Consider the following 55,464-nt stretch of genomic DNA (forward strand, 5'->3'; position numbering starts at 1 on the left):
TCTCGTCGAGGAGGAGCAGCTCGGGGTCGCTGGCGATGGCCCGGACGATCGCGACGCGCTGCTGCTGCCCGCCGGAGAGCCGGTCGGGATAGTCGCCGACCTTGTCGGCCAGCCCGATCCGCTCGAGCCAGCGCAGCGCGGTGGCCGTGGCCGTGCCCCGGGACTGCCCGTGCACCTTTCTCGCCGCCAGAGTCACGTTGTCGAGCACGTTCAGGTGCGGGAACCGGTTGAACTGCTGGAAGACGACGCCGATCCTGGCCCGGGTGGCGTCGACGGGCACGCGCGGGTCGGTGATGTCCTCTCCCTGGAGGAAGATCTGGCCGTCGTCGACCTGCTCGAGCAGATTGACCGACTTCAGCAGGGTCGACTTGCCCGATCCCGACGCGCCGATCACCGCGACGCACTCGTGGCGGGCGATCGAGAGGTCGATGCCGCGGAGGACGGGGGCGTCTCCGAACGACTTCACGAGGCCGCGGATCTCGAGGACGGGCGGGGTCTGTGGATCCTGCGCGGTCGTCACACGGTTCCCCCGATCTGCTCGCGGCGGCGCTGACGCGCCTCCAGCCAGTCGGTGAGCCTGATCAGCGGAAGGCTGATCACGACGAAGAGCAGACCCGCGATCACGTACGGGGTGAAGTTGTAGGTCGTCGCGACGTCGATCTGGGCGCTCCGGACCGCGTCGACGGCGCCCAGGATCGAGATCAGGCCGACGTCCTTCTGCATCGACACGAAATCGTTCACGAGCGCCGGGGTCACCTTGCGCACGCCCTGCGGCAGCACGACGAGGCGCAGCGTCTGCGCGTGCGAAAGCCCGAGCGACCGCGCTGCCAGGCGCTGCGACGGATGGACCGCCTCCATGCCGGCGCGGAGGACCTCCGACACGTAGGCCGAGTAGGTCAGGATCAGCGCGAGCGTGCCCCAGACCTCGGCGGGCAGCCGCGGGAAGACCCCGAGCGCCGGGACGCCGAAGCCGACCAGGTAGAGCACGATGATCACCGGCAGACCGCGGAACAGATCGGTGTAGCCGGAGGCGAGCCAACGCAGCGGGGCGAAGACGGCGCCGCGCAGGGTGCGGATCACCGCGAGGAAGGTGGCAAACACCGCCACGCCGATCGACGCGAAGAACAGCACCCGGACGTTGAGCCAGAGGCCGAGCAGGATCGCGGGGAACGAGGTGAACGCCGTGTGCGGGTCGAAGAACGACTTCTGAACGGACGCCCAGCCCGGCGTGTTGACGACACCGAGCCAGACGATCACCGCCACGACGACGGTGCTGACGGCGCTCACCAGGGCGGATCGGCGCTGACGGCCGCGCCGGTACGCGCGCCGCTCCCGCTCGACGGCGCTGACGGTGGTGCCTGAGGGCTGGGTCACTACTGGATGACGGGCACGGCCACGGCCGCCGAGAGCCACTTGTGCGTGATCGTCTCGAGCTCGCCGCTCTTCTGGAGGGCGTCGACGGCGGCGGAGACCTTCTTCGTGAGCGTCGACCCTTTCGACAGGACGAAGGCGAACTCGTCGCCGCCGCTCGTGTCGGCGAACTGGCCGACGACCTTGCCTCCGGTGAGCTCGGAGTCGGCCAGGTAGAACGCCGTCGGCAGGTCGACGGCGATCGCATCGACCTGACCGCTCTTCAGGGCGAGGACGGCGTCGTCGTTCGAGTTGAAGATCTTCGGGGTGGTGCCGAGCTCCTTCTCGACGACGCTCAGACTCGTGGTGCCGGCGGCGACGCCGATCGTGACCTTCTTCAGTTCGGCGGCCGTGGTGAGCCCGGCGGCCTTCGACTTCGCCGTCGTCACGAGGGCCTGAGACGTCTTGTAGTACGGCGACGAGAAGTCGACCGCTTTCTTGCGATCGGTCGTCACGCTGAACTGCTGGAGGTTGACGTCGAAGTCTTTCGGACCCGGCGCGATCGCGGCGTCGAACGTGGTCCTGGTCCAGACGACATCGCTCTTCGTGTAACCGAGCTGCTTGGCGACGGCGTAGGCGACAGCCGACTCGAAGCCCTTGCCGTTCTCCGGCTTGTTGTCGACGACCCACGGCGAGTAGGCGGGCTGTCCCGTTGCGACGGTGAATTTACCGGCCGTGACGGTGTCGAGCCCACCGCTGCTGGAGCCGGAGGTCGCAGCGCCCCCGGACGAGCAGGCGCTCAGCCCCACGAGGGCCAGCGCCGCGGCCACGGCGACGAGAGAGCGGCGAGCACGGGAGCGCAGGATGCGAGGACTCGAGACGGTCACGAAGGTCACCTTTCGCGGGGGACGGGGTCGCGTCGATCCTAGGAGACTGCCGGAACGCGCGCTGCCCGGGTGACTCGCGGTTACTGCAGTTTGCGCGAACAGGTCTTCTCGGCGGCCGTCTGCCCGGTCACCGACGGCGGCAGAGTCACCGTCGAAGTGGCTCCTCCCGGAGGTGTCGTCGTGGTGGGCGCGGTCGCCCCACCCGTCGCGGGAGTGCTCGGGGGTGTCGTCGCCGAGCCGGTCGGATCGGACTCGGAGCCGTCGCCGGTCGTGCCGGACAGCGTCAGCGGCTTGTCGGCCACGAGGGCGGCGTTCAGCTGCGCCGCCGCGTACTCATTCGGGACCACGCGATTGACGTCGTCGGGATCCTGCCCGGTCGGGTACTGGGCGAAGACCATGTTCGACAGGCCGACCGTCCGGACCGCCTGGAAGATGCCGAGCAGCGCCTGCGTGTCGAGCGTGTCGGAGAGGCGCATGTTCGCCGCCGCCGCCTTCGCCAGTCGGTAGAGCTTGAACGGGTCGCCGAGCGTGCCGCCCGAGACGAGCTGCCTGGCCAGCGACGACATGAAGACCTGCTGGTTGCTGATGCGGCCGAGATCGCTGCCGTCGCCGACGCCGTGACGGCTGCGGAGGAACGACAGCGCCTCCGGCCCCACGAGCGTCTGCTGCCCCGCAGCGAGGTCGAGTGGCGGCGTGACGTTGTCGTCGACGATCGGCGTCGCGAGGCAGACGTGGACTCCCCGATGGCCGTCGAGATCGCGCTCGTGCCGTCGAAGGTGACACTGGCCGCGTACGGGATGACCAGGCCGGTGAGCTTCTCGATGGTCAGCACCGCGCAGGCGAGACCGTGCGCCTCGTCTCCCCCGCGACCGAGGGCGGTGTTCAGCATCGCCTTGTCGGACGCGTACGAGGTGCCGGATGCCGTCGGACAGGAGGGGATCGGGATCTCCAGGTCGCGCGGGAAGCTGATGACCGAGATGTTGCTGTGGTCGCGGGAGATGTGGATGAGGATGTTGACGTCGTTGTTGCCGACGCCGGAACTCGCCTCCTGATTGGCAGGATCGGCGAAGTCCCCCTGGCCGGAGCGGGTGTCCGTTCCGATCAGCAGCATGTTCACCTCGCCGACGCTCTCGCCCTGCGGAGGGGAGGGGATCGGTGTCGCCGTGTGCCCGGGCAGCTGGGGGATGTGCACGAGGGGCTTCGCGGTGGCCACGACGTCGTGCGCCGCGTAGGCGACGACCGACAGCGACGATACGACCGCGACAGCCACGACGATCCCGATCAGACGGAACGCGTTCGCGAGGGGCTTGGAGGTCGGGAGCCGCCCGTGTTTCACCTGCGCCGTCGGCGCGACGACGTCGGTGGTCTCGTCGTCTGCCATGTGGCCCCATCGTTCCGGGGTGCCCTCGGCTTTCGGGCCCCGCGGCTCAGAGTAAGCGACAGGTGAGAGTTTGTGGAGGAACCGGGCCGTGCGTCAGCACGGCGCGGCGCCAAGGCGAACGAGTGCGCCTTTGTTACGAATTGCAACCGTCGCCCGGCTGCCCCCGGTGCACGGACGGGCAGACTCGAAGTCGTGACCGATCGAGACCAGACGCCCGACGAGCCCGCCGTTCCCCGGATCGCCACGAACCAGGTCCACGGTGGCGTGATCCCGCGGACCGTCCAGAACACCGTGGCGACGCCGATCTTCCAGACGGCCGCCTACGAGTTCGACGACCTCGCGACCGCCAAGGCCCTCTTCGCCCTCGAGAAGACCGGCAACCTCTACAGCCGCAACGGCAATCCGACCCAGAGCGTGTTCGAGCGGCGGATGGCCGCCCTCGAGGGCGGCGTCGCCGCGCTCGGCACGGCCTCGGGGCAGGCCGCCGTCGCGACCACCCTGCTGTCCCTCGTCCGCACCGGTCAGCACATCGTCGCGCCGGCGCAGCTCTACGGCGGCACCATCGACCTGCTGACCGACGCCTTCGCCGACTTCGGCATCGACGTCACCCTCGTCGACCAGGACGACCTCGACGCCTGGCGCGCCGCCGTGCGACCGGAGACGAGGGCCTTCTTCGCCGAGGGGATCGGCAACCCGACCGCGACGGTGCTGCCGATGACGGAGGTGGCGGCGATCGCTCACGAGGCCGGTGTGCCGCTCGTCATCGACAGCACCCTCGCCACTCCCGTGCTGCAGCGCCCGAAAGACTTCGGCGCCGACTTCGTCGTGCATTCCGCCACGAAGTTCCTCGGCGGGCACGGCTCTTCGATCGCCGGCGTGATCGTCGACCTCGGCACCTTCGACTTCGGTGCCGAGCCGCAGAAGTGGCCGCAGTTCACCGAGCCGTACAAGCGAGTCGGCGGCGTCGTGCTGTGGGAGCGTTTCGGCCGCGACAGGAGCGCCTTCCTCATCTACGCGAAGACCAAGTGGGTGCACGACCTCGGCCCATCGCTCTCACCGTTCAACAGTTTCCAGATCCTGCAGGGCATCGAGACGCTCGACCTTCGCGTCACGCGACAGACCGCGTCGGCCCTCGCCATCGCGGAGTTCCTCGCCGGGCATCCCGCCGTCTCGAAGGTCAACCACCCGGGACTCGTGTCCAGCCCGTACCACGAGCTCGCAGCCCGTTACCTTCCGCGAGGAGCGGGAGCGGTGTTCTCGTTCGACGTCTTCGCCGGGGAGGACGCGGTCGAGACCGTCATCGACTCGCTCGAGGTCTTCTCCCTCGTCGCCAACATCGGCGACGTCCGGAGTCTCGTGATCCAGCCGGCCACGACCACCCACAGCCACCTCACCGCCGAGCAGCTCGTCGACGCAGGCTTCTCGCGCGCCACGATCCGGCTCTCCATCGGCCTCGAAGACGTTCAGGACCTCATCGGCGACCTGGGCCGCGCGCTGGACGCGGTCACCCCAGCCGGCTCCGTCACGCCCGCGTAGGCCGCAGCCACCGGTCGTGACGTGCGGTGAGAAGGCGTCGTAATCGGGAGGGAGCACGGCGACCGGTCTGTCGGAGGCCGGTGAGAGGCTTGCGGCATGACGGTGCACACGACGACGCTCGACGTTCGGGGCCCCTGGTCGCTCGAGACGAGCAAAGCCTTCTGGGAGGGGTTCGCGCCCGCGGCCCTCGGCGAGCAACCCGGCTCGGGCGAGCTGGGCACGGTGTTCGTGGCCGAATCCGACTGGCAGCGCGTCGCCGTCACGGTCACGCAGCACGACGGCACCGCGACGCTCACGCTCGACGGGTCGGGCGACCTCGAGGCGGCTGCGACGCAGGTCGCGAGGGTCCTGTCGCTCGACGTCGACGCCCGCGGCTGGCCCGAGGTGGGGCGTCGCGATCCTGTGATCGCCGACGCGCAGCGGCGTCTGCCCGGCCTTCGACCGTGCGGCTTCCACTCGCCCTACGAGGCCGCCGCCTGGTCCGTGCTGTCGCAGCGCGTGCGGATCCGGCAGGCCGCCTCGATGCGAAACGACCTCGTCGCCCGCCACGGCGACGACGGGGCCTTCCCTCCCCCGCAACGCTCCGGGGGCTGACGCTCGATCTGCCCGGCCGCAAAGAGGAGTACCTCCACGCGGTGGCCGAGGCGGCGCTCGACGGTGTCCTCGACGGAGCGGCACTTCGCGCCCTGTCACCAGCCGAGGCCCTCGAGCGCGTTCGCGGGGTCCTCGGCCTCGGCCCCTTCGCGGCCGAACTCGTCGTCATCCGAGGCGCCAACGCCCCCGACGTCGTGCCGCAGAACGAGGGCCGTCTCAGCGCCGAACTCGTCGAGCAGTACGGCGACGACCGTCCCGTCGCCGAGATCACCGACGCCTGGCGGCCGTTCCGCTCCTGGGCCTCGGTCCACCTCCGCGCCCTCCGCGAGTACCGCACGCGCGAGATCGAGCGCGGCCGACCCTCCCCGTGACCTCCCGTCCGGCCGCCCGGTCCTCCTGCTCGACTCCTAGGAGCGGAGCGCGATCACGTGGTCGAGGACGACGTCGGCAACCTGTCGCTTCGAGCCCTCGGCCTCGCCCACGATCGTGCCCGAGGAGTCGAGCAGGATGACGGCGTTGTCGTCGGTCCCGAAGCCGGCGGCCCAGCCGACCGAGTTGACGACGAGCAGGTCGGCGCCCTTGCGACGGGCCTTGCGGCGACCGAGTTCGAGCAGCTCGTCGCGCGACGGCGCCGTCTCGGCCGCGAAGCCGACGACCGTCAGCCCTTCGCGGCCGAGCGCGGCCAGGCCCTGCAAGATATCCGGATTCTTGACCAGGTGCAGCGTCAGGGCGTCGCCGTTGTCGTCCTTCTTGATCTTCGCCTCCGAGACCGTCGCCGGCCGGTAGTCGGCCACAGCGGCAGCCATCACCACCACGTCGGCGACCTCGGCCGCGCTCTCGACGGCCAGCGCCAACTCCGATGCGGTCTCGACCCTCACCACGGTCAGTCCCTCGGTCTCCACCTCGAGGTGGGCCGCTACGAGGGTCACGTGCGCCCCGCGGTCGGCGGCGGCTCGCGCCAGGGCGACACCCTGCTTGCCGCTGGAGCGGTTGCCCAGAAACCGCACCGGGTCGAGAGGTTCGCGTGTTCCGCCGGCCGATACCACCACCTCGAGCCCGGCGAGATCGCGAACGGTCGCCACCGGTTCTGCCACGGCGGCCAGCGCGGCAGCCACGATCGCCTCGGGTTCGCTCATCCGCCCGACCCCGCTGTCGGCGCCGGTGAGCGCCCCGGAGTCCGGTCCGACGAACACGATGCCCCGCGAGCGCAGCGTCGCCACGTTGGTCGCCGTCGCGGCATTGGCCCACATCTCGGTGTGCATCGCGGGCGCCACGACGACCGGCGCCCTGGTCGCGAGGACCGTCGTGCCGAGGAGGTCGTCGGCGAGCCCGGTCGCGAGCTTCGCGAGCGTGTGAGCGGTCGCCGGAGCGATGACGACGAGGTCGGCCTTCTGTCCGAGCGCGACGTGGCGGACCGCGGCGACGTCGTCGTACAGCGAAGCGGTGACGGGGTTCCGGCTGATCGCCTCGAGCGTCGGCAGCCCCACGAACTTCAGGGCGGCCTCCGTCGGGACGACGTGGACGTCGTGACCGGCCTTGACCAGGAGCCGGACGACTCCGACCGCCTTGTACGCGGCGATGCCGCCCGAGATGCCGACGACGACGGTGAGCCTTTCGGCCATGGTGCTCCTCGTGTATGGGCGGACCGTGCAGCCCGCGCCTCTATCCTGTCCGAGTGTGCACCGTCATCGTGAGCTTCGACCCCGAGGCCGCCTGGCCCGTCGTTCTCCTCGGTCTCCGCGACGAAGCGGTCGACCGCCCCTGGGATCCCCCGCCGCCTGGTGGCCGGAACTCGGCGAGACGGTCAGGGGCGTGCGCGATCGGGAGGCAGGGGGCGCCTGGCTGGCGACGAACCAGAACCCGCCGCGGGCCTCGGTCGTGCTGAACCGGCACGAGCAGTTCGCGGAGCCGACCGGCGGCTACACCTCGCGCGGCACTCTGCCGCTCGCAGCGGTGACCGGCGCGCCGACCGGGCCCGAGCATCCTGCGACCCGCGCCTACAACCTCGTCTCGGCCGACGCCTCAGGCGTGACCTTCACCCGCTGGGACGGAACCGCGGTGCAGACGCAAGCACTGCCGCCGGGCGTCCACATGATCACCCACGAGGGGCCCGATGTGGCCTCCGTCCCCCGCGAACTCCGTTGGCTCCCCGAGTTCCGCCGAGCGGAGCGGCCGTCCGGATCGCTCGGGTCGGGTTCGTGGGGTGACTGGCTCGCGATCCTGCGCACCAGCTCGTCCCTGCCGACCGACGACCCCGAGGCCCTGTTCCGCAGCGACGTCATCGACGGCCACCACTACGCGTCGCTCTCGGTGTCGCTGCTCGCTCTTGCCGACGACGACGTCTGGCTGCGGCACGCCCGGCTCGACGAGCCCGGCCACCTCGAGGGCACCCTCGACTGGCAGTGAGCGGCGTCACGAAACGTCACGTCGCCCCGAAAAGGCGCTGAGGCGCGCAGGATCGAACGGTGACAGACCAGCCGTTCGACTCGATCCGCTCCCCGCGGAGGCGCCGCGCGGAACCGCCGTGCTGCTCGGCGGCGGTGCTCCCGACGGCGACCTCGACCATCTCACCGATCATCTGCTGCTGTCGGGCTTCTCGGTGGCGCTGGTCGCCGACGTCGCCGTCGACCCGGTCGCCGCGCGATCGACGGCGCTCCGGATCGTGCAGGACACGACGACCGAGCGCCCCCACGTGCTCATCGGCTCCGGGGTCGGCGCCACTCTGGCCGCCGACATCGCCGCCACCCGCCCGGTGGGGCTCGCCGCCCTCGTGCTGGCCAACGTCGTCACGCCGGCGTCCCGCGGTGTGACGATCCCGCGCGGCATCGCGCTGCCGAAAGCCCGCGACGTCCTGCAGCCGGTGCTCTTCTTCCACGGCGACACGGACCCGATCACCGACATCGCGGACGCCGCCAACTGGGCCACCCAGCTTCCCTTCGGAGCGGTCAGGATCGTCCAGCGCGGCGGACACGGCGTGCTCGGCGGTGAGGAGCGACGCTCGGTCGCCGCGTCGATCGTGCTCTTCCTCGAGCGGCAGCGCGCCGGGGCCCCCGTGCTGAGCGACGGATTCGCGTAGGACGCGACTCGGTCGTCACTCGCACGAGGAGCCTCACGGCCTCTGCCTCGGGCGCCCGCCCTACTCCGGACGGACCGTCAGCGTCTCCAGCCCGGAGTGTCGCGTGCCTCCCGAGACCGTCACGGCGACGTAGCGGGTCACGGCGTGAACTCCCACGTCCGAGGCACCGTCACCGCCGCCGTGGTGTCCACGATCGGTACCGTTGACCGGCGTGTAGGTGAGGCCGTCGCTGCTGACCGACACCGTGACGTCGCGCGGCGTGCCACCGGACCACTTCGTGGCGACCGAGGCGACCCGTTGCGGCGACCCGAGGTCGACCACCATCCGGCCGCTCGCGCTCGAGTCTCCGTGAGCGTTCGACGCACCGGTGGATCCAGGGGTCCACACCGTCGAGTCGTTGCCGTCGACGGCGAAGCCGGGATCACTCATGCCCGCGGGGAGCGGGCTCGTCGGGAACGTGGTGCGCCCCAGCGCGAGGTCGGCGATCGGATACGCCTCGCCGGATCGCGTCGACACCTGGCTCGTCCTGCCCGGCGAAGCGGTCACATGCAGCGTGGTGCGAGTGCCGACCTGCGCGATGTTCAGGTCGACCGGGCGCACGCCCTTCGGCGCCGTCACCGTGAGATGCTGAGCATCTTCGACGCGGAACACCAGGCCGGCCGGCACGCCGCCGCCGTGGCGAGCGGACACGGTGAACCTCGTCGGCTCGACCGCCGCGCCCGCCGCAGGCACGCTCGCGGCATAGGTCACTCCGCTCGCGGTCGCCGTCTGCGTGCCCGGGTACAGGGCGAGGGAGTCGCCGCGCTTCGGTACCTGAACCGTCCCGGCGACGGGATCGCCGGACAGGTTGAACAGGCTGAGGTAGCCGTCGGCGTCGCTCGCGGCCAACGCCTTCTGCGACGTCACGACGCCTGGCCGGTCGGCGAGCCGCTTCGTCGCCTTCGCGTCGGCACCCGCGTAGCCTTCGACGACCATGCCCGCGCTGCCGCTGGCGGGCCCGTCCGACAGGACGACCTGGTCGGCACGCACGGTGATCGGGTTCGTCGAGCCGCGCACGACCAGCCCAGCCTCACCGTCGATCGACAGCCAGTTGCCGGTGCTGTCGACGCCGTCGAGGCCGTAGCTGGCGACGTCGGTCCAGGTCACGCCGTCCAGGGAGGTCTGCACGCGGTAGGCGCTGCCCGCCGACGCCTCCCAGTAGAGGTCGACGTGGTCGAGCTGGGTCGGCGCGCCGAGATCGACGGCGACCGACGAGTCGCCGCGGGTGCGATCGGCCCGTGACACCGCCCAGCGGGTGGTGTAGTCGCCGTCGGTCACCTTGGCGGCGGGATACGCGGGATCCGCGGACGAGGCGGTCACCGGTTTGCCGAGCGCGGCGTTGGCCGTTCCGCTTCCCGCCTCGAGCTCGAAGAGCGAGTAGCCGTACGTCGGCTGCCCGGTCACTCCGAGCATCCGCACGTGCCGGGCCGTCGTCGCCGGGAAGGTCAGCTTGTCCACGCGGGTGACTCCCGCAGGCGGGGGCGTCGCCGGTGCCGTGTCGGCCGCCTCGAGGGTCTTCGTCCCCTCGGCAGAGGTGTAGCTCCGGTCACCGTCGAGACCGGGCACGCCCGGCATGGTCAGATTGTTCACGGTCAGACGACCCTCGCCGGCGGCGGTGCCCGAGGTGGCGTACACGACCGTGCCCGTGGGCAGAGTCGTCATGCCGGCGTAGCCCGAGTTCGTCGCGAACAGGCTCGCCGACGCGTCGAAGCCGTCGCGCAGCTGCGAGTAGGTCTCCGCGTAGCGGTTCTGCACGGCCTGCGTCGTGCTCGGGAGGAAGACGGGCGTCGTACCCCCGATGTTGAGCAGCCAGTCGTCGTGCTCGGGTTGCCAGGCGAACTTCGTGAAGCCGGGCTTGCTCACCGCACCGGCCCAGGCGTTCTGGGTCTGGTCGTTGACGAGGCCGACGTCGCTGCCGTGATCCGTTGCCCCGCCGGCCGCGGCGTACAGCTGGTCGGTCGACGCGGCCTTGACCTGGTGACCGGTCGACAGGCGCCACTCGTGCAGCAGATAGCTGATCGCGACTTCGGCTCGCGCCTCAGGTTCGTACTTCGCCTCCCCGAGAACTTCGTCAGCCGGTCCGCCGGCGCATAGGCCTGGTACGGAGCGAGGCGCTTGGCCAGCGCGTTCTCCGCCGTCGCCGCATACCGATCGCCCTGCACCTGCGACAGGAACGCGAGCGGGATCACGTCGCGCCCGTAGAGGTGTTCGCGGTCTTCCACCATGGGCATCAGCGGTTCACCGGCGTCGCTCATCACGCTGAGAATCGTCTTCCAGAGCTCGTCGCCGTTCGGCTGCTCGGTCAGGACCTCGGGCATCTTCGTTCCGGAGAGGAGGAACTGGATCGAATTGCGCCCTGAGGTGCGCCACAACTCCTCCTGGTAGTGAGGCCCGAACGAGCCGTGATTCTCGACGATGAAGGTGTCGTGGAGGTTCCCGGCGGTGTTGTCGGAGACGGGCACGCCGTCGACCTTCGTCGGGTTCGCCTGATCGGCGGCGGGAAGCCCGGATTCGTTGCGGCTCCAGGTGCCGAAGGCCGTCCTCCAGGCATCGCTGGGGTCGTCCTTTCCTGCCCAGGCGATGCCGGGGGCGATCCCCTGCGCGTACACGCCCATCTCTTCGAGCTTCGTGTCGCCGCGGGACCCGCCCGTCAGCCCGTTCGGCGTCCAGCTGCCCGAAGCCGGGTCGTCGGCCGTGCCGAGCCCGGTGTTGTAGGCGGCCTGGCCGCTGGTGATCGCGTCGACGTCGTCCCGGGTCTGCTGATCGAGCTCGGTCCAGAGGAGGTGAGCCGCCAGCGTGAAGTACGACTCGAACGTCGAGTCCCAGAACAGCGTCTTGCCCCACTCCGTGCCGCCGGCCAGCCGGTTCGACGCGGCGTAGTGCGCGATCGTCGCCAGAGTGTGCTGTCGCAGCGTCGCCTTGTCGATCCCCGCGGCCTTCGCGTCGTAGTCGCCGCGGGTCAGGAGGACGGCGTTGCCCAGCACGACCGCGAAGTTCTGATCGGCGAGCTTATAGATGCCCTTGGCCGGGTCGTACTGGGTCTCGGCCCAGCGCGTGTGGCGCAGCAGCGCCTGGTAGTACGCCTGAGCCGTCCCGTCGTGAGCAACGGCCGCGGCCGTGGCGCGGGTGGGCGGCGCGACGGCGCCGGTCACGGTCGAGTGACCGCCGCCGCCGTGTCGGCCGGCATCGGCAGCGGCGGCCGTGACCGCGCGCGATCCCGTGCCCGCGGTTGCGTACGCCGGGGCCGTGATCAAGCCCAGGCAGAGAACCGAGGACAATCCGAGCGCCGTGATCAGGCGTGTGGACATCTTCATGTGAAGAACCCCTTCATTGGTATGACAACGCTGTCATAAACAGCAACTCTAGCGGCATTCGGCACGAGCCTCAAGAGGGTCCGCGGTCCCATGACGAGAGGGAGAAGTCATCCCTTGACATTTCGTTTGGTACCTGACGATACTCGTTTGGTACCAAACGAATGGGCTATTCGGCCCGGAGAAGGGGAAAGACACCATGCCTGAACGCATCGCATTGATCACCGGAGCCAACCAGGGCGTCGGCAAGCAGGTCGCCACAGAGCTGGCCGAGCACGGGGTGACCGTGCTCGTCGGGTCGCGCGATCTCGGTCGCGGCGAGGAGGCCGCAGCCGAGATCGGGGCGGGAGCCCGCGCCGTCCAGATCGACGTCACCGATCCTGCCTCGATCGCCGCTGCGGCCGCATTCGTCGACGCGGAGTTCGGCCGCCTCGACCTGCTCGTCAACAACGCCGGCATCTCGAACGTGGGTGGCGGCGACCGGACCCCGAGGAGAACGCGAGTCGATCGAAGGCGAGCACCGCGTCGCTCGACGAGATCCGGGCCGTCTGGGACGTCAACGTCTTCGGCGTCGTCGCGGTCTACCAGGCGATGCTGCCCCTGCTCCGCAAGGGCGTGGACGCCCGCATCGTCAACGTCTCGAGCGGTGTCGGCTCGTTGACCGCCAACGCCGATCCGACGTACCCGTACCACTCGATATACGGCCCCGTGTATCCGGCCTCGAAGGCGGCGGAGAACGCCATGACGCTGGCGATGATGATCGAACTGGAGGGGACCGACATCAAGATCAACCTCGTCTCGCCGGCGTTCACCAGCACGGCCCTCAACAACTTCGCCGGAACCGAATCGATCGAGGACGGATCCCGCGAGGTCGTGCGGGTCGCGCTCCTCGGCAAGGACGGCCCGACCGGCACCTTCACGCGCTGGGAGGACACCACCATTCCGTGGTAACCATGTCGGGTGCCTGACGAATCGGAAGACCACAGCGACTCGGTCGGCGGCTGGGCGAAGAAGTACTACCTGACGTCCCGCGCGCTGATCGAGTCGACCCTGCGCCCCTACGACATCGGCCGGACGCAGTGGTACGTGCTCCACCAGCTCGTGACCTACGGGCCCACCCTGCAGCGCGACCTCGGCCAGCTTCTCGAACTCGAGCGGGCGACCCTGAGCGGAATCGTGACGGCTCTCGTGCGCAAGGGGCTCGTGACGCAGGAGGCCGACGCCACCGACCAGCGGCAGCGCGTGCTCCGCATCACCGACGCCGGCCGGGCCCTGTGGAGCGAGCTCCCCGATCCGATCGCCATCTCGTCGTCGGTGGCCTTCGGCGGCGCCGATCCGGCCGACCTCGCCGCTGCGCGCCGAGTGCTGCAGGAGGCCACACGCCGCCTCAACGCGCACATCGCGCCGCCCTCCTGACCAGAAGCAGGCGCTTTTACGTCGAACAGGCGAACTAGATCGCCTGTTCTGCGTAAAAGCGCCTGTCTTCGGGCGACGCCAGGCGGTCGGCGATCCGGTAGGCGAGCTGCCGCACCTCGGGGATGGCGACGGTCTCCCAGAGCGCGCCCTTGAGCGCCGCGCCGATCGCGAAAAGACGGTCGGAGGGCACCCCCGACGAGTCGACCAGGGCGCCGGAGGCGTCGGTGTCGAAGCCGATGCCCGTCGGGTCGGGAGCGACGAGGCCGGCGTCGAGGAGGGCGTCCACGAGCCGACTCCAGCCCCGAGACGCAACCGAAGCGGGGCCGGTGCAGTTGATCGCGACGTCGAACGACGTTCCGGCGACACTCGGCGACAGCGTCAGGGCGCCCGACTCGATCAAGGCCGACACCTCGGCCCAGACCGCCTGCGCCATCCGGTGACGGTGGACGTCCCAGCGCCGCGCGACGTGGTCGAGGAACCGCCGCCGATCGGCGACGGACAGCCTCTGCCACAGAGTCTGGACCTGCGGGCGCACGCCGTCGAGCACGGCCTGCCACGGGGATCCTGCGCCCTTCGCCGCCCGGAGCTGAGCGCCGAACGCGGAGATCATCTCGCCGAGGGTCGCGACCTCGTCGCCCAACCCCGGCCCGGCCGCCGCAGGCTCGGGCAAGTGCACGGCGGGAAGCAGGAGGCGACGGCTCGTCGCGGTCAGTCGGACTCCCGGCATGCGTCGCGCGAGAGACGTCGCCACGTCGATCATGGTCAGGCCGGTGCCGACCAGGAGGACCCGGTCGGACGCGGTGACCCCGTCGAGTGCGCCCGGCGCCCAGGGGTCGTCGAGGGAGCGCGCGGCCCCCGTCGCGACGGTGCCGGGTGCGGGGTTGCCGAGGGCGAGCACCGCGCTTTCCGCGGTCAACGACGAACCGTCGGCCAACGCGACCGTCACCCCGGCGGACGACGGCAGGATCCCGACGACCTCGCCCTGCAGAAAAGTCACCTCGGTCGGCGACGACGCGAGCAGCCCCGCGAACTGCGACTCGACGTAGTCGCCGAAGACGCGGCGCGGCACGTACGAACCGGCATCGGCGGGCGTCCCGTCGACGTCCCGCCAGCCGGCGCGGTCGAGCCAGCGCAGGAACGCCTCGTCGTCGGTGGCCGAGAGGCTCATCTTGCCGGCGGGGCTGTTCAGGCGGTGGTGCGGCTCGGCGCGGCCGTAGGCGAGGCCGCGTCCGACGACGGGCTCCCGCCCGACGACAGTGACGTGCAGGGCCGGGAGGCCGAGGGCTGCGGACCGGTCGCGCAGCGCGAAGGTCGCGAACACTGCCGCCGCACCACCGCCCACGATGACGACGGAGGATTCAGAGGAGCTCATCGGGAGGCCTTTCGTGTCGGACTGTCATCGACGACGCTACCGACTGCGGCCACGCGCTCCCTACGCCCGAGCGGCCAGCTGCGTCGAACACGCCTCCGCGGCCACCCACGAGAGCATGGCGCACTTGACCCGCATCACGAACTTCGAGACGCCCTGGAAGGCCACGGCGTCACCGAGGAGGTCTTCGTCGGGCTCGCCGGCGCCCTTGGAGCGCATCATGGCGCGGAACGCATCGGTGCGCTCGGCGAGCTCGGCCAGCGTCAGGCCCGGTGCCAGCTCTGCCAACACCGATGCCGACGCCATCGAGATGCTGCAGCCGTCGCCCTGCCAAGCCAGCGTCGTGATCGTGCCCGTGTCGGGGTCGAGGGCGACGCGGACAGTGATCTCGTCCCCGCAGGTGGGATTGCGTTCGTAGTGCTCGGCGTCGGCGCCGTCGAGGGGGCCGTCGCCCGTGCGCGCCTTCGCGTGATCGAGGATGACCTGCTGGTAGAGGCCTGCGAGTGCGTCGGGCATCAGGCCACCCCGAAGTAGGCGCGAACCTCGGCGACGCCGGCCAGCAGGCGGTCGACCTCGTCGTCGGTCGAGTAGAGGTAGGTCGACGCCCGCGTGGTGGCGGTGAGCCCGAGCCTGCGGTGGAGCGGCTGGGCGCAGTGGTGGCCGACCCGCACGGCGATGCCCTGCGCGTCGAGATACTGCCCGACGTCGTGGGCGTGGGCGCCTGCGACGTCGAAGCTCGCCAGACCCGAGCGCGACACGCCGGCGGGCGGCCCGACGACACGGATGCCGGGGATCACCGACAGCCCGCTGACCAGTCGCTCGGCGAGCCGCTCCTCGTGGGCTTCGATGGCGGGCAGGCCGACGGCCTCGAGGTAGCGGATCGCCTCGCCGAACGCCACCGCCTGCGACACCGGCTGGGTGCCGGCCTCGAAGCGCTGCGGCGCCGGCAGGAAGTCGGTCTTCTCCATCGTCACGGTCGTGATCATCGACCCGCCGGTGCGGAAGGGGGCAGGGCGTCGAGGAGCTCCCTGCGGCCCCAGAGCACCCCAAGCCCGGTCGGGCCGAGCATCTTGTGCGCGGAGAACGCCGCGAAGTCGACGCCGAGGGCCGTGAAGTCGAGCGGGCGGTGCGGCGCCGACTGGCAGGCGTCGAGCACCACCAGCGCGCCGTGATCGTGGGCGAGCTCGACGAGCTGCTCGACCGGGGCGACGAAACCGGTGACGTTGGAGACGTGCGCGAAAGCGAAGATCTTCGTGCGGTCGGAGACGACCGCCGCGGCGTCGTCGATTGTCCACGTGCCGTCGTCGCGGACGGGCACGTAGCGGAAGGTGGCGCCGGTGCGGGCGGCCAACTCTTGCCAGGGCACGAGATTGGCGTGGTGCTCGGCCTCGGTGACGACGATCTCGTCGCCGGGTGCCAGCACGAAGCGTTCGGCCGCGGGGCCGCCGCGACCGAGGGTCGCGTTGCCGATGCCGTAGGCCACCAGGTTGAGGGCGTCGGTCGCGTTCGACGTCCAGACGACCTCGTCGGCGGACGAGGCTCCGACGAAGCGGGCGACCGTCTCCCGGGCGTCTTCGTAGGCCTCGGTCGCGAGGGCGGCGAGCGTGTGGGCCCCGCGGTGGACGGCAGCGTTGGTCTCCTCCAGGAACCGGCGCTCGGCGTCGAGGACGACGACCGGACGTTGAGCCGTTGCGCCCGTGTCGAGGTACGCGAGCGGGAAGCCGTTCACCTCCTGCTGGAGGCCGGGGAAATCGCTGCGGAGAGAGCTGAGGTCGAGGGGCGTGCTGGTCGTCACACCTTCAACGATTGCACAGAAGTCTGATTTGTCGACTCCTGTTTCGCCTCCAGCGTCAGCGCCTGTTCGGCCGGCATTTTCCGCTCGACGGACCAGGATGAGGGTTCGAACCGCTTCTTGATGGTCAGGAAGGGTTTCTCGATCACGAAGTGGCTGCCGACCGCAACCAGCATCGCCGCTCCGAGCATCACGAACTTGCCGGTGAGGCCCGCCACGAACGGGTCGAGCAGGGCCATGACGATCATGTGCCAGAGGTACAGGGAGTACGACACGTTGCGCCCGAACCAGGCGAGCGGTCGCACGCCCAGGAACGACCCCACGAGCGTGGGGCGCGACACGACGCCAGCGATCAGCAGGGTGGTCGCAAGGCCGACCGCCGGCAGCACGAGGCCGAAGAAGCTCGGCTCGTTCTTCCAGTCGTCGCCGATCAGACGCGAATTGCCGATCAGGATCGCGATGAGGACGATCCCGACGAAGCCCACCCAGGCCGAGGTGCTCCCGATCCTGCCCGCGAAGAAGGCTCGTGCCCGCTCGTGGGTGAGGGCGAGCGCCAGCACGCAGCCCATCATCAGCGGGGCGACGTTCGCGACCGGGCTGAAGTAGATGTCGGGGGTCGCGATGCCCTTGGGCGTGGCATAGAGGAAAAACGCGAGAGCGCAGGATGCCACGACCGCCGCGGCGCCGAACCACGCGAGGGACCGACGCCGGAAACCCTTCCACAGCAGGAAAGACAGGATAGGCGGCCAGACGAGGTAGAACTGCTCCTCCATGGCCAGGCTCCAGCCGGGGGCGAAGACGCCCTGCGACAGGTGCGCGTAGGCGCGGGCGAAGTTGCCGGTGTAGGTGAGCGCGACGAAGGCGGCGGGCCAGGCGTCGAGATCGTTGTAGGTGTAGTCGCCGACCAGCGGCCACAGGGTGACGGCGGCGAGCACGACCACCAGCAGGGTCGGGTAGAGCCGGAGGACCCGGCGCACCCAGAACCGCCCGAGCCGGATCGTGCCGGTCTGGCGCTGCTCCTTGAGCAGGAGCGAGGTGATGAGGTACCCCGACAGCACGAAGAACACGTTGACGCCCACGAAGCCGCCGGAGAAGCCCGGCACGTGCAGGTGGTAGAGCACCACGCCGATAATGGCGAGGGTGCGGAGCCCGTCGAGCGGGAGCACGCGGGCTCCCGCCTTGGGCTGGGTCGGCTTGGGGTTGGTGGTCGCCGGCTGTGTCAGGGTCGTCGTGGCCATCCCGACAGTGAACTCTGTGACCCTTGGAATTGCTGGTAACAAATTGCTGAGAACGCTAAGAGCGACCGGGCGCGGACTCGGGCTCGGACTCGGGCTCGGGCTCGGGCTCGGACTCGGACTCGGACTCGGGCGACGCGCGCTGCGCGCTGCGCGCGCTCGCCTCTGCACTCGGTCACGGCGGTCGCAGGAGTGGGACCCCGACGCCCCCGAGGAGCTTGGCGAGCCTGCGGGGTTCGTGCAGATCGCGCCAGTCGCAGCGCGTGAACCCGCGCACCTCTGGTCGACGGCGTATCCGGTCTTCGCGTCTCTTTTCTCTGACCACCACCTCGGCCGGTGTCAGACGACCGAGGTAACGCGCCTCGGTGTATTTCACGACGCCGTCGAATTCCAGCATGGCCCCCTGCGCATCGAACCAGAAGTCGACCTCGCCGATCGCGCCCCGCTCGTCGAAGAACGGTCTTTGCAGGACGGGTTCTGGCGCTCCGATCTCGTCGAGGACGACCCGAGCGAAGGATTCGCCGGGCGACTGTGACTGCGGCGAGGCGAAAGCCAGGGCACGAGCGGCCGCCTTCGCTGCCCGGGCCCGAGGCCGTTCGCCGAGGCTGGCCGCGACAGCCGAGGAGTCGCCGCCGCAGCGAGCAAGGATGCAGTCGAGGATCGTGACGGCGTCGGCGCGTGGCGCGCTCAACGCGATGTCGGCGCCGGTTCGGGCCAACGAGGTGACGCGAATCCCTCCGATCTCGACCACGTCGTTCGGGCTCAGGCCTCCCGCGTGTTTGACGACTCCGGGCCAGGACTGTGTTCTCCGGCGGGCTGGATCGATGACGTGCACGCGTGATGGCTGGGGCCCGAGGCTGGGGAGACGATGCAGCGCCGCCGCCGATGCGTGCGAGACCACGACCCGCGGGCGAAGGCGCGCCACGGTGGCGCGGACCTGCAGGACGTGCTGCTGACGAGGCGTGAGGAAGCGAACGCCGCAGCCTCGACATAGGCCGCGGTGTGGAGGCGAATGAGCTCATCACGTCGCGCCCCGCGGTGGAGCGCATCGTTGTGGCGGCGGTCGCTTGGAAGCGTACGGAGGATGTTCGGTTCCGGCATGCGTCAAGCGTGGCGCGCAGACGGCTCTCGGCGGCACGCCGCGAAGGAACTGTGGACGACGCGCCGGGCGCCGTCGTCCTGGGGAGGAGAGCTTGCGGCCCTGGCACCACGCCCCTGGTTGGCACCGAGCGCGCGCTTGGTGCCAACCAGGGCGCGTGGTGCCGGCCGGAGGTTGCCAGGGGCTGTGGTGCCAACCAGGGGGCGCGGTGCCAACCAGGGCGCGTGGTGCCGGCCGGAGGCTGCCAGGGGCCGTGGTGCCACCCAGGGGGCGCGGTGCCAACCAGGGGCCTGGTGCCGGCCGGAGGTTGCCAGGGGCTGTGGTGCCAACCAGGGGGCGCGGTGCCAACCAGCGCGCGCGGCGCCAACGCGATAGCGAGCGGCACGTGCGCAGCGCGCCGCTCGGGGCTAGAGGGGCCGGGCAGGCACGCCGACGACGGTGGCACCCGGGGCGACGTCGCGGGTGACCACGGCGCCCGCCCCGACGCGGGCGTCGGAGCCGACCGTCACGGAGCCGAGCACGGCGGCGCCGGCACCGATCTCGACGCGGTCGCCGATCGACGGATGGCGCCGGCCGCCCGGGCCCGGCCCGCGGCCGCCGAGCGTGACGCCGTGGTAGATCAGCACGTCGTCGCCGACGACGGCGGTCTCGCCGATCACGACACCCATGCCGTGGTCGATGAAGAGGCGCCGCCCGATCGTCGCTCCGGGGTGGATCTCGATGCCCGTGAGCGACCGGGCGACCTGCGACAGCACGCGGGCCAGCAGCCGGGCGCCGGGGAAGGGGCGGGCGCGCCAGAGGCGGTTGGTGACCCGGTACGCCCAGACGGCGTGCAGACCGGAGTAGACGAGGACGATCTCGAGGGCCCCTCGGGCGGCAGGATCGCCGGCTCTCGCCGCCCCGACGTCGTCGCGGAGCCGCGCGATCAGTCGCACGGGCGGACCCTCGGGAACCCGGAACGGCACGGCCGGGACACGCTGGAGCCGTTCGTGTCGCGCATTCGGCCTCTCGTTCCGTCGTCGCTGGTGGACGGCTCGATTCTAGGCGGTGGCGAGGCCCTCTCCGGCGGGTCTCCCCCTCGTGGCACCGCCCGTTCTGGGGATTCCGGGCCGTGTCGCGCCACCTTAGAGTGGCAACGGAGGTTCCGAGGGGAACCCGGGAGGGGAAGGCCATGAAGGCAGGCAGGATCACGATCTACGTCGCCCTCGTCGTCATCGGGAGCCTTCTGACGCTCGACGCCGTCCGACGCCTCGTCACGGGCGACTACCTCTGGTGGACGATCGAGGTGTTCGTGGCCGTCGTCGCCGCCCTTCTGGCCCACCGCGTGCGCGTGCGCCGCCCGGGCCGCGACCTCGAGCCCAGCTGACGCCGCGCCACGACGTGAATCAGCCGCCACACCCTGCCGGTGCAGGGGACGACGGCCGCGAGCGAGCGGGCTCCGACTCAGCGGGCGCCGCGCCGGCTAGAGAGTGGCGAACGAGGCGACCTGGATGTCCAGATCGACGATGAGCGACAGCATCCTGCCGTTGTGCAGCGTGCGGAACTCGTACTGCCCCTCGCCGATCTCCTGCGGTTCGGCCCAGGCGAGCGCCAGCCGGCTGCGGTGGTCGAGACCGGAGTGGATGGCCAACCAGCGGATGATCTGGGCGCGCTCGTCGCGGATCGCGCGGGTCCGCACCGAGCGGCGGTAGCTGACGACGGCGGCGACGAGGGTGAAGACGACGCCGGCCGCCAGCGCGATGATCTTGGCCGTGGCGTCGAGCGGCAGGAGCGCGGCGATGATGATGGTCTGGACGGCCGTGAGCAGGAGGGTCGAGTCGAGCATCGAGTAGCGCCGCAGGGGACGCCGCGGCCGTTGCCGCAGCGGATGCTCGTGAGCGGCAGCTCGATTTCCCGAAGTGCGTCGCTGGCCGACGGATTGACGATCGTCACGATGGAACTCCCCTGGCCCGTCCATGGGCCCGACGCGGGTCCGCCCGACGGACCCACAGGCCCGCCCGTCGGGCCCACAGCAATGGTGGCCCCTCGAGGGAGGACAGGGAGGCCCCCGTCCGGGGCGACACACCCCCAGTTCGCGGGTGTTTCCGGCCCGCGGCGCACGGGCTTCCGGTCGCGACCGCGAGCGACCGCGAACGACCGGAGCGACCGGAGCGACCGCGAACGACTGCGAGCAACCGCGAAGAACGTGAAGAACGGCACCGACGGCCGCGACGTCACCAGCAGCGACGGCTCAGGATCACGGCGTCCGCGGATCCTCGAACTCCAGCACGCCTCGCGAAGCCGCCTCCTCGAGGGCGGCACGGACGGCGGGCTCAGGGGCGCGGGGCGGGACGTCGACGCACCAGAGCTGCGGGAAGCCGGACGGCGTGACGCTCGCCCCCAGGGTGCCGAGCCTCTCGAGGACGGGCTCGACGAGGTCGGAGCCCGCGAGCGAGATGATGCGGAAGCTGCGATGCCCGCCGGCGGTGATCCTGCGCTCGAACCGCAGGGTTCCGTCGGCGCCTCGGCTCGCCGCAACGGTGTCGCCGAGCGAGAGGTCGAGGGCGAACGCGGGCGTCTGATCGACGACGAAGCCGTCGCCGCTCGGATGCACGAGCAGGGGCTCGCTCGGCACGGGCGGCCAGCCGTCGTGGACGTCGAGCGCGACGGCGACAGAGAGGCTGCTGTCATCGGGCATGTTTCGACCCTAGGGCACGCCCGAGGGCCCGGTACTTGCTAGCCTGCCGTGGTGGCCACCCCCGACTTCGTCCTCGCTCTCCGCTCGAAGATCGGCACGGCGCCGCTCTGGCTCTCGGGCATCACGGCCGTGGTCGTCCGCGGATCGGAGGTGCTGCTGGTGCGGAGATCCGACAACGGCGCCTGGACACCGGTCACGGGCATCATCGACCCGGGCGAGAACCCGGCGACCGCCGCCGCGCGCGAAGTGCTCGAGGAGGCCGACGTCGAGGCGCGTCCCGTCCGGCTCGTGCTGGTCGACGTGACCGAGCCGATCGTCTACGCGAACGGCGACGAGAGCCAGTACCTCGACCTGACGTTCCGGTGCGACTACGTGTCGGGCACGCCCTTCCCGGCCGACGGGGAGAACACCGAAGCGCGGTGGTTCGAGGTCGACGACCTGCCCGAGATGTCGACCGACATGCGGGCCCGGCTTCAGGCGGGGCTCGACGACCGGCCAGAGGCGCGGTTCACGCTGTAGCGCCGACCCCGAGCGCATGCGCCGTCGGTGCACCCGCCGTCGGCGCGCGCAGCGTCGGCGCGCGCAGCGTCAGCGCGCGCAGCGTCAGCGCGCCCACCGTCAGCGCGCCCACCGTCGGCGCGCCCGCCTTCAGCACATCCGCCGTCAGCGCGTGACGTCGTGCAGGTGGTGGATCGGGTCGTGCACGAAGTACAGGGCCAGGGTCTCCACCGTGAAACCGCTCCCGTCCGAGCGGAGACCGGTGCGGCCGAGCTGCGAGTCGTCGACGCTCTCGAAGGCCCGGGCAACGGACTCGGCCGCGACGGTGAGTTCGCGGGCGACCGCCCGGGGATCCTGCGCCGCGTAGTCGTCGTCGACGGCGGTGGCGTCCTGGTCCCAGTTCTCGAAGGTGGGTGCGTCTTCGTTCAGCATGAGAGCGAGTCGGCCGTCGAACACGCGGAACACGTCGCGCACGTGGGCTCCGTACTCCAGCGGCGACCAGGTGGAGTCGTCGGGCCGCTGCCGTACGTCGGGCTCGGACACGCGCGCGGGCCACGCTGCGGCGTTGGCGCGAACGAGGCGCGGGACGTCGCGGAAGACGACCGCCGTGGCGTCGTAACCGCAGTCGGTGCAGGGGCTTCGAGAACCCAGGTCCAGTTCTTCGTGTCGGGAACGATCGGCATGCCCCGACGATAGGCGAAACCCCCGCCCGGCTGCCGCTGTCGCGACTGCCACGCGGGGGCCGTCGAGTGCCAATCACGGACACCGCGGTGACGCGCCGACCCGGCGGCCGAGCCGGGCCCGCCGAGCCGGCGCCCGGGCCGAGCCGGGCCCGCCGAGCAGGCGCCCGGGTCAGGGCTTGGCCGCGAGGGGCGTGTTGGCGTCGCCGGTCAGTTTGGGGTCGTGGTGGAACATCGGCCAGGCACCCTTCTTGTTGACGTTGGCTCCCTTGGCGCCGGCGTTCGTGAACTGGTAGTGGAAGAGGACCCCGCGGTTCTTGCCGTCGTAGCCGGCCAGCGTGAGGCCGATGGCTCCGTTGGGGTCGTTCGTCACGAGGGCGTTGTTCTGGAACCCGTAGCCCGCACCGACCTTGAGCACGATCTTCCCCGAGCGTCCGTCGATGATGTAGGTGCCGGTGACGGTCGGGACGATGACGTCCTGGTAGCCCAGCCCGGTGAGGTCGGCCGTGCTGATGCCGCCGTACACGCCGCCCGGGACGGTGACGCGCCAGGTGGCGTGACCGGTGGCACCGTCGATCGCGTACACGATGCTCGAGGCGTTGCTGACCCGCCCGGCCTGGACGATCCAGTTCTGGCCGGTGCCCTTCACGTCGGCGAGCGCCGGGCTCGAGTCGGAGATGCCGTGGAGGTCGTCCTTCCAGTTCAGGTAGCAGTTCCGGTCGAAGGCCATCAGCTTGTTGGTGTCAGAGGCCCCCTTCCAGTAGGTCCCGGTGCCGGCGACGATGCCCCAGCGCCCGGACGAGAGGAAGGTACCGACGGCCGGCGAGCTCTGCACGACCTGCGTGGTGTCGTACGAGCACCGCAGACCACCCCCTGATTGCCCGTGCCGGCATTGCCGGTGGACTTCAGGATCCGCAGGTGGCCGCCGTTCTTGTAGCGCTTGCCGAACGCGACTCCCGCGGTGGAGTCGCCCCTTCGACGATCACGTCGCGGCCACCGATGCCCAGGTCGGAGACGGCCGGGGTCGTGAAGTTGGTGTCGGCCTCGAACCAGGGGAACCCCCGGCCGACCTTGCCGGTCGCGGCGTCGATGAGATCCTGCGTCTGGCCCATCGCACCGCCGATGACGCTGGCGTTGGACTGCATGTTGCCGATCGCCAGGCCGGTCATGACGCCGACGGTGGCCGCCTTGCCGGGCTGCCCGGCGGGCTTGACCGACCAGGCGAGGTGCCCGGCGGCCGTGATGGCTCGGTAGCCGCCTCGCGTCGGCGATCCCGAATTGCCCTCGCCGAAGAAGACCCGCGCCGTCGACCCGGAGCCGAGGACCGACGCCGTCGAGTCGACGGGGATGCCGCCGGTCGAGACCGGCCAGCCGCTGACGTTCGTCCCGTCGCTGAGGTGGAAGGCGCGCTCGTAACCGGCACGGTCGCCGATCAGTACGGAGGAGCCTTTGCTGTCGAGCGTCGCCACCATCGGCGACGACTTCGCGACCGGCTTGCCTGCGATCCCGAAGTTCTTCGACCAGGCGAGCTTGACCGCGAGCCCGGTCGCCGCCTGAGCCGGTTGAGCCGTCAGCGCCGGGACCGCCACGATGCCACCGGTGGCGACCAGTGCTCCGGCGAGCAGGGCGCCGGCCACGCCTCGCCGTGTGGTCGTCTTCTTCGTCTTCCGTGTGCTCGCCCGTGAACCCATGGTTGTGCCCTCGCCCTGATCGCATCTCGCAGGAACGCGCCGAATACGCGAACCCGTTTACCCCTGTGTCCCCCGACATCGTGTCCCCCGACCTCGGCAACGGTACGTTGCGCGTCCCGGTCCGTCCATCCCTCCTTCAGGTGGCAGTGCGCCGTTCGTCGCGGGCCGGGCGCGCGTCGACCCGGGCGCGACCTCGGGATTCGGCTGTGGGTTCTCCGACCGGTGACGGCGGGCGGGCTGCGGGCGCTAGGTTCGAAGGGTGGTGAGATCGAAGTCCAAGCGCGCAGCCCTCGAGGCCGAGACGGTCGACCCCAGCCTGGTCGAGGGCGCCATCGCCGACGGACTCCTGATCGCTCGGTCGGCGGCGAGCATCGCCGTGGCCAACAGGATCATCGTGCGGGCGCTCCGAGAGCAGGAGACCTTCGATCGCGACGAGACCCGGAGGGCCGTGCGCGACGAGCTCGCCCACCTCACCCGCGAACAACGGGACCTCGCGACCCGGATGGTCGAGACGCGCACGAAGGCTCTGAAGTCGCGCGGTCGGTCTCGGCACCAGTTCGACTACCGGGCCGACGACAACAACGCGCTGGCCTCCCGCGAGACCATCTACACGACCATCGCGACGAGACTCGACGTGCTCGCCGACGATGCGGCCTACATCGACGAGATCGTGACGGCCGCACGCGACCGCGCCTGGAACGACATCGGCTCGACGATCATCAACCACGTGGAGAACGACGTCGTGGTCCCCGACGGAGACTACGACTCGCAGCGCGGCGAGCGGCTGCAGCAGCTCCTCGACATCGACCTCGCTGCGCTGGCCTCGGCCTCCTCGGTCCCCTCGGCCTCCTCCTCCGAACCGGTGCCGCCCGCCGCCCCCTGACTCGGACGCCCGCGCCGGCACCGGCACCGGCACCGGCACCGGCCGACCGCGGCGGGCCGTTCAGCGCGACTCGGCGACGGACGCGGCAGCACGCCCGGCCGCGACCGCCGCGGCCGTCTCCGCGTCGATCAGGTCGGCATTGACGGCGGCAGCGGCGGTGACGCCGGAGGCCGCGGCCATGACGACCTGCTGCATCGGTTCCGCCACGTTGCCGGCGGCCCAGACACCTGCGACCGCGGTCCGGCCGGTGGGGTCGGCGTCGAGGCGGGTGCCCGGCCGGAGCGGATGCGGGGTCGGCAGGAGGCCGACGGGGCGGAGGAACTCGGCGCGCACCCGGAAGCCCGGCGCGACGGCGAGAGCCTCGAGGGGCACGTGATGCCCGTCCGACATCGTGACCCCGGTCAGGCGGGAGGCCGCGCCGCGTACCGACTCGATCGGACCGGTGACGACCTCGATCCTGCGCGCTTCGAGCTTGTCGAGGTCTTCCGGCGAGAGATCGGGTCCGTCGTGCAGCAGCAGCGTGACCCGGTCGGTCCACTGCCGGAAGAGCAGGGCCTGGTGCACGGCGAAGCCGTCGACGCCCACGACGCCGACGGCCCGGTCGCGGATCTCCCAGCCGTGGCAGTACGGGCAGTGCACGACGCCGCGACCCCAGTGCTCGCGCAGACCCGGGATCGACGGCAGCACGTCGACCAGCCCCGACGTCACGATCAGGCGCCGGGCGCGGAGGACGGCTCCTGTCGCGGTCTCGACGTCGAAGCCCGCCTCGAGCGATCCGTAGACGCCGACCACGCTGTCGTCGACGAACCGCACCCCGTACGCGGAGGCCTCCGCCCGCCCCGTGCGGACGAACTCGGCCGGCGACATGCCGTCGCGCGTCACGAAGCCCTGCACCCCGTCGGCCGGCGCATTGCGGGGTTCTCCCGCGTCGACGACCACCGTGCTCCGCCTCGCACGCCCGAGCGTGACGGCGGCGCTGAGGCCCGCCGCTCCCCCGCCGACGATCACGACGTCGACCTGATTCGTTCCCGTTTCGATTGTCATGCCCCAATCGTGACCAGCCAGCGCAGGATCCAGCAACTAGACTTGCCGACATGGCAAACGACGAGATCCTGGCCGGCGTCGGTCCGCGGCTGCGAGCGCTCCGGCAGAAGCGCGAGGTCACCCTCGCGGAGCTCGCCTCCGAGACCGGCATCTCGGTGAGCACCCTGTCGAGGCTCGAGTCGGGTGGCCGGCGGCCGACCCTCGAGCTGCTGCTGCCCCTGGCTCAAGCGCACGGGGTGCCCCTCGACGACCTCGTCGGAGCTCCCGCCACCGGCGACCCCCGCATCCACATCAAGCCCGTTCGCCACCACGGCATGACGATCCTGCCGCTCTCGCGCGGCGCTTCGGGGATGCAGGTCTTCAAGAACGTCCTGGCGGCCGGGTCCGACCGATCGGTCCCCGACCCACGGACCCACGAGGGACACGAGTGGATGTACGTCATCCGCGGCCGCCTGCGACTCGTCCTCGGTTCGCGCGATCTGGTGCTCGCGCCCGGCGAGGCGGCGGAGTTCGACACCCAGACCCCGCACTGGTTCGGGCGGGCCGACTCGAACGCGGTCGAGTTCCTCAGCCTGTTCGGTCGGCAGGGCGAGCGGATGCACGTGCGCGCCTAGGGCTCGCCCGCCGACGGGCTGGGCACCACGGGGCCGGGGAGAGCGGCACGTGTCGCTAAAATCGGACCATCGCGCTCACGCTCCCCACCCCCGTCACGGTCCTCTCGGCCCTGCGTTCGCCGCGCCTGCTGACCCGCGAGGCGCTGGCGGGCATCGTCACGACGCTGGCGCTCGTGCCCGAGGTGATCTCGTTCTCGGTCGTCGCGGGCGTCGATCCGCTGGTCAGCCTCGTCGCGTCGATCGTGCTGGCACTCGTCATGTCCTTCCTCGGCGGTCGGCCTGGTGTCGTGACGGCCGCGGCCGGGTCCGTCGCGCTCGTCATCGCTCCGCTCGTCCACGAGCACGGGGTGAGGTACGTGCTGCCGACCGTCGTCCTGGCCGGCGTGGTGCAGATCGTCTTCGGAACGACGGGGCTCGCCCGCCTGATGCGCTTCATCCCCCGCAGCGTCATGATCGGCTTCGTCAACGCCCTCGGAGTGCTCATCTTCACCGCGCAGGTGCGGCACGTGATCGGGGTGCCGTGGATCGCCTACGCGCTGTTCGGCCTGACGCTCGTCATCGTGATCCTGCTGCCCCGGTTCACGAAGGTCGTGCCCGCACCGCTCGTCGCGATCGTGCTGGTGACGGCCATCGTCATCCTGGGTCACGTGGGCGTGCCGGACGTCGGCGACGAGGGCCCGCTCGGCGGCGGCCTGCCCGGCTTCACGCGGCTGCTCGTCCCCCTCGATCTGGACACGCTCACGATCATCGCCCCCACGGCGGTCAGCGTCGCCTTCGTCGGACTCATGGAGACGCTGCTCACGGCCAAGCTCGTCGACGACCTCACCGAGACGCCGTCGCACAAGGGGCGGGAGTCGTGGGCGCTCGGCGTCGCGAACATCGCCGCCGGGTTCTACGGCGGCATCGCCGGCTGCGCCATGATCGGGCAGACCATCCTCAACGTGAAGACCGGAGGCGCCCGCACCCGCATCTCGACCGTCGTCGCCGGGCTGTTCCTGCTGGTGCTCGTGACCGGCCTGTCGGGGGTCATGGCGCAGATCCCGATGGTGGCCCTGGCGGCCGTGATGATGATCGTCGCGATCACGACCGTCGACTGGCACAGCGTGAGACCGTCGACCCTGCGCAGGATGCCCGTGCCCGAGACGATCGTGATGGGCGTCACCGTGGTCGTGGTCGTCGTGTCGAACAACCTCGCTCTCGGCGTGCTGGTCGGCGTCGTCCTGGCGATGGTGTTGTTCGCCCGGCGCGTGGCCCATGTCATCCGCGTGGTGCGGGTGGTGACGCCGGAGGAAGACGCGGTGCACTACGAGGTGCAGGGGCCGCTCTTCTTCGGATCGAGCAACGACCTGGTCGAGCGGTTCTCGTATCACGACGATCCGGCGACCGTCGTGGTCGACTTCACCCGGGCGCAGATCTGGGACGCCTCGACCGTCGCCTCGCTCGACTCGATCGAGGCGAAGTACCGCGCGGTCGGTTCGACGGTCGTGTTCGAGGGCCTCGACGATCGCAGTGCGGCGTTCCACTCGCGCTTGACCGGCCGACTCAGCGCGTAGCGCCGCACCGCCGCGAGGCGGGGCGGGACTAGGCGCGGCGGGGCGCGGCGCGGCGGCGGCGCCGTGCGCGCCGGGACCCCGCACACACCGAAGCGGCCCCGCCGCAGAGCCTCTCGCGGGAGCTCGGCGGCGGGGCCGCAGTCGGGGGCGACGCGCTGGGCGCGGCCAGTGACACTACGCCTGCGCGGAACCCGACGCAGCAGCCGTGACGGGGCTCTCGGCCTCGACGGGCGCAGCGGCCGGAGCTGCGGCCGGGACGTGCTGCGACCCGACCTCGACGCCGTGGTACGTCGCCAGGATCGAGGTGGTGTTCTCGATCTCGGAGTCGCGAACCTCGTCGCTCCAGCCCAGCGAGCTCTGCAGGATCCCCGCGAGCTCGGTGAGGAGCTCGATGGTCACGCCGCCGACGAAGGCGAGGTTGGTGCGGCGCAGGACGACGTCGACGAGGTGCACGGCGTCTTCGTGCTCGGCGAAGTACGCGATCTCGGCTGCCGTGAAGTCGGAGTCGCTCGCGAGGGGCTCGGACGGCTGGTCGAGGAGGGTCTGGATGACGTCTTCCGCGCGGGTCCCGTAGCGGGTCAGGAGACGGTCGACCTGGTCGCGCTCGAGGCCGTTCAGGTGGTCGGTGATCCAGCGGGCGCGGTCGCCCGGCAGCACGGGGAAGTCTTTGCCTCCACCGATCGGCATGCCTGCGGTGTCGATGGTGCGCGCGACGCCGAGGCGCGTGGTGGCCTCGGTCGACAGGTGCGTCGACAGGGCGCGGAAGGTGGTCCACTTGCCGCCGACGAGCGACAGCACCTTCGACTTCGGCAGGGCCGCGACGCTGGTCTCGACGATGCGGTAGTCGCGCGACACGAAGCCGGCCGCGAGGTCGTCGTGCTTCGGCAGCGGGCGGACGCCCGAGTAGCGGTACACGATCTCGCTGCGGGTGATCGTGATCTTCGGGAACACGTGCTTGACCAGGTCGAAGAAATAGTCGACTTCTTCTTCAGTGCAGATCGCCGGCTTCGACATGTCGGCCTCGAGGTCGGTCGTGCCGATGAGCACCCGGCCCTTGAGCGGGTAGATCAGGACGATGCGGCCGTCGTTGTTCTCGAAGAACAGCTCGCGCCCGTTGGTCGCCTTGAGCAGTTCGGGGCTGTCGACGACGATGTGCGAGCCCTTGGTGCCGCCCATGTACTGCGACGTGGTGCCGAGGAACTCGTTGGTGAGGTCGGTCCAGGGGCCGGAGGCGTTGATGACGACGTCGGCGGCGAAGACGAACTCGGTGCCCGAGACGACGTCGCGGAGGAGGACGCCGCCCTCTTTGGCCCCGACGGCCTCGACGTAGTTGGCGCTGCGAGCCGTCGCCGCGGACCCCTCGCCGGATCCGGCGGCCAGGCCGTCTTTCAGGACATCGAGGGCGAGGCGCTCGGGCTCGTGGACCGACGCGTCGTAGTAGGTGCCGGTGTACTTGATGCCCTTGTTGAGCGCGGGCATGTCGCGAAGCGCGGCCTTCCGCGTGCGGAAGACGTGTTTGGGCACGCTGCCGCCGTCGCGCGAGAAGGAGTCGTACAGGGTCATGCCGATCTGGATCAGCAGCGCGCCGCGCTCTTTCGTCGAGCGCTGCTTGTGCGTGAGCATGCGCAGCGGCGCGTTGAGGATGCCGGAGAAGGTGGAGAAGATCGGCATCGTCGTCTGCAACGGCTTGACGTAGTGGGGAGCGATCTTCAGCAGACCGTTGCGCTCTTCGACGGATTCGCGGACGAGGCGGAACTCGCCGTTCTCGAGGTAGCGGATGCCGCCGTGAATCATGTGGCTCGACGCGGCGGATGCGCCGGAGGCGTAGTCGTTGCGCTCGACCAGCACGACGTCGACCCCCTGGAGGGAGAGGTCGCGGAAGGTGGCGATGCCGTTGATGCCGCCGCCGATGATCAGGACCTTGGCGTCGGGACGCTCGCTGATGCGGGTCACGTTGGCGCGGATGTCGCTTGTCTCGTGTGTCTTCTTCGACGGAGTCACTGGCCTGTCGCTTTCACTGTCGTTGGTGTGTCGGTAATGCCATACTTGACCCGTGCGCGTGGGCGGTCAACCCCCGTGCACATATGTGCACGTGTAGGTGAGACCGGAGGCCGCGTCGATGACGATCGAGTTCCAGCACAGCGACAGGACCCAGGACGCCCTGCGCGCATCGCACCTCTACTACCTCCAAGATCTGACGATGGAGGCCATCGCGCGCGAACTCGGCACCTCGCGCTCGTCCGTCTCGCGCCTCCTGAGCTACGCCCGCGAAACCGGGCTCGTCGACATCCAGATCAAGTCGCCGCTCGACCAGGCGACCGTGGTGAGCGACGCGCTGCACCGCCGATTCAACGTCGTCGCGCACGTCGTCCCGGTCCCCGATCAGACGACCGACGTCGACCGCCTCGACCGGGTGGCCCTCTCGGCTGCACGGATTCTCACCCAGTTCGTCGACTCCAACATGGTCATCGGCGTCGCCTGGGGCTCCACCGTCAGCGCCATCAGCCGATACCTCGTCCCGAAGGCGACCCACGGGTCGATGGTCGTGCAGCTCAACGGCGCGGCCAACACGCGGACGACGGGCATCGTCTACGCGAGCGAGATCCTGCGCCGCTTCGGCGATGCGTTCGGGGCGCAGGTGCAGCAGTTCCCGGTTCCCGCGTTCTTCGACGACCCCGACACCAAGATCGCGCTGTGGCGCGAGCGCAGCACCAAGCGCGTGCTCGAGCTCCAGGAGTCGATGGACGTCGTGCTGTTCGGCATCGGGGCGGCCGACGCGCTCGTGCCGAGCCACGTCTACTCGGGCGGCTACCTCGAGCGAACCGACCACGAGAGTCTGCTGCACGACGGCGTCGTCGGCGACGTCGCCACGGTGTTCTTCCGCGAAGACGGCTCGTCGAGCGACATCACGCTCAACCGGCGCGCTTCCGGGCCCGACTTCGCGACGATCCGCCGAGCGCCGCGCCGCGTCTGCGTCGTCGCCGGCACGTCGAAGGTCGCCGGGTTGCGCGGGGCGCTGGCGGCACACCTGATCACCGACCTCATCCTCGACGAGAGCACGGCCCGGGCACTGCTCGCCGGTCAGTCCGATGAGGGTCCGTCCTAGGGCCTCGCTCGGCGTGCGGCCGTCCCTGACGCGAAGCAGCCGCACGCTTCGACCGTCGGGCGCGTAGCCTCGGGCGCGTCGGGGCACCCCGCCCGACGGACCTCCTCGAAGACGAGAGAGCGAGACGCACGTGCGCAACGATCACAAGGGCAAGGGCGGCAGGATCCTGCTCGCCGCCGTGGCGGCAGCCGTCCTGCTGGCAACACCGGCACTCCCGGCGGCGGCGGCGCCGGCGGGGCCGGTCGCGTCGCCCGCTCCGGCCCGGGCCCCCTCCCACACGAACCCGATGGCGCTCGCCCTGCCCGACGGCCAGACCGCCGCGAGCTGCGCCGACCCGACGGCGATCCACGGCGGGCCGACCACCGGACCGAAGGCCGACACGACCTGGTACCTGTACTGCACCTCGGACGCCCTCACCGCCACCGAGAAGAATCCCGACGGCAGCCTGGTCAGCCACATCGTCCCGACCTACCGGTCCACCGACCTGACGCACTGGACGTACGTCGGCGACGCCTTCACCCCGGCTACGAAACCGGCCTGGGTCGGAGCAGCCAACGGGATCTGGGCCCCCGACGTCGTCTATCGGGATCACCGCTACCTGATGTACTACGCCGCGTCGGACACTCCCGGAGCCGACGGTGCCACGACCGGCGGCGGCTCGGCCGTCGGCGTCGCGACGAGTTCGAGCCCTGCCGGGCCGTGGACCGACTCGGGCGGCCCGGTCGTCGCCCCGCAGGAGGCCGCCGACGGCACCGGGAAACGGTGGGAGTTCGACCCCGAGGTGATCACCTGGCGCGGGTCGTCCTACGTGTACTTCGGAAGCTACTTCGGCGGGATCAACGTCCGGAAGCTGACCGCCGACGGTCTCCGCTCGCAGCCGACGACCGAAAGGCCGATCGCGATCGACAACCGGTACGAGGGCGCATATCTGATGCAGCACGACGGCTGGTGGTACTTCCTCGGGTCGGCGACGAACTGTTGCAACGGCTCCCTGACCGGATACGGAGTGTTCGTCGCCCGGTCGCGTAGTCCGCTCGGGCCGTTCCTCGACCGGGACGGCGTCTCGATTCTGTCGACGCGCGTCGGCGGTACGCCGCTGCTCGCGCAGAACGGCAACCGCTTCGTCGGGACCGGGCACAACACCGTCGTCACCGACTTCGCCCGCCAGGACTGGATCATCTACCACGCGGTCGATCAGACGGACCCGTACTACGCGGGCCAGCCCGGCTACACGAAGCGACCGGCGCTGATCGACCCGCTCGACTGGCGGAGCGGCTGGCCGGCCGTCCGGGGCGGCGCAGGACCGTCCGACACCGCCCAGCCCGGCCTGCGGCGCAGCCCGGCGAGCGCGCGACGTACCACCCCGCTGGCAACCGGACGTACGGCCCGGCCGCACGATCTCGGCGCTGTCGACGGACTTCTCCGGCAGGGCACTGCCGTCCTCACTGTCGTGGACTCGCCGGCCTGCCGCGTCCACGTTCAGCGTCGGAGGAGGGGCCTTCCGCTGGCAGACGCAGGACGCCGACATCCATCCGCCGACGACACCCCTCGCGTCCGTCCTGACCGAGAGGGCTCCGCGCGGCGACTACGTCGTCGAGACGCGAGTGGCGGTGAACACCCCGGCGACCGGCGACGGCACGAACTACGTGCAGGGAGGCCTGGTCGTCTACGGCGACGACGGCAACTACGTGCGCCTGACCTCGAACTCGATCTTCGACACGCGCCAGACCGAGTTCGGCAAGGAGGTGACGCCCGTGCCCGCCGGATCACCGAACTACGGCAACCAGGTCGTCGGCCCGGTCGGCTCGGCGACGACGCTCCGGATCGTGCACCGGGTCGTCGGCTCGACGCAGACCTACACGGCCTCCACCAGCGTCGACGGGCGCCACTTCGACAAGGGCGGCACCTGGACGGCCGCGCTGGGATCGACACCGCGGATCGGGCTGATCTCGCTCGGCGGCTCGGGGTTCACGTCGACGTTCGACTACCTGCGGGTCAGTGCGGTGGCCCGTTAGAGCGACCCCGCACGCGGCGTCACGTGTTGCATGCATCGATGCATGCAAGGGTAGGATCGAGGTGTGACGACCACTCCGATTGCGCCGACCTCCGAGCTGCCTGCCGCCGAACGCGCCTACGCCGAGACGAAGCTCCGCATCATCCGCGGTGAGCTCCCGGGCGGGTCGTCCCTGAGCGAGACCACCGTGTGCCACGAACTCGGCCTCAGCCGAACGCCGGTCCACGAGGCCTTCCTGCGGCTGGCGGCCGAAGAGCTGCTGACCCTCGAGTCCCGGAAGGGCGCCGTCGTCCGGCCCATGTCGCCCAGCGAAGCCGACGACGTCGTCGAGATGCGCGAGGCCATCGAAGCGACGGCGGCGCGCCGCGCGATCGAGCAGGATCCCGAGACGCTGGGCCCGATCCTGCGCGATCTCCTCGCCGTCCAGGAGTCCTGCATCGAAAGCGGCGACATCGACGGGTTCGTCGACGCCGACGACGCGTTCCACACGGCCGTCGTCGCGGCGTCGCACAACCCGATCGCCGCCCACTTCACGCGCCTGCTCCGCGACCGGGCGCAGCGTCTGCGCCACCACCTCATGCGCATCCAGCCATCGCACCTCGCGACCTCCCTCGACGACCACCGAGAGCTGGCGGCGGCGATCGAAGCCCGCGACCCGTCGGCGTACGCCGCTGCGCTCGCCCGCCACGTCGATGTCCTGCGCGGTCTGCTGTGACGGCGGTCGACACGGCCCCCGACACCGGGTCGCTCCGCGCAGTCTCGTCCGCCGCGGGTCCGCACCGGCGTCGCGCCCCGTCCTGGGCGCTGCTCTGGGGCGCCGTCTTCGCGATGTCGTGGGGCGGCAACCAGTTCAGCCCGCTCCTGCTGATGTACGAGAACCGGCAGCACTACACGCCGGTGCTCGTGAACGCCTTCCTCGGCGTCTACGTCCTGGGCCTCGCGCCCGCGCTGCTCGTGGCGGGGTCGCTCTCGGACCGACACGGCCGCAAGCCGATCATGATGGCCGGGCTCGTCTCAGCCGTGATCGGGAGCGGGCTCCTGGCGTTCGGCGGCCTCGGCCCGGAGTTCCTCCTGGTCGGGCGGCTCTTCTCCGGCGCGACCGTGGGCGTCGCCATGGCGGTCGGCAACAGCTGGATCAAAGAGCTGTCGCAGGCCCCGCACGACCCGACGGCCGATCGGGCCTCGGGCGCCCGGCGCGCTTCGCTCGCGTTCACGCTCGGCTCCGGCGCCGGGGCGCTCGTGGCCGGGCTGATCGCCCAGTGGGGCCCGATCCCCGAGATCCTGCCGTTCCTCATCCACATCGCCGTCACGATCCCGTTCTTCGTGATCGTCGCCCGCGCCCCCGAGACCTCCGCGAACGGAGGCCTGACCGGTCCGTGGTGGCGACAGCTCCGCATCCCGTCCGCCTCGCACAGAAGATTTGTGCGCGTGGTCGTCGTCGCGGCGCCGTGGATCTTCGTCGGTGCGGCCGTCGGCTACGGCTACCTGCCGACGCAACTCCGCGGGGCCACAGGGCAGTGGGGGCTCGTGTTCGCGACCGCTGCGACCGTCGTCGCGCTCGGCGTCTCGTCGGCGTTTCAGCCGCTGGCGCGCCGCATCCACTCCGCGACCAGCGCGCGCGGTCTCGCCCTCATGGTCGTCCTGATCGCCGCGGGCCTCGTGGTCGTGATCGTCTCGATCCTGGCCCAATCGATCTGGCTCGGACTCGCCGCGAACGTCATCATCGGCTTCGGGATGGGCATCGGCCTCGTCTCGGGGCTGCAGGAGGTCCAGACGATCGCGGGATCGCGCGACCTCGCCGGCCTGACCGGCGTCTTCTACGCCGTCGCCTACGCGGGCTTCCTCGCACCCGCCGTGATCGCCGCCGTGGCCGTCTTCGCCCCCGTGACCGCCATCCTCACGGTGCTCGTCGGACTCGCCGTCGTCTCGTGGGTGCTCGTGCTGGTGTCGTCGAGGAAGCACCTGCCGACGCAGTAGGGGGCGCCGCCTCCTCGGCCGGTCGCTGCCGGCTCGCCAGTCGCCGCTTCCTCGGCCGGTCGCTCCCCGCTCGGCCGGCGCTCTGCACCGAGTCCCGCACCGGGGGCGCTCAGCTCGGGGGGACCGGCAGCGACAGGGGCGGCGCCTTCAGCGAGAGTTCACACGCGGACTCCGGCTCGGCCCGTGACCACCTCAGGTCGTAGCTCTTCGTCGCCAGGGCGCGCCGCGCGGAGTCGACCGCGGTCGCTGTGACCTGCCCCGGCCGCGGGCCGCTGACGGTGAAGAGCCACTCCGTGCCGCTCACCCGTCGAGCTCCGAACGGCGGACCGTTCGTGACACCGGTCGTCGGGTCGGGTGTCGGCTCGACCCCCGCCGGGAGGGAACAGCCGGCCGCCGCGCACAGGGTGACGCCGTCGACTGCCGCCGCGTCGCCGGTGACGTTCACCTGGATCGTCTCGACGTGGCCGACCGCCGAGCAGGCGGTCTGCTGGTGGGTGAGTTGCGAACCCACCAGCACTCCCAGGATCACGAGGGCGGCGCCGCCCGCCGCGATCGCCGCCGTCCGCTGCCTCATGGAGCGATCTTCGCACCGGCGACCCGTCCGCGAACTAACGACCTCGCATCGATCGGTGGCGCACGGCCGGTGTGCCGGCGCTCTATCCCTTCAGGGCTCCCGACGACAGCCCGGCGACGTAGAAGCGCTGGAGCCCGACGTAGAGCGCGATGCAGGGGATCATCGCGACGACGGATCCGGCGACCAGCGTGCCGTAGTTGATCTGACCGTACGCGCCGGTCTGGAGGTTGAGCAGGGCGACGGGCAGCGTGTAGAGGCTCTCCCGGGTGAGGAAGGTGAGCGCCCCGAGGAACTCCGTCCATGCCGCGAGGAAGGCGTACAGAGCCGCCGTCGCCGCGCCCGGGAGCAACAGCGGCCTCAGGACGGAGAGCAGCACGCGCGTGCGGCTGGCCCCGTCGACGAGCGCCGAGTCTTCGAGCTCGTCGGGGATCGCGTCGAAGGCGTTCCGCATCACGAAGGTGCCGAAAGGGAGGTTCACCGTCACGTAGAAGAGAATCAGGCCCACCAGCGAATCCGTCAGGTGCATCGCATTGAGCTGCAGGTAGAGCGGCGTGAGGATGGCCTGGAACGGCACCATCATCGTCAGCAGGATGAGGCCGAAGAAGAACTTGGAGCCGCGGAATCGGAACTTCGACAGACCGTAGCCGGCGAGGGTCGAGACGACGGCCGCGATCACGGCCGTCGAGATGGACACGATCAGGCTGTTCACGAGCCCGCTCAGCAGGTGCTGAGACGGGCTGAAGATCGCCTTGAAGTTCGCGAAGCCGAAGTTCCAGAACGAGGCCCAGGTCGGCGCCGCGACGATCACGTCGTTCGGCTGGAAGGCGCGCAGGATCGCGATCAGCAGCGGGACGGCGAAGATCAGCGCCGACCCGACACCGGCGATCACGAAGAGGGTCCGCTTCACCCGGGTGTCGCGGGGGTGGTTGACACTGCCCTGGTGGTGCTTGGGATTGCGGTTCGAGGCGGCTGCCGCCCCGTCGGGCGTCGTCTCGACGACGCGCCCGGCGAGGGAGCCGGCAGGGTTCGTGGCTGCGGTGGTCATGGTGGCGTCGCCTCTCAGTCTTTGTCTCGGAGAGCCCAGAACTGGAAGGCCGTCACCAGAGCGATGACGACGATCAGCGCGAAGGCCTCGGCCGTGGCGGCACCCAGCTGGAGCTGCACGAAGGCTCGGTTGTAGATGTAGCCGACGATGGTCTGGGTCTCGGTGCCGGGGCCGCCCTGCGTCAGGATGTAGAACTGCGTGAAGGCGAGGAGCGAACCGGTCACCGAGATGATGACGCTCAGGGCGATCGTGTTCTTGATGATCGGCATGGTGATGAGGCGCTCCTGCTGCCACCAGGTGGCTCCCTCGAGCGAGGCGGCCTCGTACACCTCGTCGGGGATGCCCTGCATGGCACTCATGACCAGCACCATCGTGAGCCCCGACACCGCCCAGACGACGAACACGCAGATGAGCCCGGTCGCGAGCGGACCGTTCACCAGCCAGGCCGTGGAACCGTCGGTGATGTGGAGCAGCTTGAGCAGGACGTTGACCAGGCCGGAGTTCGGCTGGGCCTCGAGGACCAGCGTGAAGCTGAGCGTCGTGAGGCCGACGACGTACGGCAGGAAGAAGAGCGTGCGGAGCAGCGTCGCCCCGCGTCGCCTCGACCGCACCAGGACGGCCAGGAAATAGCCCAGCGCCAGGATCGGAACGGTGACGATGGCGGTGTAGAGGAGCGTGTACAGGATCGACTGGACGAAGGTCGGGTCTTGGAACAGGTGAAGGTAGTTCAGGAGCCCGACGAAATGGTAGCTGCCGATCAGCGGCCAGTTGGTCAGCGAGATGTAGATCGCGATCACCAGAGGAGCGACCACGAACACGATCACGAAGGCGAGCGCGGGGCTGACCAGGGCCAGCCCGATCCGGGGCGGGTGGGTGAGCGATGCTCTGGGTTTGTTCTCGGGCGCTGGTGCGCCCGGTCGCTCGGCTCTCGCGCGCGACCTCAGGGTTGTCGATGACACCGATGCACCTCCTCGTGCAGGTCGACCTAGGCCTGGGCCTGGTCGAGGATTCGATCCCAGACGGGCTGGGCGTTCTTCATCGCGGTGGTGACCCCGTCGCCGAACACGGCCTCGCGGAACAGGGCGAGGAACGGGCTCGACGTCTGGTTGTAGAGCAGGTTGTACGCGAGCGTCTGCGGCGCGTAGCCCTTGTCGAGGTTCTTCAGAGGCAGGACCGACAGCGGGTACTTCTTCTCGTAGGCCGGGGTCAGCACGTCGGAGCGCACGGGGAAGTAGCCTCCCGCGGGCAACGCCGACTGGGTCGCCGTCGCGGTGGCGAACTTCATGAACTCCCAGCCGCCCGACGCGTTGGACGCGCCGTTGGGGATGCACATGTTGTCGCCGCCGTCGAAGAAGGCGGCACCCCCGGTCGGACCGGGCAGGAGCACGGCGCCCATCTTCTTGATCATCGCGGGCGGGGCCGCTGACACGGCACCCCAGGAGGTCGGGATCATGCCCACCGTGCCGGTGCGGAAGTCGGCGCCCCAGGCCGTCCCGGCGTCGCTGTAGGCGTTCGACGAGACCAGCTTGTCGGTCCAGAGCTGCCGGTAGAACGCCAGCGTCTGCTCGAGAGCGTCGTTTCCGACGATGTGCCCCGTCTGCTTGCCGAGGGTGCCGAGCTGCATGTCGGTGCCGGTGGCCCAGATGTTGGGCTGGACCGTGAACCCCAGGATGCCGGCTGCCGCCCCCGAGAGACTCCACGCGTGGATGTCGCCGCCGAGCCTCTGCAGCTTCTTCGCCGCAGCCAGGAGCCCGTCGAAACCGGTCGACAGCGAGTCGGGATCGACGTCGGCCTTCTTCAGCAGGTCGATGTTGTAGTAGAGCATCGAGTTGTCGGCGAGGTACGGCAGACCGAAGATCTTGCCCTTCTGCTTCACCAGGTCGAGGTGACCGGTCGACAGCGAGTCGTAGTACGGAAGCGCCTTCACCACGTCGGTCAGGTCGGCGAAGACGTCGCGGTAGGCGAACAGCACGGAATTGATGTCGTCCATGTCGACGACGTCCGGTGGCTGGCCGCCGCGGATCGCCGTCGCCAGCTTCGTGACGTACTGGGCGTCGGGGATCGGCGTCAGAGTGACCTTCAGATCGCTGTGTGACGCGTTGAACGAACTGACCAGCGACACGAGGCCGGTCTGCGTCGCGGCTCGACACCAGACGTTGACCGTACCGGTCGCCTTGCGCGAGAAGCTGCTGGAGCCGGAGTCGATCTGCGGGAGCGCACCCGCGCAACCGGCGAGCGCGACGGCCGCGGCGCCCATGATCCCGCCGGCCAGGAACGTGCGTCTGTTGACAGCCATGGCGCTAGAGGGTCGGGACCCACACGCGCATGGGGCCGATCTCTCGGTTGGCCCAGGCGTAGTACGGGATCGCGGTCAGGGTGACGGGGGCAGGATCACGAGGCTCGACCGTGGGGTTCGCCCCCGGGTAGCCCACGCCGTTGGGAGTGTTGTCGAGCCGCTGGTACGGCCAGGCCGTCTCGACGTGGTCGGACGGCCAGGACGCCGAGAGCTCGAGGGTGTCGATGCCGTCGAGCAGGTCGTCGCGGCGCTTCACGTCGATCGCTGCGTCGACCTCGAGCAGGACGTCGTCGACGGCGACGCCGGGGTTGTCGCTGTGCTCTACCGCGTAGACGAGGGGGCCGCGCTCGATCGCCACGGAACCTCGCGAGGAGTCGATCCGCGAGTCGGCCGCGTACAGGTGCGCTGCCATGTCGAGCTCGAGCAGGATCACGTCGCCCACGGCGAACTCGCGCTCGATGCGGGCGTACTCCCCGGCCCTGGTGGCGACGGGCTCGCCGTTCACCGTGAGGACCGCCGTGTCGGACCACGCCGGAATCCGGACGTCGAGAGTCCAGGTGCCCGTCGTCTCGGTCACGGTGACGCCGATCGCGCCGCTCCACGGGTAGTCGGTCTCGACCCGGACCGAACCCCCGTCGAATGCGAACTCGCCCGAGGCGTACTGGTGCAGTTGGAGACCACCGTCTTTCGTCGTGGCCAGATAGGCGTCGAGGCTCGCGAAGGTGCGCATGATGTTGGGCGGGCAGCACGCGCAGTCGAACCAGCCTCGGCGTCCGTGCGCCGGAGAGCGGTTCTCGTCGGCGTGGGCGTGATCGCGGAGCTGGAGCGGGTTGACGTAGAAGTACTCGGTGCCGGCCAGCGAGACGCCGGGGAGGAAGGCGTTGTAGAGGAAGCGTTCGATGGCGTCGGCGTAGACGGGTCTGCCGGTGGCGAGGAGGAGCCGCCACGCCCACTGCACGCCGCCGATGGCTGCGCACGACTCGGCGTAGCCCCGGTCGGTCGGGAGTTCGTACGGGTCGCCGAACGCCTCCCAGTCCCAGCGGGCGCCGAGGCCGCCCGTGATGAACGCCTTCGACGACATCATGGAGGCGAACTGGGTCTCGAGGGCCGACAGCAGCTCGGCGTCGCCGAGCTCGAGAGCCACATCGGTCGCACCGGCACCCAGGTAGACGGAGCGGACCGCGTGACCCTCGACGGTCGTCGCCTCGCGCACCGGGACCCGGTCGGAGAAGTAAGTCGCCTCTTTGCCTCGACCGGCCGTGTAGCCGCGACCCCGAGCCTCCACGAAGTGGGCGGCGAGATCGAGGTAGCGCCGCTCGTCGGTCACGCGGTAGAGCTCGACGAGCCCCATCTCGACGACGGGGTGGCCGTCGACGTCGCGCCGCTTGGCGGGGCCGAACGTGGCGTCGAGGTGGTCGGCGAGCTTGATCGCGACGTCGAGGAGACCGGTGTCGCCGGTCGCGCGGACCTGGGCGACCGCCGCCTGGAACAGGTGGCCGGCGCAGTACATCTCGTGGCTCCACGGGAGGTCGGTGTAGCGACCTGCGACACCGCCCTGGATCTGTTGCACGGAGTCGAGGTAGCCGTCGTCGGCCTGGGCCGACGCGACGAGGGCGGTGACCTCACGTTGAAGCTCGAGCAGGTCGTCGGACGGGACTCTGCCGTACTCGAAGGCGAGCGCCTCGAGCCACTTGTACACGTCGCTGTCCATGAAGATCGGCCCCCGAGCGTCACCCGACTCGAGGCCGGCGGCGATGCGGAGATTGGCGAAGTTGCCTGCCGTCTCGAGGAGGTCGTAGGCCTCGCGGATGGCGGCGGCCCCGTTGCGCTGCTGCCGGACGGACCAGAACCCCGACGTGAGGTGAGCGGCCCCCGCTTCGAGCGGCCGGAGCGCCGCTGCGGCGTTCGCGCTCGGTTCGACCGGCTGTGCCCGCCGGGGAGCGCCCAGGGTTTGCTCCGCTCCTGAAAGACTCTGTGGTGACGGCGTCGTTGCAGACATGCTGCTCCTTTGCAAGCGACCGAACCTGCCCGAGCCCTCACTTCGTGTGGGGTCACAGGGCGGTTCGGAAAAAGCGGAATACGTTTTCTGGACTCAATGTATGCCGCGACGACGAAAGGCACAAGCCCCGAATGGCAACTGTGGAAAACCTCTGGCTATATGCTTCTGGGGAGGACAGGGGCTGCGGGATCCTGCTCTTCCCACCGGAAAGGAGGTTGCCGTGAGCCAAGACCAGGCAGCCTCCGTGGTGCGCATCACGGACGTCGCCGCGCTGGCGGGGGTCTCGATCGGCACCGCCTCGAAGGCCCTGAACGACACCGGGCAGTTGCGCGACGAGACGCGCGCGCGGGTGCGGGAGGCCGCTCAGAAGCTCGGCTTCGTCATGGACGCTCGGGGTCGCGCCCTCTCGTCCGGTCGCAGTTACACGGTGGGCATGATCACGACCGACTCGTTCGGGCGATTCACCATCCCGGTCATGCTCGGCGCCGAAGACGTCCTCAGCGCGGGGCAGCTCGCCGTCCTCATGTGCGACACCCGCGACGACTCCGTGCGCGAGCAGCACTACATCCGCTCCCTGACGTCGCGGCGGGTCGACGGCATCATCGTCACAGGCCGCTCCTCCGACCCGCGACCACCCATCGACGTCGCTATCCCCGTCGTCTACGCCTTCACGCCGTCGACCGATCCGAGCGACGTCTCGATCTCTCTGGACGATGCCCGCGGAGCGGAGATCCTGGCCGACCACCTGCTGTCGCTCGGCCGCTCGAAGGTTGCCTACGTCTCGGGTCCGAGGCGGCACGCCGCCGCTTCGTCGCGCGCCTCCGCCGCCGCCGCCCACCTCGGCGCAGCGCTCGAGGGCGATCCGCTGTACGGCGACTGGTCGGAGCAGTGGGGCCGACAGTCGGTCGATCTGCTGCTGCGACGCTCGCCCGACCTCGACGCGATCGCCTGCGGCTCGGACCAGATCGCGCGAGGCGTCTGCGATCGCCTCCGCGAGCTCGGCAAGTCGGTGCCGGGCGACATCGCGGTCACGGGCTTCGACGACTGGAACGTGATGGCCCTCGCGAGCCGCCCACCCCTCACCACCGTCAACCTCCGCCTCGAAGAGCTGGGCCGGTTGGCCGGTCAGGCCCTCCTCGAGCTGATCGCCTCCGGGCGCCCGGCCTCTCTCGCGATCGAGCCGACCCTGGTCATCCGCGCCTCGACCATCGGCTCCTGAGCCGCACGCCCGAGCACGCTCGAGAACTGCACTCTAGGCGCACGCTGCGCGCGTCCCCCTTTTTGCCGCCTTGTCCCCCGATATCAGCGCGAATAGAGTTTTCGTGACGGGTTTGTAAAGAACACTAACAAACTCCGCCGCGAATCACGAATCCTCCCCTGAGATCCACCCGGTCGAAAGGTCACGCAATGAAACGACTCCCTCTCGCGGCCGGCACCGTCGCCGTCGCCGCCCTCGCCATCCTGGGTCTGGCCGCCCCCGCGCAGGCGGCCACGGCCGCACACGGCGCCCGCCCCGTGCCGATCCTGCCCGCCCTGCCTCTGCCGACGCACTTCTCGGCTCCCTACGTCGATGTGACGGCCGTCTCCGATCTCGCGGCCGTCTCGAAGCAGTCCGGCTCGAAAGACCTGACGCTGGCGTTCCTGCAGACGCCCAGCGCAGGATCTTGCACCGTCGACTGGGCCGGCGACCCGGCCGCACCCGTCGCCGCGTCGACCTACGGGGTGGCGATCGGCACGATCCGGCTGCGAGGCGGCGACGTGATCCCCTCGTTCGGCGGTTACTCGGCCGACACCACCGGAACCGAGATCGCCGACAGCTGCACCGACGTGCACAAGATCGCTCTCGCCTACGAGAACGTCGTGACGACCTACAAGGTGCAGCGCCTCGACTTCGACATCGAAGCCGATTCGCTCAACGACGCCGCGGGCATCCAGCGACGCAACCAGGCGATCGGCGAGGTCGAGAAGTGGGCGGCGAAGACGCACCGCCGCGTCGCGTTCAGCTACACGCTGCCCTCCACTCCGCAGGGCCTCGCCCCGTCGGGGCTCGCGGTGCTGCAGTCCGCCGCCGCCGAGGGCGCCGCGATCACCACCGTCAACATCATGACCTTCGACTACTACGACGGCCTCACCCACGACATGGCGAAGGACGCCGAGACGGCCGCGACGGCCCTGACCACTCAGTTGCGGGCGACCATCTCGCCTCGGCTGTCGAATCGCGCCCTCTGGCAGCAGGTCGGCGTCACGCAGATGATCGGCGTCGACGACTACGGCCCCGCCGAGACGCTGACCGTCTCGCAGGCGAAGGCGTTCGTCGCCTGGGCCCGCGGCGCCGGCATCGGCTCGATCGCCTTCTGGGCCCTCGAACGCGACAACGGTTCGTGCCCCGGCACGACGGGCGCGAACGCCTGTTCGGGCGTCGACCAGCCGACCTGGGCCTTCAGCCGAGCATTCGCGACCTTCGCGCGCTGGCTCTAGCCCTCCAGAAATCGAAGGGGATTCTCGGTCGACACCCCTGCGATCCCACCGTTCGGGTCTCGCAGGCGAGAATCCCCTTCGATTTCGAGGCGTGTCGGAGCGGGGCGGAGCGGGCGGGGCGGAGCGGTTGGGGCGGGGCGGACGAGCGGAGCGTCAGAAGACGCGGCCGACGACGTCCTCCAGGAGACCCTTCGTCGGCACGTTCGTCTGCTGGATCCTGATGCCCGTCGCACCGCGGACGAAGTAGGTGTCACCGACCTGCGTGCCGTGTTCGGGTTCCGTCGAGATCTTCTGGCAGCGCTGTCCGCTGAGGACGCCGGCGCAGGTGAAGCCCTTCGCGGGGAGGGCGCGGAGCCCGGTGGCCGCGGCGGCGGGCGCGACCGTCTCGAATTCGATCGAGATCCCCGAGATGTCGGCGCGCGGATCCCGCCAGATGCACAGGAGCGATTTGCCACTTTTCACGATCGCGGGCGTGAGCGCCGACGTCGGCGCGGGTCGCGGCGGGCTCTCGAGCGGCGTCGTCGCGAAGGACGTGGCCGACGCCAGCCCTGCGATGAGGGCTTTGCAGTCGGTGGGGAACATCACCGTCGCCGGGCTCGACGCATCGCCGGTCGGCGCCGTGGCGCTGGGGGCCGGATCCGCGCGGGAAGTGGTCTTCGTCGGCGGCGGCGTCGTCGTCGCGGTGCACCCGGCGATCAGGATCACGGCCGCGACCGCGATCACGCCGGCCACCGCCCCCTTGTATGCCATGACTCGCATCTCTCCCCGATCTTCACGCCCGTCTGGGCTGGCTTCACGTTAGGCCGCTCTCGGCGACGGCGCGATCCTCCGTCAGAGTGATTCGAGGCGGCGCGCCTACATCGCTCTGCGGATGCCGCGAGCGCGACGGGATCCGGTGACCCGGAGGCGCTCTCCGGTCGGCGCCGCAGCGCCACAGCGCCACCCTGGTGCGAACTGCTCGAAGAAGCCTGCTCGGCCGCCGCGGGCGGGCGGCGGAGCGCAGCGCCCGTGCCGGTCGGCCGTCCGACGTCAGTCGCCGCGTCGGATGAAGGCGGCGACCAGCTCGCCGATCAGGACGGCCGTCGCGGCCGGGCCGCGCGACGGTGTCGTGGGCAGGATCGACGTGTCGGCGACCCGGAGACCCGTCACGCCGTGCACGCGGCCGTACTGGTCGACGACCGCGCCCGGATCGCTCGCGGGCCCGAGGGACGCGCTTCCGCAGAGGTGGATCGCCGTGCCGAGGTGGCCGAGCATCCAGGTGTCGAGCAGTTCGTCGTCGTCGAGGATCTCGTCGGTCAGCTCGGTCAGCCGCCGGAACAGGTGTTTGTAGGCCTCGGTCCGCAGGAGGGCGACGGTGGTGCGGACGGCCTCGCGCATCCGGGTGCGGTCGTCGTCGGTGTCGAGGTAGTGGTAGTCGATGCGCGGCTGAATCTCGGGGTCGGCGGACTCGAGGGTGATCGCACCCCTGGACGTCTCCTGCTGCACGGCGACGATGAAGGTCAGATCGTCGCGGTGGACGACCTGCTGGAAGAAGCGGCGGAGCGAGACGCCACGGAGGGCCGCGATCCAGGCGCGCGGGTGCCGCAGGGCGGCAAGGATCCCCCGCTCGTGCTCTGGGCGCTTCCGGTCAGCAGATAGCCGGTGGGCTTGATCATGGGCAGGATCTCGAGGTCGCCCTCCGATGCCGATCCTGCGGCGGTGAAATTGAGGCAGTCGGCCATCGACTGCCTGCTCGACGCGTCGACGATGTCGCGCTTGGGCTGCCATCCGACGTTGATCTCGGGGTGATCGCTGAAGTCTTTGCCGACGCCCGGCAGATCGTGCACGACCCGGACGCCGTGCGCCTCCAGCTCGTCGCGGGGCCCGACGCCGGAGACGAGCAGCAGGTGGGGCGACTTCACCCCGCCGGCCGACAGGACGATCTCGTCGGCTTCGACGAGGGAGACGGCACCGGCGCGAGAGATCTCCACGCCGCTGGCTCGGGTGCCGTCGAAGACGACGCGCCGCACATAGGTGCCGCCCTGCACGGTGAGGTTCGGCCGGTCGCGAACGGGATTGATGTAGGCGATGCCGGTGTTGAGGCGGAGCCCGTCGACGGAGTTCATCGGCACCGGCCCGTGCCCCGGTGCACCCTGAGCGTTCTTGTCCGGCTCCTCGGGGAAGCCCAGCTCGGCGGCGGCCCGACCGAACGCGACGGTCGCCGGGTGGTCTTGAGGAGGACGCGAGATCGTGACCGGACCGGACGAGCCGTGCTCCGGCGAGTCGCCGAACTGGAGGTCGTTCTCGAGCTTCCGGTAGAACGGCAGGACGGCGTCCCAGGCCCAGGCGTCGCTGCCGTCCGCCGACCAGCGGTCGAAATCGGAGCGGCGCGCGCGGATGAAGTAGGCACCGTTGATGCTGGACGAGCCGCCCAGGATCCTGCCGCGCGCGACGACGTACGGGAGGGCCGGGGTGAGGTGACCGAGGAACGACCAGTTGTCGGGATGACCTGGCATGGCGCCCTGCACGGTGCCGGAGTCGAGGAGTTCTCGCGGGAATCCCGCCGTCGTCTCGGGGGTGGGTCCCGCCTCGAGGAGGAGCACCGACCGCTCGGGGTCTTCGGACAGACGCGCCGCCAGCGGGGCGCCGGCGGCACCCGCCCCGACGACGATCACGTCGTACTTCACTCGAGAGCGCCTCCCGGAGCCGTATCGCCTCGGGTGAGGGAGACGTCGGTGAGGTCGAAGCCGTTCGCGATCAGTCGGAGCGACCTGCCGAGAAGCTCGAGCAGGTCGGCGTCGTCGTGCCGCAGCCACTGCTCGTAGGCAGCGAGCGACGCGGACAGCATGGCCCAACCGACGGTCTGGGGCACGAGGTCTTCGGGGTCGAGGCCGGTGCGCTCGGCGACGAAATCGGCGATCGCCTGTCGCCACGACGCGTAGCGCAGGGCGGAGTGCGCGACGAGGGACGGCACGTTCAGCAGGAGGTCCATCCGCTGGCGGTGATAGAGGAACTCGTCTTCGGGGAACCGATTGAACTCGATGACCGCGGCGCGAAGGGCGTCGCGCACCGGGACGTCCGGGGGAGGGCGAAGAGGTAGGCGCGCATCGACGCGATCATGGTGTCGAAGTCGCCCCAGGGCAGATCGTTCTTCGACGAGAAGTACCGGAAGAAGGTGCGGCGCCCGATCCCGGCCGCGGAGGCGATGTCGTCGATCGTCGTCGCGTCGAAGCCTCGCTCGATGAAGAGCTGAAGGCCGAGGTGGCTCAGCTGCGCGTTGGAAGTCGCCGGCTGCCGCCCGATCCGGGGAGCGTCTCCCGACGAGCTTTCTTCAACTTCCACTTTTTACTCTTCCCATCGGCACTGGGTGCCATTAGTGTAAGTGCCATCGCGGAAAGACTCCACGGAACGCCAATGATTGTCGTGAGGAGCATGACATGGACAGCATTTCATCGCAGATCGAAACCGACGCACAGGTCGATTCGAGCGCCGCAGGTTTGATCGAAGACGACAGTCTGGTCGAGGAGATCTCGATCGACGGCATGTGCGGCGTCTACTAGGCCGTCGGTCGCCGTCATGGATCTCGACCGAGCCTGGGATCTCCATCCGCAGGTCTCCGTCCGTCCAGAGCCCTTCGGAGCGTTGCTGTATCACTTCGGCACGCGAAAACTCTCCTTCCTGAAAGACCGCACTCTCCTCACGGTCGTTCAGTCGCTCGGTGACTCCCCGACGGCTCGCGCCGCGTGCACGGCCGCCGGCATCGCCGATTCCGACCTCGCCAAGTACTCCAGCGCCCTCGGCACCCTGGAGCGTTCGTCGATGGTCGTCGAAAGGACCCCATGACCACGGTTCTCCCCTCCACCTCGTTCTCCGCCCCCGTCGTGGCGGCGCCGCCGCCGCAACCTCAGCGTCTCGTCGACCTGTTCGAGTTCGGCCTCGATGCCCCGATCTGCCTCACCTGGGAGCTGACGTACGCCTGCAACCTGTCGTGCGTGCACTGCCTCTCGAGCTCCGGGCGCCGGGATCCCCGCGAGCTCACCACCGACGAGGCCAAGGCGGTGATCGACGAGTTCCAGAAGATGCAGGTCTTCTACGTCAACATCGGTGGCGGCGAGCCGACGGTCCGCCCCGACTTCTGGGAGCTCATCGACTACGCCACCTCCCACGACGTGGGCGTCAAGTTCTCGACCAACGGCGTCAAGATCACCCCCGAGGTCGCTGCTCGCATCGCCACCAACGACTACCTCGACATCCAGATCTCGATGGACGGAGCGACCCCCGAGGTCAACGACTACGTGCGCGGTCCCGGCTCGTACGCCACGGCCATCACCGCCATGAAGAACCTGTCCGAGGCGGGCTTCAAGAACTTCAAGCTGTCGGTGGTCTGCACCAGCCAGAACATCTCGCAGCTCGACCAGTTCAAGGAGATCGCCGACACCTACGGCGCCCAGCTCCGCCTGACGCGACTGCGCCCCTCGGGCCGAGGCGCAGACGTGTGGGACGAACTGCACCCGACGAAGGAACAGCAGCGCGAGCTCTACGACTGGCTCGTGGCGCACGGCGACAACGTTCTGACCGGAGACTCGTTCTTCCACCTGTCGGCCTACGGAGACGCTCTCCCCGGTCTCAACATGTGCGGCGCAGGTCGCGTGGTCTGCCTGATCGATCCTGTCGGCGACGTCTACGCCTGCCCGTTCATGATCCACGACGACTTCAAGGCCGGGAACATCCGGTCCGAGGGCGGCTTCGAGGAGATCTGGAAGCACTCGGAGCTCTTCACCCGCCTGCGCCAGCCGCAGTCGGGCGGCGCCTGCGCGTCCTGCCAGTTCTTCAGCACCTGCAAGGGCGGCTGCATGGCGGCCAAGTTCTTCACCGGTCTCCCCTCGACGGGCCCGACCCGGAGTGCGTGCAGGGGTACGGCGAAGAGGCGCTGCTCAAGATCAAAGACGAGAAGAACGCGCTGCCGAAGTCGGGAGTCGACCACTCGCACCGCACCACGAAGCAGTCGAAGTCGGGCAAGGTCTACATCGCCCTCGGCCTGAAGTCCGATCTGACTGCGCCGCCGGTCAGCGCCTGCGCCGAAGACCCGCTGGCCGACTTCGCTCCGATCCCGGTCTCGAAGCCACCGGTCAGCGAGTGCGCCGAAGACCCCTGGCGGGCTTCCGCGCTCCCTGACCTGCAGCAGCAGCAGCAGCAGCACCACCACCGGCACCACCAGCACGTCGTCACGAGGGCGCCTCCGGGCGCCCTGGTCGGCGACTCGAAAAGAGAGAAGGAACACGCGATGAAGCGTGTCGAACGGACTGCGGCGGTGAGCACCCGAGCCGTCCGCGACGACGGGCGGAGCCGCGCTCTCCGGCCGGCGCTCGTCGACGGCACCCAGTACTGACGAGAGGCTCGGCTTGCGCCGGGCCTTTCGCCTTCCCGGCGGAGACGCCGCCCGGAGGAGAGAAAGGAGCACGCGATGGGGCGTGTAGAAGGAAAAGTGGCATTCATCACGGGAGCGGCGCGAGGACAGGGGCGGTCGCACGCGATCCGGCTCGCCCAGGAGGGCGCCGACATCATCGCCGTCGACCTCCTCGAGGCGATCCCCGGGGCCCCGTACGCGGCGGCCACGCAGGAGGACCTCGACGAGACGGTTCGCCAGGTCGAAGCCCTCGACCGGCGGATCGTCGCCAGTAAGGCCGACGTCCGCGACTACGAGGGGTTGAAGAAAGCCCTCGACGACGGAGTCGCCGAACTCGGGCGACTCGACATCGTCTCGGCCAACGCCGGAATCTCGACCCAGATGGCACCGACCGACGAACTCACCGAAGACATGTGGCAGAACATGATCGACACCAACCTCACCGGTGTCTGGCACACCGCGAAGGCGGCCATCCCCCACCTCAAGGCGGGAGGACGGGGTGGCGCGATCATCCTCACGAGCTCCGAGGCGGGCATCAAGGGGTACGCGAACATCGCGCACTACGTCTCGGCCAAACACGGCGTCGTCGGGCTGATGCGCACCCTGGCCATCGAACTCGCGCCGGACATGATCCGGGTCAACAGCATCCACCCGACCCAGGTCGACACCGACATGATCATGAACGAGGCGACCTACAGACTCTTCGCCCCGAACCTCGAGAATCCGACCCGGGAAGACTTCGCCCCGGCCTCGCAGGCGACCAACACGCTGCCGATCCCGTGGGTCGAAGCCGTCGACATCTCGAACGCCGTCCTCTTCCTCGCCTCCGACGAGGCGCGGTACGTCACCGGCGTGCCCCTGCCGGTGGACGCCGGCTGCTTCCTCAAGTGATCACCGCGATCACGCTCTAGCCACCCACGAAAGGAGCACGCCATGGGACGTGTAGAAGGGAAGGTCGCATTCATCACCGGTGCGGCCCGCGGGCAAGGCCGCTCGCACGCAATCCGGCTCGCCCAGGAGGGCGCGGACATCATCGCCGTCGACATCGCCGAGGGCATCCCCAGCATCGAGCGCTACTACCCGGGAGCGACCGAGGAGGACCTCGCCGAGACGGTCCGCCAGATCGAGGCTCTCGACCGCAGGATCGTCGCCACGAAGGCCGACGTCCGCGACTACGACGCGCTGAAGGCCGCGCTCGACGACGGGGTGGCCCAGCTCGGCCACGTCGACATCGTCTCGGCGAACGCCGGAGTCTTCGCCTTCGGCGACAAGACGCAGGAGGTGACGGAGCAGGACTGGCAGGACGTCATCGACATCAACGAGACCGGCGTCTGGCACACCTGCAAGGCCGTCATCCCGCACCTGATCGACCAGGGGACGGGCGGGTCGTTGATCCTCACGAGTTCGACGGCCGGTCTCAAGGGCACGCCGAACGTCGCCGCGTACACCGCCAGCAAGCACGCGGTGGTGGGCATCATGCGCACGCTCGCCCTCGAGCTCGCGCAGTACAGCGTGCGAGTCAACACGGTGCACCCGACCGGGGTGGCGACCGACATGATCCTGAACGAGGCGGCCTGGAAGCTCTTCCTGCCCGATGTCGCCCACCCGACCCGGGAGCAGGCGGCGGAGGTCTTCGCCTCGACCAACGCGCTGCCGATCCCGTGGGTCGACCCCGTCGACATCTCGAACGCCGTGCTGTTCCTCGCCTCCGACGAGGCGCGGTACGTCACCGGCACCGAGCTGAAGATCGACGCGGGCTACACCATCAAATAGACCTCGTCCCCAGCCGGGACGATCAGAGAAAGGAGCACGCGATGGGGCGTGTAGAAGGAAAGGTCGCGTTCGTCACGGGCGCGGCGAGAGGCCAGGGGCGCAGCCACGCGCTGCGGCTCGCCCAGGAGGGCGCCGACATCATCGCCATCGACCTCACCGGCCAGATCGACTCCGTGCCGTACGCGATGTCGCAGCCGTCGGATCTCGAAGAGACCGTTCGGCAGATCGAAGCACTCGACCGCCGGATCGTCGCGACGAAAGCCGACGTCCGCGACTTCGACCAGGTCAAGGCCGCGGTCGACGACGGGGTCGCCCAGCTCGGCCGCCTCGACATCGTCTCGGCCAATGCCGGCATCTTCAGTTTCGGCAGCCTCGCCGACCTGGAGGAGCAGGTCTTCCGCGACATGATCGACGTCAACCTGACCGGCGTCTGGCACGCCGCCAAGGCGGCCATCCCTCACATCCGCGCCGGAGGCAGGGGCGGGTCGATCGTCCTGACCAGCTCGACGGCGGGGCTCGAGGGCATGGAGAACATCGGTCACTACGTCGCCGCCAAACACGGCGTCGTGGGGCTGATGCGCACCCTGGCGATCGAGCTCGCACCCGACATGATCCGCGTGAACAGCGTCCACCCGACGAGCGTCAACACCGACATGATCCAGAACTCGGCGACCTACGCGCTCTTCGCCCCGGACCTGCCGGAAGCCGAGCGGACCAAGGAAACCCTGGGCGCGCGCTTCGGCGCACTCAACAAGCTGCCGATTCCGTGGGTCGAGCCGGTCGACATCTCGAACGCCGTGCTGTGGCTCGCCTCCGACGAGGCCCGCTACGTCACCGGCGTCACCCTGCCGGTGGACGCCGGCGAACAGCTGTAAAGAGCACTGCACCGGGGTACCGGTCACCCACCGGTACCCCGGCTCAACCCGAAAGGACACCCCATGGGACAGCTCGACGGCAAAGTCGCCTTCATCACCGGCGCCGCCCGCGGACAGGGCCGGAGCCACGCGATCACCCTGGCCAAGGAGGGCGCCGACATCATCGCCATCGACGTGTGCAAGCAGGTCGACACGGTCCCGTATCCCGGAGCCACGTCCGAGGACCTCCAAGAGACGGTCCGCCAGGTCGAGGCGCTGGATCGCAGGATCATCGCCTCCGAAGTGGACATCCGCGACTACGCCGGGCTCAAGACGGCGGTCGACCAGGGAGTCGCCGACCTCGGCCGCCTCGACATCGTCGTGTCGCAGGCCGGGATCTCGACCCCGGCGCCGACCCTCGAGATGGACGAGGAGACCTGGCAGACGATGATCGACGTCAATCTGACCGGGCAGTGGCACACCGTCAAGGCGGCGGTCCCGCACATCGTCTCCGGCGGCCGCGGTGGAGCGGTCGTCATCACGAGCTCGCTGGCGGCTCTGATCGCCAACGCGAACACGGCGCACTACTCGGCAGCGAAGGCCGGACTCGTCGGTCTCATGCGCGTGCTCGCGGTCGAGCTCGCTCCCCAGAGCATCCGCGTGAACACCATCCACCCGACGACCGTCAACACCGACATGATCCTGAACGAGCCGACCTACAAGCTGTTCCGGCCCGACCTTGCGACCCCGACCCGCGCCGACTTCGAGGTCGCCGCCCTGACCCTGAACAAGCTTCCGATCGCGGGTGTCGAGCCGATCGACATCTCCAACGCCGTGCTGTACCTGGTCGGGGACTCGGGCCGCTACGTGACCGGCACCACGCACGTCGTCGACGCCGGCGGTCAACTGTGACGGTGGAGGGCCAGTCGACCACGGATCGGCGCGGGAGCGAGACCCGAGGTCGCATCGCACGGCACCTGGTCGGTCGCGAGCGCGAGCTCGAACTCGCCCTGGCCGCGGTCGGAGCCGGCCGCGACCTCGTCCTCGAGGGACCGCCGGGCACGAGCAAGACGACGATGCTCAAGGCGATCACCGAGGAGTGGGGCATCCCGCTGTTCTTCGTCGAGGGCAACGCCGATCTCACCGCGGCGAAACTCGTCGGTCACCACAATCCCGCTCGGGTGCTCAAGGAGGACTACAGCGCGGACACGTTCGTACCCGGTCCCCTCGCCCTGGCGATGGAGAACGGCGGATTCCTCTACATCGAGGAGTTCAACCGGGCACCGGAGGACACTCTCAACACCCTGCTCACGGCCATGGCCGACCGGCGCATCGAGGTGCCGCGCGTGGGCCTCATCACGGCGGCGCCGACCTTCCGGGTGATCGCGTCGATGAACCCGTTCGACAACGTCGGCACGACGAGACTCTCCACGAGTGTCAGCGACCGCCTCAACCGCATCGTCGTCGGGTACCAGGACGCCGAGGCGGAGGCGGGGATCGTGCGGCTCCGGTCTCGACTCGTGGGGCGTCTCGGCGACCGCATCGTCGGCGACGCCGTCGCGGTGACCCGGGCGACTCGCAGCCACCCCGACGTCCGACAGGGCAGCAGCGTGCGTGGCGCGATCGACTGCGCCCTGATCACCGACGAGCTCTCCGCCCTGCGCGACCTCGCCGACCCGGACGACGATCGCTACCCCGAGACCTTCTTCGACGCGATGGTCGTGTCGCTGTCGGGCCGCATCCATCTCGACGAGGCAGCCGAGACCACGGCGGAGCGCGTGCTCCGGGAGATCTGGGAGGACCGCTTCGTGCTCGAGCCCGCACGAGCCGAGCCCGGCTGAAGAGCCGTCGAGGCCGACTCCCCGATCCGCCGCGAGGCGAAGTCGCGCCCGGAGCCGGCCAGGCCTCTGGCACGCAGGCCGAAGCGGCTGGACCAGGATCCCACGGTGTTCGACGCCGTCGCGGGCCCGGGTGGCCTCGCGCTGCGGCCGCAACCCGGCAGATCGGGCAAAGCGGCGAAGCGTCCGCAGGGCTCCGGCGCGGGATTCACGGACGACCCCGCCGATCTGGTGCCGCTCGAGGAGGATCCGGCCGAGGCGGAACCCGGCGTCCGCGAGCGCGCGCGAGCGATCGCAGCCCGGCTCTCCGTCCCGAAGCCGAAGGCCGACCGCACGGCGCGCAGAGGCGCGGGCGACGTGGCCAGCCTTCCCTACGCCGAGGGCAGCGACGAGATCGATCTCGACGCGACCCTGGAGGTCCTCGCCGAGAAGCCGATGCCGGAGGACGACGACATCGTCGTCCGCGAGCGCGTCAGGACGAAGCGCTCCGTCGTGCTGGCCGTCGACGTCTCGGGCTCGATGAAGGGAGAGCGGATCCGGACGGCGGCGGCCACGGTCGGGGCTCTGGCTGCGGAACTCGACCAGGACGCGCTCGGAGTGATCGCCTTCTGGTCGGACGCAGCGGTGCTGCTCGAGCTCGGCCGGAGAATCGATCCGATGGCACTGCTCGACCAGATGCTGCGCATCCCCGCCCGGGGCCTGACCAACGTCGGGTTTCCGCTCACGATCGCCGCGAGCCAGCTGGCCGGGGTCCCGCAGCGGGATGCGCGCGTGATCCTGCTCTCCGACTGTGTCCACAACGCCGGGCCCGACCCGCGACCTCTCGCCGCTCTGCTGCCCCGCCTCGACGTGCTGCTCGACACCAGCGGCGAGAAGGACGTCGAGCTCGGACACGAGCTGGCCAGGATCGGACGCGGCTCGTTCCGGCCGGTCCGGACGCATCACGACATCGCCCCCGCCCTCAGCGCCCTGTTCCGGAACTGACCGGGAAGTCCCCCTTCCCCCTGTGGCACTCGGTGCCATAATGAACGGAGCACACGGCGGTGCAGCCGCGGTGCACGAACGAGAGTGAGGGTCCGATGGCCAGGAATCCGTGGTTCGAGACAGTGGCGGAAGCTCAGCGCCGAGCCAAGAAGCAGCTTCCCAGTTCGGTCTACGGGGCACTCGTCGCGGGCTCCGAGCGCGGCCTGACGATCGACGACAACATCGGGGCGTTCTCCGAGCTGGGCTTCGCGCCGCACGTCGCGGGGCACAAGGCGAACCGCGACCTGTCGACGACCGTGCTCGGGATCCCGATCGACTTCCCCGTGATCATCTCGCCCACCGGTGTCCAGGCGGTCCACCCCGACGGCGAAGTGGCCGTCGCGAGAGCCGCGGCAGCACGGGGCACGATCATGGG

59 protein-coding genes and 4 pseudogenes (2 of these 63 cut by a window edge) are annotated in these 55,464 nt (G+C 70.0%); 30 read left to right on the forward strand and 33 right to left on the reverse strand.

What is annotated here, in order from left to right:
• The 5 genes and pseudogenes from QUE79_RS20680 to QUE79_RS26365 all read right to left on the reverse strand — a co-directional run.
• Window positions 1–520, reverse strand: partial view of an amino acid ABC transporter ATP-binding protein gene (locus QUE79_RS20680; RefSeq protein WP_286344711.1) — the 5' portion only. The gene continues 242 nt to the left of window position 1, outside the view; the window shows 520 of its 762 coding nt (coding positions 1–520); it begins with the start codon at window positions 518–520; the stop codon falls past the left edge of the window.
• A complete protein-coding gene (locus tag QUE79_RS20685) occupies window positions 517–1,374 on the reverse strand; it encodes an amino acid ABC transporter permease (RefSeq protein WP_286344712.1) in 858 nt (285 codons plus the stop codon). Before QUE79_RS20685 ends, QUE79_RS20680 begins: the two co-directional genes overlap by 4 nt.
• Entirely contained in the window at window positions 1,374–2,237 is an 864-nt protein-coding gene (locus QUE79_RS20690) for an ABC transporter substrate-binding protein (RefSeq protein ID WP_286344713.1), read from the reverse strand. The genes QUE79_RS20685 and QUE79_RS20690 overlap by 1 nt, the downstream gene beginning before the upstream one ends.
• An 80-nt stretch (window positions 2,238–2,317) precedes the next feature.
• Window positions 2,318–3,169 carry an LCP family protein gene (locus tag QUE79_RS25925; protein ID WP_491018493.1) on the reverse strand — a complete coding sequence of 284 codons (852 nt, stop codon included), beginning with the start codon at window positions 3,167–3,169 and terminating at the stop codon, window positions 2,318–2,320.
• Window positions 3,052–3,618, reverse strand: a pseudogene (locus QUE79_RS26365) (LCP family protein); the annotation flags it as partial. The gene QUE79_RS25925 and the pseudogene QUE79_RS26365, both read right to left, overlap by 118 nt.
• Before the next feature lie 192 nt (window positions 3,619–3,810).
• Here QUE79_RS26365 and QUE79_RS20705 point away from each other — a divergent pair.
• The 3 genes from QUE79_RS20705 to QUE79_RS20715 all read left to right on the forward strand — a co-directional run bounded on the left by QUE79_RS20705 (window position 3,811) and on the right by QUE79_RS20715 (window position 6,119).
• Window positions 3,811–5,154 carry an O-acetylhomoserine aminocarboxypropyltransferase/cysteine synthase family protein gene (locus QUE79_RS20705; RefSeq protein WP_286344714.1) on the forward strand — a complete coding sequence of 448 codons (1,344 nt, stop codon included), beginning with the start codon at window positions 3,811–3,813 and terminating at the stop codon, window positions 5,152–5,154.
• A 96-nt stretch (window positions 5,155–5,250) separates the two neighbouring features.
• Complete coding sequence (locus QUE79_RS20710; RefSeq protein ID WP_286344715.1) at window positions 5,251–5,748, forward strand: DNA glycosylase family protein; 498 nt, start codon at window positions 5,251–5,253, stop codon at window positions 5,746–5,748.
• A gap of 41 nt (window positions 5,749–5,789) precedes the next feature.
• A complete protein-coding gene (locus QUE79_RS20715; protein WP_286344716.1) occupies window positions 5,790–6,119 on the forward strand; it encodes a DNA glycosylase family protein in 330 nt (109 codons plus the stop codon).
• Window positions 6,120–6,155: 36 nt separating this feature from the next.
• Here QUE79_RS20715 and coaBC read toward each other — a convergent pair whose 3' ends face one another.
• Window positions 6,156–7,370: a bifunctional phosphopantothenoylcysteine decarboxylase/phosphopantothenate--cysteine ligase CoaBC gene (gene coaBC, locus QUE79_RS20720; RefSeq protein WP_286344717.1), complete on the reverse strand. Its 1,215-nt coding sequence runs from the start codon at window positions 7,368–7,370 to the stop codon at window positions 6,156–6,158.
• Between coaBC and QUE79_RS20725 the strand changes: the two genes are divergently transcribed.
• The gene (locus QUE79_RS20725) at window positions 7,369–8,154 is read left to right on the forward strand and encodes an NRDE family protein (protein WP_350271598.1); all 786 of its coding nucleotides are present in this window, start codon (window positions 7,369–7,371) and stop codon (window positions 8,152–8,154) included. The two genes, coaBC and QUE79_RS20725, sit on opposite strands and share 2 nt — an antisense overlap.
• Before the next feature lie 118 nt (window positions 8,155–8,272).
• The gene (locus tag QUE79_RS20730) at window positions 8,273–8,824 is read left to right on the forward strand and encodes an alpha/beta hydrolase (RefSeq protein ID WP_286344719.1); all 552 of its coding nucleotides are present in this window, start codon (window positions 8,273–8,275) and stop codon (window positions 8,822–8,824) included.
• Window positions 8,825–8,884: 60 nt separating this feature from the next.
• Here the strand turns inward: QUE79_RS20730 and QUE79_RS20735 are convergent, their stop codons facing one another.
• Both QUE79_RS20735 and QUE79_RS20740 read right to left on the reverse strand, forming a co-directional pair.
• On the reverse strand, window positions 8,885–10,726 hold the full coding sequence (locus tag QUE79_RS20735) for a discoidin domain-containing protein (protein WP_286344720.1): 1,842 nt from the start codon (window positions 10,724–10,726) through the stop codon (window positions 8,885–8,887).
• On the reverse strand, window positions 10,723–12,177 hold the full coding sequence (locus QUE79_RS20740) for a hypothetical protein (protein ID WP_286344721.1): 1,455 nt from the start codon (window positions 12,175–12,177) through the stop codon (window positions 10,723–10,725). The genes QUE79_RS20735 and QUE79_RS20740 overlap by 4 nt, the downstream gene beginning before the upstream one ends.
• A 196-nt stretch (window positions 12,178–12,373) precedes the next feature.
• Here QUE79_RS20740 and QUE79_RS20745 point away from each other — a divergent pair.
• From QUE79_RS20745 to QUE79_RS20755, 3 genes and pseudogenes are all read left to right on the forward strand, one after another.
• Window positions 12,374–12,595, forward strand: a pseudogene (locus QUE79_RS20745) (SDR family NAD(P)-dependent oxidoreductase); the annotation flags it as partial.
• A gap of 116 nt (window positions 12,596–12,711) precedes the next feature.
• The gene (locus QUE79_RS20750) at window positions 12,712–13,125 is read left to right on the forward strand and encodes an SDR family NAD(P)-dependent oxidoreductase (RefSeq protein WP_286346796.1); all 414 of its coding nucleotides are present in this window, start codon (window positions 12,712–12,714) and stop codon (window positions 13,123–13,125) included.
• A gap of 9 nt (window positions 13,126–13,134) precedes the next feature.
• A complete protein-coding gene (locus QUE79_RS20755; protein WP_286344722.1) occupies window positions 13,135–13,590 on the forward strand; it encodes a MarR family winged helix-turn-helix transcriptional regulator in 456 nt (151 codons plus the stop codon).
• Between the two features lie 34 nt (window positions 13,591–13,624).
• On the opposite strand, the gene QUE79_RS20760 is transcribed toward QUE79_RS20755, so the two are convergent.
• From QUE79_RS20760 to cysE, 6 genes and pseudogenes are all read right to left on the reverse strand, one after another.
• On the reverse strand, window positions 13,625–14,962 hold the full coding sequence (locus QUE79_RS20760; protein WP_286344723.1) for an FAD/NAD(P)-binding protein: 1,338 nt from the start codon (window positions 14,960–14,962) through the stop codon (window positions 13,625–13,627).
• Window positions 14,963–15,022: 60 nt separating this feature from the next.
• Window positions 15,023–15,475 carry a Fe-S cluster assembly sulfur transfer protein SufU gene (gene sufU, locus QUE79_RS20765; protein WP_286344724.1) on the reverse strand — a complete coding sequence of 151 codons (453 nt, stop codon included), beginning with the start codon at window positions 15,473–15,475 and terminating at the stop codon, window positions 15,023–15,025.
• Window positions 15,475–16,754, reverse strand: a pseudogene (locus tag QUE79_RS20770) (aminotransferase class V-fold PLP-dependent enzyme). The gene sufU and the pseudogene QUE79_RS20770 overlap by 1 nt, the downstream one beginning before the upstream one ends.
• Window positions 16,751–17,989 (reverse strand): acyltransferase family protein, encoded by a 1,239-nt coding sequence (locus QUE79_RS20775; RefSeq protein WP_286344725.1) that lies wholly within the window; start codon window positions 17,987–17,989, stop codon window positions 16,751–16,753. Before QUE79_RS20775 ends, QUE79_RS20770 begins: the two are co-directional and overlap by 4 nt.
• Before the next feature lie 172 nt (window positions 17,990–18,161).
• A complete protein-coding gene (locus tag QUE79_RS20780) occupies window positions 18,162–18,737 on the reverse strand; it encodes a hypothetical protein (protein ID WP_286344726.1) in 576 nt (191 codons plus the stop codon).
• 755 nt (window positions 18,738–19,492) lie between these two features.
• Entirely contained in the window at window positions 19,493–20,020 is a 528-nt protein-coding gene (gene cysE / locus QUE79_RS20785; protein ID WP_286344727.1) for a serine O-acetyltransferase, read from the reverse strand.
• Window positions 20,021–20,256: 236 nt separating this feature from the next.
• Between cysE and QUE79_RS20790 the strand changes: the two genes are divergently transcribed.
• A complete protein-coding gene (locus QUE79_RS20790; RefSeq protein WP_286344728.1) occupies window positions 20,257–20,451 on the forward strand; it encodes a hypothetical protein in 195 nt (64 codons plus the stop codon).
• 96 nt (window positions 20,452–20,547) lie between these two features.
• Here the strand turns inward: QUE79_RS20790 and QUE79_RS20795 are convergent, their stop codons facing one another.
• Together QUE79_RS20795 and QUE79_RS20800 are read right to left on the reverse strand one after the other, a co-directional pair.
• Window positions 20,548–20,910: a hypothetical protein gene (locus QUE79_RS20795; protein ID WP_286344729.1), complete on the reverse strand. Its 363-nt coding sequence runs from the start codon at window positions 20,908–20,910 to the stop codon at window positions 20,548–20,550.
• 411 nt (window positions 20,911–21,321) lie between these two features.
• Window positions 21,322–21,762, reverse strand: a complete 441-nt coding sequence (locus QUE79_RS20800) for a DUF4265 domain-containing protein (protein ID WP_286344730.1) — start codon at window positions 21,760–21,762, stop codon at window positions 21,322–21,324.
• A 51-nt stretch (window positions 21,763–21,813) separates the two neighbouring features.
• Here QUE79_RS20800 and QUE79_RS20805 point away from each other — a divergent pair, with 51 nt between their 5' ends.
• Window positions 21,814–22,281: an NUDIX hydrolase gene (locus tag QUE79_RS20805; RefSeq protein WP_286344731.1), complete on the forward strand. Its 468-nt coding sequence runs from the start codon at window positions 21,814–21,816 to the stop codon at window positions 22,279–22,281.
• On the opposite strand, the gene QUE79_RS20810 is transcribed toward QUE79_RS20805, so the two are convergent.
• The 4 genes from QUE79_RS20810 to QUE79_RS20825 form a co-directional block, all read right to left on the reverse strand.
• Complete coding sequence (locus QUE79_RS20810) at window positions 22,271–22,417, reverse strand: hypothetical protein (RefSeq protein WP_286344732.1); 147 nt, start codon at window positions 22,415–22,417, stop codon at window positions 22,271–22,273. The genes QUE79_RS20805 and QUE79_RS20810 overlap by 11 nt on opposite strands.
• An 8-nt stretch (window positions 22,418–22,425) precedes the next feature.
• On the reverse strand, window positions 22,426–22,803 hold the full coding sequence (locus tag QUE79_RS20815) for a DinB family protein (protein ID WP_350271599.1): 378 nt from the start codon (window positions 22,801–22,803) through the stop codon (window positions 22,426–22,428).
• A gap of 309 nt (window positions 22,804–23,112) precedes the next feature.
• Window positions 23,113–23,775 carry a hypothetical protein gene (locus tag QUE79_RS20820; RefSeq protein ID WP_286344733.1) on the reverse strand — a complete coding sequence of 221 codons (663 nt, stop codon included), beginning with the start codon at window positions 23,773–23,775 and terminating at the stop codon, window positions 23,113–23,115.
• A gap of 70 nt (window positions 23,776–23,845) precedes the next feature.
• Complete coding sequence (locus QUE79_RS20825) at window positions 23,846–24,631, reverse strand: hypothetical protein (protein ID WP_286344734.1); 786 nt, start codon at window positions 24,629–24,631, stop codon at window positions 23,846–23,848.
• A 259-nt stretch (window positions 24,632–24,890) separates the two neighbouring features.
• On the opposite strand from QUE79_RS20825, the gene QUE79_RS20830 reads away from it, so the two are divergent.
• The gene (locus tag QUE79_RS20830) at window positions 24,891–25,514 is read left to right on the forward strand and encodes a hypothetical protein (protein ID WP_286344735.1); all 624 of its coding nucleotides are present in this window, start codon (window positions 24,891–24,893) and stop codon (window positions 25,512–25,514) included.
• 60 nt (window positions 25,515–25,574) lie between these two features.
• Here the strand turns inward: QUE79_RS20830 and QUE79_RS20835 are convergent, their stop codons facing one another.
• Entirely contained in the window at window positions 25,575–26,558 is a 984-nt protein-coding gene (locus QUE79_RS20835; protein ID WP_286344736.1) for an NAD(P)/FAD-dependent oxidoreductase, read from the reverse strand.
• Between the two features lie 50 nt (window positions 26,559–26,608).
• Here QUE79_RS20835 and QUE79_RS20840 point away from each other — a divergent pair, with 50 nt between their 5' ends.
• Window positions 26,609–27,172 carry a helix-turn-helix domain-containing protein gene (locus QUE79_RS20840; protein WP_286344737.1) on the forward strand — a complete coding sequence of 188 codons (564 nt, stop codon included), beginning with the start codon at window positions 26,609–26,611 and terminating at the stop codon, window positions 27,170–27,172.
• Between the two features lie 68 nt (window positions 27,173–27,240).
• Window positions 27,241–28,725: a SulP family inorganic anion transporter gene (locus QUE79_RS20845; protein ID WP_286346797.1), complete on the forward strand. Its 1,485-nt coding sequence runs from the start codon at window positions 27,241–27,243 to the stop codon at window positions 28,723–28,725.
• A gap of 174 nt (window positions 28,726–28,899) precedes the next feature.
• Here the strand turns inward: QUE79_RS20845 and QUE79_RS20850 are convergent, their stop codons facing one another.
• Window positions 28,900–30,726, reverse strand: a complete 1,827-nt coding sequence (locus tag QUE79_RS20850; protein ID WP_286344738.1) for a glycerol-3-phosphate dehydrogenase/oxidase — start codon at window positions 30,724–30,726, stop codon at window positions 28,900–28,902.
• 118 nt (window positions 30,727–30,844) lie between these two features.
• Here QUE79_RS20850 and QUE79_RS20855 point away from each other — a divergent pair, with 118 nt between their 5' ends.
• A complete protein-coding gene (locus QUE79_RS20855) occupies window positions 30,845–31,831 on the forward strand; it encodes a sugar-binding transcriptional regulator (protein WP_286344739.1) in 987 nt (328 codons plus the stop codon).
• Window positions 31,832–31,972: 141 nt separating this feature from the next.
• Here the strand turns inward: QUE79_RS20855 and QUE79_RS20860 are convergent, their stop codons facing one another.
• A complete protein-coding gene (locus QUE79_RS20860; protein WP_286344740.1) occupies window positions 31,973–32,290 on the reverse strand; it encodes a hypothetical protein in 318 nt (105 codons plus the stop codon).
• Between QUE79_RS20860 and QUE79_RS25930 the strand changes: the two are divergent.
• The 4 genes and pseudogenes from QUE79_RS25930 to QUE79_RS20885 all read left to right on the forward strand — a co-directional run.
• A pseudogene (locus tag QUE79_RS25930) lies at window positions 32,223–33,053 on the forward strand (family 43 glycosylhydrolase); the annotation flags it as partial. The gene QUE79_RS20860 and the pseudogene QUE79_RS25930 sit on opposite strands and share 68 nt — an antisense overlap.
• A 184-nt stretch (window positions 33,054–33,237) precedes the next feature.
• Complete coding sequence (locus QUE79_RS20875) at window positions 33,238–33,846, forward strand: beta-xylosidase family glycoside hydrolase (RefSeq protein ID WP_286346798.1); 609 nt, start codon at window positions 33,238–33,240, stop codon at window positions 33,844–33,846.
• A 63-nt stretch (window positions 33,847–33,909) separates the two neighbouring features.
• Window positions 33,910–34,560 carry a GntR family transcriptional regulator gene (locus QUE79_RS20880; protein ID WP_286344743.1) on the forward strand — a complete coding sequence of 217 codons (651 nt, stop codon included), beginning with the start codon at window positions 33,910–33,912 and terminating at the stop codon, window positions 34,558–34,560.
• Window positions 34,557–35,822, forward strand: coding sequence for an MFS transporter (locus QUE79_RS20885; protein ID WP_286344744.1), 1,266 nt, complete (start codon window positions 34,557–34,559; stop codon window positions 35,820–35,822). The genes QUE79_RS20880 and QUE79_RS20885 overlap by 4 nt, the downstream gene beginning before the upstream one ends.
• Window positions 35,823–35,931: 109 nt before the next feature.
• Here QUE79_RS20885 and QUE79_RS20890 read toward each other — a convergent pair whose 3' ends face one another.
• The 5 genes from QUE79_RS20890 to QUE79_RS20910 all read right to left on the reverse strand — a co-directional run bounded on the left by QUE79_RS20890 (window position 35,932) and on the right by QUE79_RS20910 (window position 41,736).
• Window positions 35,932–36,396: a hypothetical protein gene (locus tag QUE79_RS20890; protein WP_286344745.1), complete on the reverse strand. Its 465-nt coding sequence runs from the start codon at window positions 36,394–36,396 to the stop codon at window positions 35,932–35,934.
• Window positions 36,397–36,478: 82 nt separating this feature from the next.
• The gene (locus QUE79_RS20895) at window positions 36,479–37,441 is read right to left on the reverse strand and encodes a carbohydrate ABC transporter permease (RefSeq protein WP_286344746.1); all 963 of its coding nucleotides are present in this window, start codon (window positions 37,439–37,441) and stop codon (window positions 36,479–36,481) included.
• Window positions 37,442–37,455: 14 nt separating this feature from the next.
• Window positions 37,456–38,400: a carbohydrate ABC transporter permease gene (locus QUE79_RS20900; protein WP_286344747.1), complete on the reverse strand. Its 945-nt coding sequence runs from the start codon at window positions 38,398–38,400 to the stop codon at window positions 37,456–37,458.
• Between the two features lie 26 nt (window positions 38,401–38,426).
• On the reverse strand, window positions 38,427–39,737 hold the full coding sequence (locus tag QUE79_RS20905; protein ID WP_286344748.1) for an ABC transporter substrate-binding protein: 1,311 nt from the start codon (window positions 39,735–39,737) through the stop codon (window positions 38,427–38,429).
• A 4-nt stretch (window positions 39,738–39,741) separates the two neighbouring features.
• Window positions 39,742–41,736, reverse strand: a complete 1,995-nt coding sequence (locus QUE79_RS20910; protein WP_286344749.1) for a glycoside hydrolase family 127 protein — start codon at window positions 41,734–41,736, stop codon at window positions 39,742–39,744.
• Window positions 41,737–41,956: 220 nt separating this feature from the next.
• Between QUE79_RS20910 and QUE79_RS20915 the strand changes: the two genes are divergently transcribed.
• Both QUE79_RS20915 and QUE79_RS20920 read left to right on the forward strand, forming a co-directional pair.
• The gene (locus QUE79_RS20915; RefSeq protein WP_286344750.1) at window positions 41,957–42,955 is read left to right on the forward strand and encodes a LacI family DNA-binding transcriptional regulator; all 999 of its coding nucleotides are present in this window, start codon (window positions 41,957–41,959) and stop codon (window positions 42,953–42,955) included.
• A 188-nt stretch (window positions 42,956–43,143) separates the two neighbouring features.
• The gene (locus QUE79_RS20920; protein ID WP_286344751.1) at window positions 43,144–44,214 is read left to right on the forward strand and encodes a glycoside hydrolase family 18 protein; all 1,071 of its coding nucleotides are present in this window, start codon (window positions 43,144–43,146) and stop codon (window positions 44,212–44,214) included.
• 153 nt (window positions 44,215–44,367) lie between these two features.
• Here the strand turns inward: QUE79_RS20920 and QUE79_RS20925 are convergent, their stop codons facing one another.
• From QUE79_RS20925 to QUE79_RS20945, 5 genes are all read right to left on the reverse strand, one after another.
• Window positions 44,368–44,964 (reverse strand): hypothetical protein, encoded by a 597-nt coding sequence (locus QUE79_RS20925; protein ID WP_286344752.1) that lies wholly within the window; start codon window positions 44,962–44,964, stop codon window positions 44,368–44,370.
• A gap of 279 nt (window positions 44,965–45,243) precedes the next feature.
• The gene (locus QUE79_RS20930; protein WP_286344753.1) at window positions 45,244–45,699 is read right to left on the reverse strand and encodes a GMC oxidoreductase; all 456 of its coding nucleotides are present in this window, start codon (window positions 45,697–45,699) and stop codon (window positions 45,244–45,246) included.
• Between the two features lie 14 nt (window positions 45,700–45,713).
• Window positions 45,714–46,880 carry a GMC family oxidoreductase N-terminal domain-containing protein gene (locus tag QUE79_RS20935; protein ID WP_286344754.1) on the reverse strand — a complete coding sequence of 389 codons (1,167 nt, stop codon included), beginning with the start codon at window positions 46,878–46,880 and terminating at the stop codon, window positions 45,714–45,716.
• Window positions 46,877–47,263, reverse strand: coding sequence for an acyl-CoA-like ligand-binding transcription factor (locus QUE79_RS20940; protein ID WP_286344755.1), 387 nt, complete (start codon window positions 47,261–47,263; stop codon window positions 46,877–46,879). Before QUE79_RS20940 ends, QUE79_RS20935 begins: the two co-directional genes overlap by 4 nt.
• Window positions 47,170–47,535 (reverse strand): TetR family transcriptional regulator, encoded by a 366-nt coding sequence (locus QUE79_RS20945; RefSeq protein WP_286344756.1) that lies wholly within the window; start codon window positions 47,533–47,535, stop codon window positions 47,170–47,172. Before QUE79_RS20945 ends, QUE79_RS20940 begins: the two co-directional genes overlap by 94 nt.
• A 95-nt stretch (window positions 47,536–47,630) precedes the next feature.
• On the opposite strand from QUE79_RS20945, the gene mftA reads away from it, so the two are divergent.
• From mftA to mftD, 10 genes are all read left to right on the forward strand, one after another.
• Window positions 47,631–47,753: a mycofactocin precursor MftA gene (gene mftA / locus QUE79_RS20950; RefSeq protein WP_286344757.1), complete on the forward strand. Its 123-nt coding sequence runs from the start codon at window positions 47,631–47,633 to the stop codon at window positions 47,751–47,753.
• A 16-nt stretch (window positions 47,754–47,769) separates the two neighbouring features.
• Window positions 47,770–48,036 (forward strand): mycofactocin biosynthesis chaperone MftB, encoded by a 267-nt coding sequence (gene mftB, locus QUE79_RS20955; RefSeq protein ID WP_286344758.1) that lies wholly within the window; start codon window positions 47,770–47,772, stop codon window positions 48,034–48,036.
• The gene (gene mftC, locus QUE79_RS20960) at window positions 48,033–49,235 is read left to right on the forward strand and encodes a mycofactocin radical SAM maturase (RefSeq protein ID WP_286344759.1); all 1,203 of its coding nucleotides are present in this window, start codon (window positions 48,033–48,035) and stop codon (window positions 49,233–49,235) included. Before mftB ends, mftC begins: the two co-directional genes overlap by 4 nt.
• A gap of 422 nt (window positions 49,236–49,657) precedes the next feature.
• On the forward strand, window positions 49,658–50,491 hold the full coding sequence (locus QUE79_RS20965) for a mycofactocin-coupled SDR family oxidoreductase (RefSeq protein ID WP_286344760.1): 834 nt from the start codon (window positions 49,658–49,660) through the stop codon (window positions 50,489–50,491).
• Between the two features lie 42 nt (window positions 50,492–50,533).
• Complete coding sequence (locus tag QUE79_RS20970; protein ID WP_286344761.1) at window positions 50,534–51,373, forward strand: mycofactocin-coupled SDR family oxidoreductase; 840 nt, start codon at window positions 50,534–50,536, stop codon at window positions 51,371–51,373.
• A 41-nt stretch (window positions 51,374–51,414) separates the two neighbouring features.
• The gene (locus QUE79_RS20975) at window positions 51,415–52,248 is read left to right on the forward strand and encodes a mycofactocin-coupled SDR family oxidoreductase (protein ID WP_286344762.1); all 834 of its coding nucleotides are present in this window, start codon (window positions 51,415–51,417) and stop codon (window positions 52,246–52,248) included.
• 63 nt (window positions 52,249–52,311) lie between these two features.
• A complete protein-coding gene (locus QUE79_RS20980) occupies window positions 52,312–53,139 on the forward strand; it encodes a mycofactocin-coupled SDR family oxidoreductase (protein WP_286344763.1) in 828 nt (275 codons plus the stop codon).
• 2 nt (window positions 53,140–53,141) lie between these two features.
• Entirely contained in the window at window positions 53,142–54,068 is a 927-nt protein-coding gene (locus QUE79_RS20985; protein ID WP_286344764.1) for an AAA family ATPase, read from the forward strand.
• Window positions 54,069–54,173: 105 nt separating this feature from the next.
• On the forward strand, window positions 54,174–55,049 hold the full coding sequence (locus QUE79_RS20990) for a vWA domain-containing protein (RefSeq protein WP_286344765.1): 876 nt from the start codon (window positions 54,174–54,176) through the stop codon (window positions 55,047–55,049).
• A 95-nt stretch (window positions 55,050–55,144) separates the two neighbouring features.
• On the forward strand, window positions 55,145–55,464 hold the 5' end (the start) of the coding sequence (mftD, locus tag QUE79_RS20995) for a pre-mycofactocin synthase MftD (protein WP_286344766.1). It continues 934 nt past the right edge of the window; only the first 320 of its 1,254 coding nucleotides appear in the window; the start codon lies at window positions 55,145–55,147; the stop codon falls past the right edge of the window.

It is taken from the genome of Frondihabitans sucicola, from assembly GCF_030296615.1.
GTDB lineage: Bacteria > Actinomycetota > Actinomycetes > Actinomycetales > Microbacteriaceae > Frondihabitans > Frondihabitans sucicola.

What these genes read in the sequence shown, in the direction of transcription:
- QUE79_RS20855 (WP_286344739.1), top strand. Translation starts at nt 30,845, where the DNA reads ATGACGATCGAGTTCCAGCACAGCGACAGGACCCAGGACGCCCTGCGC.
- QUE79_RS20825 (WP_286344734.1), bottom strand. Translation starts at nt 24,631, where the DNA reads ATGGGTTCACGGGCGAGCACACGGAAGACGAAGAAGACGACCACACGG.
- mftA (WP_286344757.1), top strand. Translation starts at nt 47,631, where the DNA reads ATGGACAGCATTTCATCGCAGATCGAAACCGACGCACAGGTCGATTCG.
- QUE79_RS20975 (WP_286344762.1), top strand. Translation starts at nt 51,415, where the DNA reads ATGGGGCGTGTAGAAGGAAAGGTCGCGTTCGTCACGGGCGCGGCGAGA.
- QUE79_RS20970 (WP_286344761.1), top strand. Translation starts at nt 50,534, where the DNA reads ATGGGACGTGTAGAAGGGAAGGTCGCATTCATCACCGGTGCGGCCCGC.
- QUE79_RS20775 (WP_286344725.1), bottom strand. Translation starts at nt 17,989, where the DNA reads ATGGCCACGACGACCCTGACACAGCCGGCGACCACCAACCCCAAGCCG.
- QUE79_RS20910 (WP_286344749.1), bottom strand. Translation starts at nt 41,736, where the DNA reads ATGTCTGCAACGACGCCGTCACCACAGAGTCTTTCAGGAGCGGAGCAA.
- mftB (WP_286344758.1), top strand. Translation starts at nt 47,770, where the DNA reads ATGGATCTCGACCGAGCCTGGGATCTCCATCCGCAGGTCTCCGTCCGT.
- coaBC (WP_286344717.1), bottom strand. Translation starts at nt 7,370, where the DNA reads ATGGCCGAAAGGCTCACCGTCGTCGTCGGCATCTCGGGCGGCATCGCC.
- QUE79_RS20760 (WP_286344723.1), bottom strand. Translation starts at nt 14,962, where the DNA reads ATGAGCTCCTCTGAATCCTCCGTCGTCATCGTGGGCGGTGGTGCGGCG.
- QUE79_RS20920 (WP_286344751.1), top strand. Translation starts at nt 43,144, where the DNA reads ATGAAACGACTCCCTCTCGCGGCCGGCACCGTCGCCGTCGCCGCCCTC.
- QUE79_RS20795 (WP_286344729.1), bottom strand. Translation starts at nt 20,910, where the DNA reads ATGCTCGACTCGACCCTCCTGCTCACGGCCGTCCAGACCATCATCATC.
- mftC (WP_286344759.1), top strand. Translation starts at nt 48,033, where the DNA reads ATGACCACGGTTCTCCCCTCCACCTCGTTCTCCGCCCCCGTCGTGGCG.
- QUE79_RS20840 (WP_286344737.1), top strand. Translation starts at nt 26,609, where the DNA reads ATGGCAAACGACGAGATCCTGGCCGGCGTCGGTCCGCGGCTGCGAGCG.
- QUE79_RS20965 (WP_286344760.1), top strand. Translation starts at nt 49,658, where the DNA reads ATGGGGCGTGTAGAAGGAAAAGTGGCATTCATCACGGGAGCGGCGCGA.
- QUE79_RS20905 (WP_286344748.1), bottom strand. Translation starts at nt 39,737, where the DNA reads ATGGCTGTCAACAGACGCACGTTCCTGGCCGGCGGGATCATGGGCGCC.
- QUE79_RS20710 (WP_286344715.1), top strand. Translation starts at nt 5,251, where the DNA reads ATGACGGTGCACACGACGACGCTCGACGTTCGGGGCCCCTGGTCGCTC.
- QUE79_RS20800 (WP_286344730.1), bottom strand. Translation starts at nt 21,762, where the DNA reads ATGCCCGATGACAGCAGCCTCTCTGTCGCCGTCGCGCTCGACGTCCAC.
- QUE79_RS20890 (WP_286344745.1), bottom strand. Translation starts at nt 36,396, where the DNA reads ATGAGGCAGCGGACGGCGGCGATCGCGGCGGGCGGCGCCGCCCTCGTG.
- QUE79_RS20740 (WP_286344721.1), bottom strand. Translation starts at nt 12,177, where the DNA reads ATGAAGATGTCCACACGCCTGATCACGGCGCTCGGATTGTCCTCGGTT.
- QUE79_RS20790 (WP_286344728.1), top strand. Translation starts at nt 20,257, where the DNA reads ATGAAGGCAGGCAGGATCACGATCTACGTCGCCCTCGTCGTCATCGGG.
- QUE79_RS20835 (WP_286344736.1), bottom strand. Translation starts at nt 26,558, where the DNA reads ATGACAATCGAAACGGGAACGAATCAGGTCGACGTCGTGATCGTCGGC.
- QUE79_RS20925 (WP_286344752.1), bottom strand. Translation starts at nt 44,964, where the DNA reads ATGGCATACAAGGGGGCGGTGGCCGGCGTGATCGCGGTCGCGGCCGTG.
- QUE79_RS20980 (WP_286344763.1), top strand. Translation starts at nt 52,312, where the DNA reads ATGGGACAGCTCGACGGCAAAGTCGCCTTCATCACCGGCGCCGCCCGC.
- sufU (WP_286344724.1), bottom strand. Translation starts at nt 15,475, where the DNA reads ATGCCCGACGCACTCGCAGGCCTCTACCAGCAGGTCATCCTCGATCAC.
- QUE79_RS20725 (WP_350271598.1), top strand. Translation starts at nt 7,369, where the DNA reads ATGGTGCTCCTCGTGTATGGGCGGACCGTGCAGCCCGCGCCTCTATCC.
- QUE79_RS20895 (WP_286344746.1), bottom strand. Translation starts at nt 37,441, where the DNA reads ATGACCACCGCAGCCACGAACCCTGCCGGCTCCCTCGCCGGGCGCGTC.
- QUE79_RS20860 (WP_286344740.1), bottom strand. Translation starts at nt 32,290, where the DNA reads ATGTGGCTGACCAGGCTGCCGTCGGGATTCTTCTCGGTGGCGGTGAGG.